55 protein-coding genes (1 of these 55 only partly in view) are annotated in these 56,769 nt (G+C 62.7%); 33 read left to right on the top strand and 22 right to left on the bottom strand.

Features of this window, described 5'->3' with window-relative positions:
• Positions 1-304: 304 nt before the first annotated feature.
• The 6 genes from DQG18_RS08365 (at position 305) to DQG18_RS08390 (ending at position 6,492) form a co-directional block, all read left to right on the top strand.
• Positions 305-1,408 carry a helix-turn-helix transcriptional regulator gene (locus DQG18_RS08365; RefSeq protein WP_157970065.1) on the top strand — a complete coding sequence of 368 codons (1,104 nt, stop codon included), beginning with the start codon at positions 305-307 and terminating at the stop codon, positions 1,406-1,408.
• A 197-nt stretch (positions 1,409-1,605) separates the two neighbouring features.
• Positions 1,606-2,550, top strand: coding sequence for a transferrin-binding protein-like solute binding protein (locus tag DQG18_RS08370; protein ID WP_157970066.1), 945 nt, complete (start codon positions 1,606-1,608; stop codon positions 2,548-2,550).
• Between the two features lie 11 nt (positions 2,551-2,561).
• Complete coding sequence (locus tag DQG18_RS08375) at positions 2,562-3,887, top strand: surface lipoprotein assembly modifier (protein WP_116653816.1); 1,326 nt, start codon at positions 2,562-2,564, stop codon at positions 3,885-3,887.
• 120 nt (positions 3,888-4,007) lie between these two features.
• Positions 4,008-5,162 carry a hypothetical protein gene (locus DQG18_RS08380; RefSeq protein WP_157970067.1) on the top strand — a complete coding sequence of 385 codons (1,155 nt, stop codon included), beginning with the start codon at positions 4,008-4,010 and terminating at the stop codon, positions 5,160-5,162.
• A gap of 32 nt (positions 5,163-5,194) precedes the next feature.
• Entirely contained in the window at positions 5,195-5,896 is a 702-nt protein-coding gene (locus tag DQG18_RS08385; protein ID WP_157970068.1) for a hypothetical protein, read from the top strand.
• Positions 5,893-6,492: a hypothetical protein gene (locus DQG18_RS08390; protein WP_116653819.1), complete on the top strand. Its 600-nt coding sequence runs from the start codon at positions 5,893-5,895 to the stop codon at positions 6,490-6,492. Before DQG18_RS08385 ends, DQG18_RS08390 begins: the two co-directional genes overlap by 4 nt.
• Positions 6,493-7,149: 657 nt before the next feature.
• On the opposite strand, the gene DQG18_RS08395 is transcribed toward DQG18_RS08390, so the two are convergent.
• Genes DQG18_RS08395 through DQG18_RS08405 form a run of 3 tightly spaced genes read right to left on the bottom strand, consistent with a single transcriptional unit; the run spans position 7,150 to position 8,696 of the window.
• Positions 7,150-7,428 (bottom strand): ASCH domain-containing protein, encoded by a 279-nt coding sequence (locus tag DQG18_RS08395; RefSeq protein WP_116653820.1) that lies wholly within the window; start codon positions 7,426-7,428, stop codon positions 7,150-7,152.
• Positions 7,429-7,431: 3 nt separating this feature from the next.
• Entirely contained in the window at positions 7,432-7,926 is a 495-nt protein-coding gene (gpt, locus tag DQG18_RS08400; protein WP_116653821.1) for a xanthine phosphoribosyltransferase, read from the bottom strand.
• A complete protein-coding gene (locus tag DQG18_RS08405) occupies positions 7,926-8,696 on the bottom strand; it encodes a competence/damage-inducible protein A (RefSeq protein ID WP_116653822.1) in 771 nt (256 codons plus the stop codon). The genes gpt and DQG18_RS08405 overlap by 1 nt, the downstream gene beginning before the upstream one ends.
• A 184-nt stretch (positions 8,697-8,880) precedes the next feature.
• Here DQG18_RS08405 and DQG18_RS08410 point away from each other — a divergent pair, with 184 nt between their 5' ends.
• From DQG18_RS08410 to radC, 4 genes are all read left to right on the top strand, one after another.
• On the top strand, positions 8,881-10,464 hold the full coding sequence (locus DQG18_RS08410; RefSeq protein ID WP_116653823.1) for an ABC-F family ATP-binding cassette domain-containing protein: 1,584 nt from the start codon (positions 8,881-8,883) through the stop codon (positions 10,462-10,464).
• Positions 10,465-10,729: 265 nt separating this feature from the next.
• The gene (sfsA, locus tag DQG18_RS08415) at positions 10,730-11,440 is read left to right on the top strand and encodes a DNA/RNA nuclease SfsA (protein WP_116653824.1); all 711 of its coding nucleotides are present in this window, start codon (positions 10,730-10,732) and stop codon (positions 11,438-11,440) included.
• Positions 11,441-11,467: 27 nt separating this feature from the next.
• Positions 11,468-12,301: a type I methionyl aminopeptidase gene (gene map, locus DQG18_RS08420; protein WP_116653825.1), complete on the top strand. Its 834-nt coding sequence runs from the start codon at positions 11,468-11,470 to the stop codon at positions 12,299-12,301.
• The gene (gene radC, locus DQG18_RS08425) at positions 12,298-13,011 is read left to right on the top strand and encodes a RadC family protein (RefSeq protein WP_116653826.1); all 714 of its coding nucleotides are present in this window, start codon (positions 12,298-12,300) and stop codon (positions 13,009-13,011) included. Before map ends, radC begins: the two co-directional genes overlap by 4 nt.
• 170 nt (positions 13,012-13,181) lie before the next feature.
• Here radC and DQG18_RS08430 read toward each other — a convergent pair whose 3' ends face one another.
• Both DQG18_RS08430 and DQG18_RS08435 read right to left on the bottom strand, forming a co-directional pair.
• On the bottom strand, positions 13,182-14,342 hold the full coding sequence (locus tag DQG18_RS08430; protein ID WP_157970069.1) for a GNAT family N-acetyltransferase: 1,161 nt from the start codon (positions 14,340-14,342) through the stop codon (positions 13,182-13,184).
• A gap of 107 nt (positions 14,343-14,449) precedes the next feature.
• The gene (locus DQG18_RS08435; protein WP_116653828.1) at positions 14,450-15,187 is read right to left on the bottom strand and encodes a cytochrome c biogenesis CcdA family protein; all 738 of its coding nucleotides are present in this window, start codon (positions 15,185-15,187) and stop codon (positions 14,450-14,452) included.
• Positions 15,188-15,441: 254 nt separating this feature from the next.
• On the opposite strand from DQG18_RS08435, the gene rpe reads away from it, so the two are divergent.
• From rpe to DQG18_RS08450, 3 genes are all read left to right on the top strand, one after another.
• The gene (gene rpe, locus DQG18_RS08440) at positions 15,442-16,113 is read left to right on the top strand and encodes a ribulose-phosphate 3-epimerase (protein ID WP_116653829.1); all 672 of its coding nucleotides are present in this window, start codon (positions 15,442-15,444) and stop codon (positions 16,111-16,113) included.
• Between the two features lie 170 nt (positions 16,114-16,283).
• Positions 16,284-17,588: an adenylosuccinate lyase gene (gene purB / locus DQG18_RS08445; RefSeq protein WP_116653830.1), complete on the top strand. Its 1,305-nt coding sequence runs from the start codon at positions 16,284-16,286 to the stop codon at positions 17,586-17,588.
• Between the two features lie 75 nt (positions 17,589-17,663).
• Positions 17,664-18,215, top strand: coding sequence for an RBBP9/YdeN family alpha/beta hydrolase (locus DQG18_RS08450; RefSeq protein ID WP_116653831.1), 552 nt, complete (start codon positions 17,664-17,666; stop codon positions 18,213-18,215).
• 205 nt (positions 18,216-18,420) lie between these two features.
• On the opposite strand, the gene DQG18_RS08455 is transcribed toward DQG18_RS08450, so the two are convergent.
• Positions 18,421-18,750, bottom strand: a complete 330-nt coding sequence (locus DQG18_RS08455; protein ID WP_116653832.1) for a DUF1476 domain-containing protein — start codon at positions 18,748-18,750, stop codon at positions 18,421-18,423.
• A gap of 215 nt (positions 18,751-18,965) precedes the next feature.
• Here DQG18_RS08455 and purC point away from each other — a divergent pair, with 215 nt between their 5' ends.
• The 10 genes from purC to DQG18_RS08505 all read left to right on the top strand — a co-directional run bounded on the left by purC (position 18,966) and on the right by DQG18_RS08505 (position 28,635).
• Positions 18,966-19,730 (top strand): phosphoribosylaminoimidazolesuccinocarboxamide synthase, encoded by a 765-nt coding sequence (purC, locus tag DQG18_RS08460; protein WP_116653833.1) that lies wholly within the window; start codon positions 18,966-18,968, stop codon positions 19,728-19,730.
• Between the two features lie 14 nt (positions 19,731-19,744).
• Positions 19,745-19,987 carry a phosphoribosylformylglycinamidine synthase subunit PurS gene (purS, locus tag DQG18_RS08465; protein WP_116654022.1) on the top strand — a complete coding sequence of 81 codons (243 nt, stop codon included), beginning with the start codon at positions 19,745-19,747 and terminating at the stop codon, positions 19,985-19,987.
• 453 nt (positions 19,988-20,440) lie between these two features.
• On the top strand, positions 20,441-21,526 hold the full coding sequence (locus DQG18_RS08470) for an acyltransferase family protein (RefSeq protein WP_116653834.1): 1,086 nt from the start codon (positions 20,441-20,443) through the stop codon (positions 21,524-21,526).
• 126 nt (positions 21,527-21,652) lie between these two features.
• Positions 21,653-22,312 (top strand): phosphoribosylformylglycinamidine synthase subunit PurQ, encoded by a 660-nt coding sequence (purQ, locus tag DQG18_RS08475; RefSeq protein WP_116653835.1) that lies wholly within the window; start codon positions 21,653-21,655, stop codon positions 22,310-22,312.
• Entirely contained in the window at positions 22,309-24,537 is a 2,229-nt protein-coding gene (purL, locus tag DQG18_RS08480) for a phosphoribosylformylglycinamidine synthase subunit PurL (RefSeq protein WP_116653836.1), read from the top strand. The genes purQ and purL overlap by 4 nt, the downstream gene beginning before the upstream one ends.
• Before the next feature lie 25 nt (positions 24,538-24,562).
• On the top strand, positions 24,563-24,796 hold the full coding sequence (locus tag DQG18_RS08485) for a BolA family protein (RefSeq protein WP_116654023.1): 234 nt from the start codon (positions 24,563-24,565) through the stop codon (positions 24,794-24,796).
• 197 nt (positions 24,797-24,993) lie between these two features.
• Positions 24,994-25,299, top strand: a complete 306-nt coding sequence (locus DQG18_RS08490; protein WP_116653837.1) for a DUF6665 family protein — start codon at positions 24,994-24,996, stop codon at positions 25,297-25,299.
• 110 nt (positions 25,300-25,409) lie between these two features.
• Positions 25,410-25,745: a Grx4 family monothiol glutaredoxin gene (gene grxD, locus DQG18_RS08495; RefSeq protein ID WP_116653838.1), complete on the top strand. Its 336-nt coding sequence runs from the start codon at positions 25,410-25,412 to the stop codon at positions 25,743-25,745.
• 332 nt (positions 25,746-26,077) lie between these two features.
• Positions 26,078-27,298 (top strand): MFS transporter, encoded by a 1,221-nt coding sequence (locus DQG18_RS08500; RefSeq protein ID WP_116653839.1) that lies wholly within the window; start codon positions 26,078-26,080, stop codon positions 27,296-27,298.
• Positions 27,299-27,387: 89 nt separating this feature from the next.
• Positions 27,388-28,635, top strand: a complete 1,248-nt coding sequence (locus DQG18_RS08505; RefSeq protein WP_116653840.1) for a multidrug effflux MFS transporter — start codon at positions 27,388-27,390, stop codon at positions 28,633-28,635.
• On the opposite strand, the gene DQG18_RS08510 is transcribed toward DQG18_RS08505, so the two are convergent.
• On the bottom strand, positions 28,632-29,444 hold the full coding sequence (locus DQG18_RS08510) for an inositol monophosphatase family protein (protein WP_116653841.1): 813 nt from the start codon (positions 29,442-29,444) through the stop codon (positions 28,632-28,634). The genes DQG18_RS08505 and DQG18_RS08510 overlap by 4 nt on opposite strands.
• Positions 29,441-30,301 carry a tRNA 2-thiocytidine(32) synthetase TtcA gene (gene ttcA / locus DQG18_RS08515; protein WP_116654024.1) on the bottom strand — a complete coding sequence of 287 codons (861 nt, stop codon included), beginning with the start codon at positions 30,299-30,301 and terminating at the stop codon, positions 29,441-29,443. The genes DQG18_RS08510 and ttcA overlap by 4 nt, the downstream gene beginning before the upstream one ends.
• A 607-nt stretch (positions 30,302-30,908) precedes the next feature.
• On the opposite strand from ttcA, the gene DQG18_RS08520 reads away from it, so the two are divergent.
• Positions 30,909-32,288, top strand: coding sequence for a peptide transporter (locus tag DQG18_RS08520; protein WP_116653842.1), 1,380 nt, complete (start codon positions 30,909-30,911; stop codon positions 32,286-32,288).
• 243 nt (positions 32,289-32,531) lie between these two features.
• On the opposite strand, the gene rpsD is transcribed toward DQG18_RS08520, so the two are convergent.
• Positions 32,532-33,149 carry a 30S ribosomal protein S4 gene (gene rpsD, locus DQG18_RS08525; protein WP_116653843.1) on the bottom strand — a complete coding sequence of 206 codons (618 nt, stop codon included), beginning with the start codon at positions 33,147-33,149 and terminating at the stop codon, positions 32,532-32,534.
• 225 nt (positions 33,150-33,374) lie between these two features.
• The gene (locus DQG18_RS08530) at positions 33,375-34,169 is read right to left on the bottom strand and encodes an RNA methyltransferase (RefSeq protein ID WP_116654025.1); all 795 of its coding nucleotides are present in this window, start codon (positions 34,167-34,169) and stop codon (positions 33,375-33,377) included.
• On the opposite strand from DQG18_RS08530, the gene DQG18_RS08535 reads away from it, so the two are divergent.
• The 4 genes from DQG18_RS08535 to DQG18_RS08550 all read left to right on the top strand — a co-directional run bounded on the left by DQG18_RS08535 (position 34,138) and on the right by DQG18_RS08550 (position 38,831).
• Positions 34,138-34,680, top strand: coding sequence for a GFA family protein (locus DQG18_RS08535; RefSeq protein ID WP_157970070.1), 543 nt, complete (start codon positions 34,138-34,140; stop codon positions 34,678-34,680). The genes DQG18_RS08530 and DQG18_RS08535 overlap by 32 nt on opposite strands.
• A gap of 124 nt (positions 34,681-34,804) precedes the next feature.
• Positions 34,805-35,923, top strand: a complete 1,119-nt coding sequence (locus DQG18_RS08540; RefSeq protein WP_116653844.1) for a baeRF11 domain-containing protein — start codon at positions 34,805-34,807, stop codon at positions 35,921-35,923.
• A gap of 336 nt (positions 35,924-36,259) precedes the next feature.
• Complete coding sequence (locus tag DQG18_RS08545) at positions 36,260-37,471, top strand: NADP-dependent isocitrate dehydrogenase (protein ID WP_116653845.1); 1,212 nt, start codon at positions 36,260-36,262, stop codon at positions 37,469-37,471.
• Positions 37,472-37,931: 460 nt separating this feature from the next.
• On the top strand, positions 37,932-38,831 hold the full coding sequence (locus DQG18_RS08550) for a DMT family transporter (RefSeq protein ID WP_116653846.1): 900 nt from the start codon (positions 37,932-37,934) through the stop codon (positions 38,829-38,831).
• A gap of 44 nt (positions 38,832-38,875) precedes the next feature.
• Here the strand turns inward: DQG18_RS08550 and alaS are convergent, their stop codons facing one another.
• Together alaS and recA are read right to left on the bottom strand one after the other, a co-directional pair.
• Positions 38,876-41,536: an alanine--tRNA ligase gene (gene alaS, locus DQG18_RS08555; protein ID WP_116653847.1), complete on the bottom strand. Its 2,661-nt coding sequence runs from the start codon at positions 41,534-41,536 to the stop codon at positions 38,876-38,878.
• A gap of 364 nt (positions 41,537-41,900) precedes the next feature.
• On the bottom strand, positions 41,901-42,965 hold the full coding sequence (gene recA / locus DQG18_RS08560; RefSeq protein WP_116653848.1) for a recombinase RecA: 1,065 nt from the start codon (positions 42,963-42,965) through the stop codon (positions 41,901-41,903).
• A gap of 195 nt (positions 42,966-43,160) precedes the next feature.
• Here recA and DQG18_RS16320 point away from each other — a divergent pair, with 195 nt between their 5' ends.
• Positions 43,161-43,325: a glycine zipper domain-containing protein gene (locus tag DQG18_RS16320; protein WP_198669715.1), complete on the top strand. Its 165-nt coding sequence runs from the start codon at positions 43,161-43,163 to the stop codon at positions 43,323-43,325.
• A gap of 3 nt (positions 43,326-43,328) precedes the next feature.
• On the opposite strand, the gene cckA is transcribed toward DQG18_RS16320, so the two are convergent.
• Positions 43,329-45,878, bottom strand: coding sequence for a cell cycle histidine kinase CckA (gene cckA / locus DQG18_RS08565; protein WP_116653849.1), 2,550 nt, complete (start codon positions 45,876-45,878; stop codon positions 43,329-43,331).
• A 201-nt stretch (positions 45,879-46,079) separates the two neighbouring features.
• Here cckA and DQG18_RS08570 point away from each other — a divergent pair, with 201 nt between their 5' ends.
• Together DQG18_RS08570 and DQG18_RS08575 are read left to right on the top strand one after the other, a co-directional pair.
• A complete protein-coding gene (locus DQG18_RS08570; protein WP_116653850.1) occupies positions 46,080-46,322 on the top strand; it encodes a type II toxin-antitoxin system VapB family antitoxin in 243 nt (80 codons plus the stop codon).
• 3 nt (positions 46,323-46,325) lie between these two features.
• Positions 46,326-46,748, top strand: a complete 423-nt coding sequence (locus DQG18_RS08575) for a type II toxin-antitoxin system VapC family toxin (protein WP_116653851.1) — start codon at positions 46,326-46,328, stop codon at positions 46,746-46,748.
• A 160-nt stretch (positions 46,749-46,908) separates the two neighbouring features.
• On the opposite strand, the gene flhB is transcribed toward DQG18_RS08575, so the two are convergent.
• The 6 genes from flhB to flgB all read right to left on the bottom strand — a co-directional run bounded on the left by flhB (position 46,909) and on the right by flgB (position 50,438).
• Positions 46,909-47,988: a flagellar biosynthesis protein FlhB gene (flhB, locus tag DQG18_RS08580; RefSeq protein WP_116653852.1), complete on the bottom strand. Its 1,080-nt coding sequence runs from the start codon at positions 47,986-47,988 to the stop codon at positions 46,909-46,911.
• Complete coding sequence (fliR, locus tag DQG18_RS08585) at positions 47,989-48,753, bottom strand: flagellar biosynthetic protein FliR (RefSeq protein ID WP_116653853.1); 765 nt, start codon at positions 48,751-48,753, stop codon at positions 47,989-47,991.
• A 6-nt stretch (positions 48,754-48,759) separates the two neighbouring features.
• The gene (gene fliQ, locus DQG18_RS08590; RefSeq protein ID WP_116653854.1) at positions 48,760-49,026 is read right to left on the bottom strand and encodes a flagellar biosynthesis protein FliQ; all 267 of its coding nucleotides are present in this window, start codon (positions 49,024-49,026) and stop codon (positions 48,760-48,762) included.
• A gap of 230 nt (positions 49,027-49,256) precedes the next feature.
• Positions 49,257-49,583, bottom strand: a complete 327-nt coding sequence (gene fliE, locus DQG18_RS08595; RefSeq protein ID WP_116653855.1) for a flagellar hook-basal body complex protein FliE — start codon at positions 49,581-49,583, stop codon at positions 49,257-49,259.
• 11 nt (positions 49,584-49,594) lie between these two features.
• A complete protein-coding gene (gene flgC, locus DQG18_RS08600) occupies positions 49,595-50,008 on the bottom strand; it encodes a flagellar basal body rod protein FlgC (protein WP_116653856.1) in 414 nt (137 codons plus the stop codon).
• Between the two features lie 25 nt (positions 50,009-50,033).
• Positions 50,034-50,438, bottom strand: coding sequence for a flagellar basal body rod protein FlgB (gene flgB, locus DQG18_RS08605; protein ID WP_116653857.1), 405 nt, complete (start codon positions 50,436-50,438; stop codon positions 50,034-50,036).
• Positions 50,439-50,660: 222 nt separating this feature from the next.
• Here flgB and DQG18_RS08610 point away from each other — a divergent pair, with 222 nt between their 5' ends.
• Complete coding sequence (locus DQG18_RS08610) at positions 50,661-51,239, top strand: flagellar biosynthetic protein FliO (protein WP_116653858.1); 579 nt, start codon at positions 50,661-50,663, stop codon at positions 51,237-51,239.
• Positions 51,240-51,270: 31 nt separating this feature from the next.
• A complete protein-coding gene (fliP, locus tag DQG18_RS08615; protein WP_116653859.1) occupies positions 51,271-52,002 on the top strand; it encodes a flagellar type III secretion system pore protein FliP in 732 nt (243 codons plus the stop codon).
• Positions 52,003-52,150: 148 nt separating this feature from the next.
• Here the strand turns inward: fliP and DQG18_RS08620 are convergent, their stop codons facing one another.
• From DQG18_RS08620 to DQG18_RS08630, 3 genes are all read right to left on the bottom strand, one after another.
• Positions 52,151-55,507 carry a tetratricopeptide repeat protein gene (locus DQG18_RS08620; protein ID WP_157970071.1) on the bottom strand — a complete coding sequence of 1,119 codons (3,357 nt, stop codon included), beginning with the start codon at positions 55,505-55,507 and terminating at the stop codon, positions 52,151-52,153.
• Between the two features lie 263 nt (positions 55,508-55,770).
• Complete coding sequence (locus DQG18_RS08625; RefSeq protein ID WP_116653861.1) at positions 55,771-56,508, bottom strand: MotE family protein; 738 nt, start codon at positions 56,506-56,508, stop codon at positions 55,771-55,773.
• A protein-coding gene (locus DQG18_RS08630) for a DUF6468 domain-containing protein (protein ID WP_116653862.1) crosses the window boundary here: on the bottom strand, positions 56,505-56,769 show its 3' portion. The gene runs 158 nt beyond the window's last position; the window shows 265 of its 423 coding nt (coding positions 159-423); its start codon lies beyond the right edge, outside the window; the stop codon is at positions 56,505-56,507. The genes DQG18_RS08625 and DQG18_RS08630 overlap by 4 nt, the downstream gene beginning before the upstream one ends.

The following is a 56,769-nucleotide window of genomic DNA, read 5'->3' on the forward strand; positions in this document are numbered from 1 at the left end:
CAATGGCCACCCAGGCTTCGTCACTCAACCAAAACAGTCTGCTCATCAATGCCTCCGGCTTATCCGAAGCCAGAGAATCTGATTTGCAGCTCCTATTCAACAACCTGATTGGGTTTGGACCCTAACCAGCGAAGGCGGCAATTATGTCGAGGGGTTGCGGATCGCCCACTTTCGTGTCGTGGCGCCATTTCGCCAAGTTCTGGATGCATGCAACACGGCTGGTTGTCGCGCCCAAACTTCTCTGCCAAATTTACTGAATAATGAAGGATGATTTCTAATAAAAGGTTTGGGGCGTATGCAGAGGATGAGCGAGGGCATACATGTCGCGATAAATAGACTATATGAATCTGGCTATGAGCGCGAGTTGTGGCTCGATAGTCTTGATCGGTTCTGCTTGGAGTTCAATATCCAGGGCGCCATAACCGTCCCGCGCATTGCCGCTGAAAACACGCTCAATCTGCCATTCTCACCCTCTTTGATGCACATGGCCAACCAGTTTGTATCCGACGGCTGGTACAAGAATGACATGCGTGCCGATCGTGGCTGGCCCATGGTCGATGCGGGCCATCCGGTGGTACTCGAACAGGACATCATCTCTCCTGAAGAGCAGATGCGCATGGGTATCTATAATGATCTCTACCGACCGCATGATCTGCTCTGGTGGGCGGGAGTAACATTCAAAACCAAAGAGCGCCAATACACGGTCTCGATGCTACGCCGCCCCGATCAGGGCGCGTTCTCCGAAGACGAGCGGCGCCTGTTCCTGCAGGTACGGCATTATCTCTCCAAGGCCATGTCGATCGCCGAAACCATGTCGACCAGCGCGGCGCGGGGCAGCGTCGATGTGCTGCACGCTTTGGGCCACGCCGCAATCCTCATCGACGGATGGGGCCGCGTGCGCGCCTGTACGCCACGCGCTGAAGCCTTGCTCGGACCAGAACTTTCGATCACCGGCAATCGGTTTATCGCAACGCATGGCGAGACCAACCGGCAGTTGCAGGCGATGATCCGCCGAACGGTTCTGGATACCCCCCTGCCGGATGCTCCTTTGCGCGTGCAGCGGTTTTATCGGCGTCCCGTGGTGATCGACGTCCTGCCCATCCCGGCCTCCAGCCGCATGGATTTTCTATTCTCCCATGCCCTCGTGCTGCTGGTCGATCTCGACGAACAACCCCTGTCCAATATCGCGCGGCTGCGCATCGTGTTCAGCCTCACGCCCAACGAGGCCCGCCTTGCCGGTCATCTGGTGACGGGGTACAGCCTTGCGGAAGCCGCCGACGCGATGGGTGTCGGCCATGAGACCGCCCGCAGCCATCTCAAGGGCCTTTTCGTCAAGACCGCAACACATCGTCAGGGCCAGTTGATCGCAGTACTGAGCCGCGTCAGTCAGATGGGTTCTATTCAATAGTTTCACCCCATTTGGCGATTTTTTCCTCAACGCACCGCGTGTCTTTGGCTTTTCTCCCCCGTTCGGGGGAAGCGCGGCACGATCTCCATTTTGTAGTCATGGGTCTGTAAACGGCCACGCAGCCACAAGCGGCTGAGCCTCACCAAACGTCCTGCGGTTGTCGAACACCCGCAGAGACAGACCTTTTTGGGGGACCCATGAGAAACTACGCGACACTTCTGGCAATGGCCGTATCCGGCACTGCGCTGACCGCTTGCACCACGGCGGGCACCGGCCCTGTTGTGCCTCCACCCCCACCACCGCCATCGCAGCAGGTCTATGCCGACGATGCCGGTCCGGCGAGCCAGGCCCTGGCCAACGGCACAACGCTTCTGGCCTATGACAGCGCTATGTCCACTTCACTGGTGCACAATTTCAACGCTGACCAGACAAGTGCCATCGCGCCCCAGCATTTCTCCATCGCAGCCAACGCGCTTGGTGGGGTCGACGTCACCGTTGGCGAGATAACGCATAGTTTCACCGCCGCTGAGATGGGCCAGTGGAGCTGGCAAAGCGCCGCGGGGCAGACGTTCTATGAAGTCAGCAGCCTGAGCGGAGAGACTGCAGATGTGATGGACTCCACAAATCCTGCCCACCATCAGATATGGGGCTATTGGTGGGATGAAGGCACAGGCGAGTCTTACGGCGGATTTGCCACCGTAGGCACCGAAGCGCGAGTCGAAGCACTGGTCGGCAAGGCCAATGCCACATATACAGGCCGCGCAGGCGCCGTGCTAGCCAATACCGACAGCTTTAACACCACCGAGGATATGTGGGGCGATCTGGAGATGGTCGCAGATTTCGGCGCAGGCAGCATTTCCGGTGACATCACCAACATGCAGAACAACGGAAACCCACTTCCGGGTACAGTCTCCCTGCAACTGGGAAATATCAACGGTACGGGCTTTTCTGGAAACGTCGCTGTTTCCAACGAGCTTCTGACCCTCTTCGACCTTGACATGCTAGACGGCACGTATTCCGGAAAGTTCTTCGGTCCCAACGCCGAGGAGATCGCTGGAGTCATGTCTCTCTCGGGCCAGATTTCTGCTGGCGCGGGCGGAGGAGATCTTGTCGGAGCGGGCTTCTTTTCGGGCGCGGAATAGCCGTTGCCGCCATGATCCCGTGTCGCTCGTTCTCGGCATTGCGGCGAAAGATCCTCGCAACGCTTTCAGCAATCCTGCTCATTAACACGGGGGCGCCGGCTCATGGCGCTCCCGTCGCATCTGCGTCGCCCACTCTCGAAGCCCTGGTCGCATCCGGGGCTTACGATGCGGCACGCCACGCCCTTGCGGAACAGATCGCGGATCCTACCCTCCACAGCCAGCATCGCACGCATCTCGAAGCCCTCATCGCCAGGTCCTCTGGCGACCATCGCCTCGCTACGGCGCTGTTCCGGGCTGCGTTGGCTATCGATCCGACTTTCCTCCCCTCGCGAATCCAGCTTGTCCAGACCCTGATCGCCGTTGGTGATATCGATGGCGCACGCCATCACCTCGCTATTCTTGCCCTGCATCCAACACCGCAGGTCCGGCAGCGGGCGCAAGCCACACTCGACCGTTTGGCCGCCCAACAGGGCTTTGGCGGTTCGATGTCGATTTCGCTGTCCCCTTCGAGCAATTTCAACAAGGGCAGTGCCCACGACACCTTTGTCGTCGGCAACATGGCCTTCGCCATCAATCCCGACTCCCGTCAGGCCAGCGGAACCGGCCTGACAATCGGTGGCGACATGCACTACACTTTCGCTCTGCCCGAGCATCAGCAGATTGTCGCCGCGCTGGGCGGCAGCGTCACCACCAGTCTCGACAACACCACCCGCAAACAGTTCGATCTCAACACGGGCCTCTACTGGCAAGGGCGGCTGGAGTCCGGTCGCGTCCGCATCGGCCCGACCGCGAGTCTTAGCTACGCCAATGATGCCGTCCATCTCCTGCGCTATGGCCTCACCGGGCAGGCCACACTTGAGGTTGCGCCACAGAATCTCATCAGCCTGAGCTTTGCCGCCCTTGGCCAGACCTATCCCGCAGAGAACTTCCGCGATGGCTACAAGCTCATCACTGGTGCAGGGTTGACCCACGCCTTCACCCCGGCGACGCGGTTGTCACTGCACCTCGGTGGCGAAATCGAGCGTACGCAGCGGCCCCACCTCGACCATGATGACATCAGCGCCGAAATCCGTCTCAATCACGACTGGAGCGGTGGCCTGATCACCTCGACCTTCGCCAAAGCCAGTCACCACCGCTATCGCGGCGACTTCCCCGGCCTCTCCGCGCCGCGCGAAGACACACACCTCGGGCTCGGCACTACGGTGTCACACTCGGGCATTGATCTCGGCGGCTTCACCCCTACACTCACCTACCAATACACTCGCCAGTTCTCCAACGTGACCTTCTTCGACTATGACAGTCATGACGTCAGCCTCGGACTGACCAGGGCGTTTTGACCGGTGGATACCCGCTTGGCCTGATCCCACTTCTGCGACGAATAACGCCCCCCTGAACAGGGGGGTGAGCGTCATTGCTCCCGCCGCTAGCTTCCGATGATCGGATCGGAGCAGGGAAGAATGGCCGTCATGAGGAATTTCACTGCCGGGCTTTCCGTCCTTGCGCTATGCGTTGCCGTTGTCGCCCCGGCCCTTGCCGGCACGGTAACGCTCCGGTCCACACAATTTTCTTCCGGAAAGCCCGTTCCCCATCTCCACTATGAGGGCGAGGTTGTCGTCGGCGATCTGGATCGGATCGCTGTTGCGGTCAGCCAGTATGTCGACTGCGACCCCAAGACGCTGCCCGACACGGGCGGCAATTGCGCCATCATCACCTTGAGCAGCGAAGGCGGCAATTATATCGAGGGACTGCGGATCGCCCACTTCCTGCGCGAACACGCCATCGCCTCCCGGCTCGAAACCGGTTCTTATTGCTATTCGGCCTGCGCCTTTGCCTTTCTCGGGGGGTCTGGCCAGTCCTTCGCGCAAACCATCGGCCCCTATATCGACCGCATCATCGAGCCGGGCGCAACACTCGGCTTCCACGCACCTTATGTCACGGCGGACTCGCTTGGCGAGCTGGTTGCTCAATATGGCGTCGAGGAGGTTCTGGGCGGCAATCGCGACAGCATTGCCCTCATGATCCAGGAACTTGTCGGCTGGAATGTCGATGACGGCGTTCTGGCCCGGATCACGAGCATGGGTGCGGACGAAGCCTATACGGCCTCCACCGCGCAGGACCTTTACCTCCTGCGCACGGCCCTGCCGGACGCGCCGCGCCTTCTGTGGGCGCCCGATCCCGCCGAGGCGCTGCGCAATGCCTGTATGCGGCTGCTCGCCCATCACCAGGATGTCTGGCCCTATGAGGTGCGCGACCGGCTGTCTGGGGAGATCGGCTACAATATCGGCACCGATGATCGCGGCTGGGCGCTGTCGGGCTATCGGCTCACCGACAATCCCGGCGGACTGACCGTCAGCTATTGCGCCACGCACACCAGCGACGCGCATCTGGGCGCCAATGCCGATATCGCGCTCTATTACGGCCCCGGCGTGGAAGGCCATATGCGTCCGGCACTCACCTTCTTCCACCGCCCCGAGGGCTGGTCCACCCTCGCCACCGGCGGGACGGCGGCGCAGCGCATCTTCCAGCGCGGCACCATCGGCCATTTCTTCCTGCCGCCCGAGGCCGAACTGGGCGGTGCGCTGGCGCTCACTTGGCGGATGGTCGGGGAGTGACGGCCATCCAATGGCTGCTGGAGACTGTGAGCATGAACGCAATCGACCCTCGAACGAAAAAAAAATCGCGCACACCGTCCGCCGCCATCCAAATAGCCGTGCTCGGCTCTGTTCTCCTGTGGGGAACACCCGCTCACGCCGAAACGCCCGATAGCGCGGCCTTCGTTGCCGCCTTCGGCGAGGTTTGCATCCCCGAGCGGCTGAGCTACAAGGGCACGCTTGCGCTGGCCGAAAAACTGGGCTGGAGTCCCGTCATCACCGGCGAAAATGCGGACTACGACCGCTTCATGGCCCATGCTGCCGATCTGCTGGCAAGGGAAATCGCGGAGGACCCGGACTTTATCGAGGGATCGGACATCGCATGGTTCACCCGCGAGATCGGCGGCTGGTCCCATCTTTTGACGATCAGCTATCTGCTGACGGAATATCTCGATACCGTGGGCTGCTATCTGTATCATTTCGCGGCCACCGAGCCGATTGACCCCAACGCGGTGACGCGGTTGCTGGAACAACCCATCGCCTACACGACCGATGGCGGCGATCCATTCTACGCTGTCGACCCCGCTGCGCTTGTCACCACCGTCTGGGGCCCCCCGCCCGCCCTGCCGCGCACCGGAGACACCTATCTGACCTTCATCCCCGAAGGCAGCGAAGTCGCCGCACAGACCGGTTTTTCCGGGCTTGTGATCAAATTCTCGACGTCGCTGCCGGACCGTGCGGAGTTCCGACAGTGAACAGAATTTCGGTTGTCGCCGCGCTCTGCCTCCTTCCCTTGCCTGCGCCGGCCCAGGCGCCGGTCGCCGGTCCAGCCAGTTGCGAGGTCGAGCGGGCTGTCTATGAAATGACCGCGCCCGACACAGATGAGATCTGGCGCATCGGCCTCGTCCCGGCTCGCCACGTGGCGAGTATCGCCTCCGACCTCTATCTGAAACTCACCACGCCGCAGCGCGACTACTGGTTCACCTTCTCGGTCTCGCAAGGCTATTCCGGCATCTCGGTCTTTCCAGTCTCCGACCCCTATGCCGAGGACGGTCCACACGACCTGCTCGGCCCGCCCTTCGGCGCCAACCCCAAAGGCATCACCGATCCCGATGTCCTGGGCGCCCTGCGCTTCCTCACGCTCGACACCGAATTCAATGTCGCGTTCGTGCCGCCCATGAGCGGCGAGGACGCACCGCCCTATATCATGCTGCCCGAGATCGGGCGCGCGCTCTGGTATGACGCCGCAGCCCTGACCGAAGACGAAACGGCCGATCGCGATCCCATGCCACGCGGCATCTTCAAGCGCACCCAGTGCCTAGCCGCCCCGCATCCTCAGGCCGGCCCATAAAATCGGCTCTCCTTGTCCTGCTTGCAGTGGGTTGATTGAAGCCCCGCCTGGAAAACAGAGGCCATCGAAATATGATGCGCCTCGGGGGTCGAAGGTCCGCATTGGCCCCGGCCATCCCGTGCGCAAACGTCAGGCTTGATCTGGAAGTGGTGCGGACGACGGGACTCGAACCCGTACTCTCATAGAGAAGCAGATTTTCGTACCACTTCGACTTTCGCCGCCGCCAATCGGCGTTCGTGGTCTGGACTGTCCCTTCGCCATGACCCAAAGGCTTTAGGCGCCGCCCGTCCAGTCTCTACACCTTCCCCGGAAGGGGCTTGGCTCGGGATTGGCTTAGGGCTTTGCCCTTTAGCGTTCCCCGACTTTGAGCGGTTCTACTCCGCGGATTTCCCCGCGGGCACTCCATTTCTAAAGTCTGCTGCGTCTACCGATTTCGCCACGTCCGCCTTTGTAGCCGATTCCAACCCTGGTCTTTGCACCTGCCGCCGGATCACCAATCTTCATTCTTGAAAGCCAGCGCCTTCTCCAAGGATTTGTATAGCCTATCTTTTCTTTGCCACGAACTTTTGTGTGGCGAGGGAAAAAAGGGCTTGAAGCAAGTGTGCACCATTCACTTGCCGCCCTGATTGACAGGGCCGGAGCCAAATAACAACCCGCTTATTCGCCCTTGTAGCTTAGCTCGATGCGATCCAGTTCTCCCGGTTTCATCGTATCGAGCCATGCAAGAAAGTCAGGCACATCGGCAAAGCCCGCCCGTCTTGCGTCCTCCTCGGTGACATCGCCGGCCTCGATCGGCGTGATCTGGCCGATCTGCAACACGCCCACCCTCGTCTTGAGCGTTCCCCCGGCCTTGACCGTGCGCCGCCGCCAGCGGCGGAATTGCAGGGTGATCTCGCCCGATTTTATCTTTTCGAGCACTTCAAGCTTGATGAGCATTTATCAGTCCGTGCCGCCGGTGATCGGGGGCGCGTAGGTGAAATCGAGGTCCCAGGGGAAATAAATCCACGTGTCCTGGCTGACTTCGGTGATGAAGCTATCGACCGTGTCGCGCCCCTGCGGCTTGGCGTAAACCGTGGCGAAATGGGCGTTGGGCAGCATATTGCGCACCGCGCGGGCCGTGGCGCCGGTATCGACGAGATCGTCGATGATCAAAAGCTTCCGTCCGGACGCATCGGCGGCGATGAGATCGGGGTTTATCGCCTTGAGCACCTGCACCTCGCCCTGGGTCTGGTGATCATAGGATTTGACCGACACGCTCTCGATCATGCGGATATTGAGTTCGCGCGCGATGATCGTGGCCGGAACCAGCCCGCCGCGCGCGATCGCGACGATGGCGTGGAACGGCCCCTCCCCGGTCAGCCGCCACGCAAGCGCGCGCGAATCGCGGTGGAACTGATCCCAGGACACCGGGAACGACTTGTTGGGCTGGTTCATCAATAAGGCTCCTTGGGAAGCGTGATGTTCTTTTTGGCGTGAAGGGCATCGACAAGCGCCTGCACCTCGGCGGTCGCTTCGTCCAGCCGCGCGATATCGGCACTGCGCAGGACGAGGTGGGTGAGGATATGGGTATGGCCCATCTGCGGATAGGACCCGATCTTGACGTCATCGTAACGCGACTGAATTTCGGCCAGCGGGTCGCCGAGCGCCCCCTCCCCGACCGCGGCGCTCACCGTCCGGCTGTCCACCTTCTGCCCGCCCTGAAGCGTCGGCGCGATGGCCTCGAGCATGGCCCGCATGATGACCGGCACCCCCGCCATCACATGCACATTGCCGATGCGGAACCCGGGCGCGGCGGAAACCGCATTGACGATAAGCTCCGCACCCTCGGGAATGCGCGCCATGCGCAGCCGGGCATTGGTGATCTCGGTGCCCGTCTCGTTCCACCGCGCCTCGAGTATGGCCCGCGCCTCGGCGTTGATCGGCAAATCGACCCCGAACGCCTTCGCAATCGCCTCGGCGGTGATATCGTCATGGGTAGGACCGATGCCGCCCGTGGTGAAGACATAGGTGTAACCGGTCCGCAGCACGTTGACCGCCGCAACGATCATGTCCTCCTCGTCGGGAACGACGCGCACCTCGCTGAGCGCGATGCCCAGATCGGTGCAGAACTCGGCGGTGGCCGCGATATTGACGTCCTTTGTCCGTCCCGAAAGGATTTCATCGCCGATAACGAGAAGACCGGCGGTGACGATGGGGGCACTCATGGTTCTGACCAACTGGAAACAAGGCAATCTGGATGCCCTTCCCCGGCCCAAAAATCAAGGAAGACCGTGCTTGAAGTGCGGTTTAATCACGCCTAAATTAGCGGCGTCCGCAACTTGACAGGCAGGTGCATGATGGATTTCGGCCCCGAAACGACGACGCTCATCGTTCTTTCAGGGGATTTCCATGCCTGCACCCTTATCGATTACCCTTTCCGGCATTTCATGGTCGACGCCTGACGGACATCCTGTCCTTGAGGGGATAGACCTCGCATTCGACGTCGAACGCACCGGGCTCATAGGCCGCAACGGTGTCGGCAAGACCACGCTTTTCAAGCTGATAACCGGCGAGATCATCCTGCAGGGCGGCGCGCTTGCGGTCCGCGGCACGCTCGGCGTTTTACGCCAGTCCGTGCAGGTAAGGAGCGATGAGACCATCGCCGACCTGTTCGGCGTTCGCGCGGCCCTCGACCTGCTCGACCGCGCCGAACGCGGCGAGGCGAGCGCGGACGAACTGGCCGAGGCCGATTGGACGCTCGAAGCCCGGCTTGAATCGATTCTCGAACGGACCGGGCTAAGCATCGGGCCGGACACGCCTTTAACGACGCTTTCAGGCGGCCAGCGCACCCGCGCGGCACTGGCCGCGCTCATCTTCGCCGAACCCGATTTCCTGTTGCTCGACGAGCCGACCAACAATCTCGACCGCGAGGGCCGGCGCGCCGTGGTCGAGCTTCTCGCCGCATGGCGGGCCGGCGCCATCGTTATCAGCCACGACCGCGAACTGCTCGACACAATGGACGCCATCGTCGAGCTGACCGCGCTCGGGGCAACACGCTATGGCGGCAACTGGAGCCATTATCGCGAGCGCAAGAGCGCCGAACTGGCGGCGGCGCAGCGCGGTTTAGCCGACGCCGAAAAACGGAACGAAGCCGTCGCCCGCAGCGCACAGCGGACCGCCGAACGCAAGGCGCGCCGCGACGGCGCGGGCCAGCGCAAGCGGGCGCGCGGCGACCTAGCCCCCATCTATCTCGACAAGCTCAAGGCCCAGTCCGAAGGCACGACCGGGGCCAATGCGCGACTGGCCGAGCGCCGTCATGCGGAAGCCGCCCAGGCGTTGGACGAGGCCAGAAAGCAGATCGAAGTGCTCACCCCGTTCTCGGTCTCGCTGGCCTCGACCAATTTGCCGGCAGGCAAAACGGTGCTGAGGCTCGACCGCGTCACTGCCGGCTACGATCCGGCCCGGCCCATCATCGACGATTTCAGCCTCGAGATCCGCGGGCCGGAGCGCGTTGCCATCACCGGCCCCAACGGCAGCGGCAAGACGACGCTGTTGCGGGGGATCGCGGGCCAATTGCCACCGCTCTCGGGCAGCGCCGAGGTTTCCGTGCCGTTCGCGATGCTCGACCAGCGGATATCGCTGCTCGACCCAAGGATTTCGATCCGCGACAACTACCGCCGGATCAATCCCGATGAAGACGAAAACGCCTGCCGCGCTGCCCTCGCCCGCTTCATGTTCCGCGCCGACGCGGCCATGCAGAGGGTCGAAAGCCTCAGCGGCGGCCAGTTGCTGCGCGCCGGGCTGGCCTGCGTGCTGGGCACGGGAAAACCACCGCAACTGCTGATCCTCGACGAACCGACCAACCATCTCGACATCGAGTCCATCGAAACGGTGGAAGCGGGCCTGCGCGCCTATGACGGCGCGCTGCTGGTGGTGAGCCATGACGAGGCGTTTCTGGAGGCTGTCGGGATTGAGCGGCGGGTGGAGTTATAGGCGAAATCAGCACCAAAGCTCTTGATTGGCATCGCTGGCCCCCTCCCCCCCAGCCCCTCTCCCACGAGGGGAGAGGGGGGGCTCGTGTGGCTGCTCCACGGTTTCCCTTCTCCCCTCGTGGGAGAAGGTGGCCGGAGCGAAGCGGAGGTCGGATGAGGGGGCCAGCGATGTCTCAGTCGGACTCTGCCCCCCGAGGGTGACATCGAGAGCGCAGCGCGGTACAGCCGCAAATACCTTTCCCGACACCAATCACACGTTCCGATAAATGCCTTTCCCAACTCCCCTCACACGCGGCACCCTCGTCAAGCGCTACAAGCGGTTCCTGGCCGATGTCATTCTTGAGGATGGCCCCGAAATCACCGCCCATTGCGCCAATCCCGGCGGGATGATCGGGCTCAACATGCCCGGTTTGCCGGTGTGGCTCTCGAAATCCGACAACCCCAAGCGCAAGCTGGCGTGGTCGCTCGAACTGGTGGAACTGCCCACGGGGCTGGTGGGCATCAACACCGCACACCCCAACCGGATCGTTGCCACGGCCCTCAAGGCCGGGCTGATCGGGGAACTGGCGGAATATACGACCGTTCGCCCCGAGGTGCGGTACGGGGAAAAGAGCCGCGTCGATTTCCTTTTGACCGGCGAAGGGCTTCCCGATTGCTATCTCGAGATCAAGAACGTGCATCTGGCGCGTGAAGCGGGGCTGGCCGAGTTTCCCGATGCGGTCACCGCGCGGGGCGCGCGGCATCTCAATGAACTGGCCGCGATGCGGGACAAGGGGTTCCGCGCCGTCATGCTCTATCTCGTCCAGCGCACCGACTGCACCGGCTTTGCCCTCGCCGCCGATATCGACCCCGTCTATGCCGCCGCTTTCGACGCGGCGACGGCGCGCGGTGTTGAAGCCTTGTGCTACGCCACCGATATATCCCTGGACGGCATAACGCTTGCCGCCCCCCTTCCCTTCACCACGGCGCGCCGTTAGGGTTGCCGCAGTCAGCCGGAGGCCACGATGACCACCTATGTCGACGCGACATCGAAGAAAAAGCGCATGCACGGGGTCATCCCGCTACACGGTGAGGAAGGCTTTGCCGGAATGCGCAAGGCCGGCGCACTGACCGCCGAAGTGCTCGACCTCGTCGCGCCCATGGTCGAACCGGGCACCCCGACCGAAAGGATCGACCGCTTCATCTACGAGTTTGCCCGCGACAACGGCGCGATGCCCGCAACGCTCAACTATCGCGGCTATCGTTATTCGTCCTGCACATCGATCAACCATGTGGTGTGCCACGGCATGCCCTCGGACAAGCCCCTGCGCGAAGGCGACATCGTCAATATCGACGTGACGCTGATCGTTGATGGCTGGCACGGCGATTCGAGCCGCATGTACACGGTCGGCGCGGTGTCGCGCAAAGCCGAGCGACTGATAGAAGTGACCTATGAATGTCTCCGGCTCGGCATCGAAGCGGCAAAACCGGGCAACACCACCGGCGATATCGGCGCCGCCATCCAGCGCTACGCTGAAGCCGAGCGCACCAGCGTGGTGCGCGATTTCGTAGGCCACGGCATCGGCAGGCTGTTCCACGACGAACCCAATATCCTCCATTTCGGCAATCCGGGCACGGGCGTGGAATTGAAGCCGGGGATGATCTTCACCATCGAACCCATGATCAATCTGGGCCGCCCGCAGGTGAAGATTCTCAACGATGGCTGGACCGCCGTAACCCGCGACCGCACACTCTCCGCCCAGTGCGAGCATTCCGTGGGCATCACCGAAACCGGGGTGGAAATCTTCACCCTCTCACCCCGCGACATCTTCAACCCCCTGATCGCCCGGACGGCATGACGATCAAGCACACCAGAGAGGGCGCGCTCGAGGAAGCCCGGCCCCACTATATCGGGCATCGCGAACGCCTGCGCGAGCGGTTCGTCACCGGCGGCGGCGCGGCGTTGCAGGACTATGAACTGCTCGAACTGCTGCTGTTCCGCATCCTGCCCCGCCGCGACACCAAGCCGGTTGCCAAGGCTATGCTGGAACGCTTCGGCAGCTTTTCCGAGGCGCTCGGCGCCCCGCCCCACCTGCTCGAGGAGATCGACGGGCTCGGCCCCAAGGCGATCGCGGATCTGAAGGTCATCCTCGCCGCCGCCCAGCGCATCGGGCGCGACGCGATCCTCAACAAGCCGATCCTTGGCTCGTGGGGGGAAGTGATCGACTATTGCAAGGCGCAGATGGCCTATGAAGCGACCGAGCAGTTCCGCATCCTGTTCCTTGACAAGAAGAACCGGCTTATCGCCGACGAGGTGCAGCAGACAGGCACCGTGGATCACACCCCGGTCTATCCCCGCGAGGTCATCAAGCGTTCGCTCGAACTTTCGGCCACCGCGCTGATCCTCGTCCACAACCACCCCTCGGGCGACCCCGCCCCCTCTTCGGCCGATATCCAGATGACGCGCCAGATCGCCGATGTTGCCAAGCCCCTTGGTATCGTGGTGCACGACCACATCATCATCGGCCGCTCGGGACACAGCTCACTCAGGGGATTGAAGCTGATCTAGGCCGGTTCAGGCTCTGGTGGAAACAGCCTCGCACTCTCCCCTCGCTTTTCCGGCGAAAGCCGGAATCCAGAACGAAGTCTCAGCTTGCGCGGATATCGAGGCATGGACTCCGGCTTTCGCCGGAGAAGCGAACGGGGAGTTCTGCCGATTCCATTAAAGCCAGAACGGTTCTAGCTTCTGCCCGCGACCGTCCTGCGCAGCCTTTTGGCCAGATCGAACCAGTTGCGGTTGCCCTTGATCCGGGTGCGCACGTGTTCGTTGAGCTGCTGGCCGGCCCGCGCGAGGTGGCCGAGCGGGGTCAGCGCGTGGCTGTAATGGGCGATCTCGATCGCTTCATTGCACCACTGACGTTTTTCGTCATTTTCCCCACGCCCCATGTCGATAAAGGCGTGCCCGTCCCCGAACGCGGTCTGCATGACGCGCAGGAGACCCTGCTTGCCGGGTGAGCCGGCCTGGGTTTGGGGGCACGTGGTCATCGAGGAAATGAGGCAGAACAGCCCGCCGCCCGCCGAAAGATTGTAACGCACCGCGATGATCCGGCCATCGAGCCGCAGGACCTGCAACACGCCCCCGGCGCGGCGGAACGCGTCCTTGTAGAACGCGCGTACGCGCGGGGCGGCGAAGGGATCGGCAATGCCCAACTCCCGGAATCGGGCGGCCTTCTGGGCGAACATGGTATCGATCACATCCGATACCGCATCGCCCGCGACGAGAACCTCGAAACCGATTTTCCCCAACGCCTCGAGTTTGGCGCTCTGCTGACGGTCGACCTTGCGGCGGCGCTTGTTGCGCCGGGCCGCATCGCACGCCTCCCAGCTTGGAAAGCGCGCGCGGAAAACCCTGTCAGCGGCCGGAACGGACGTGAAAAATTCCGCAAGCCCGGTCAACCGCGCGATATCGGTGGGAACGTTGGAAAGGTTCACCACGTCCGCATCGAGCGGAAGCTGGGTCAGCCGGTTCCAGAGCTGGTGCTTGTCGAAATCGGTCATCATGGCAAATGCCGGCTTGTCGATCAGCGGGGCGGACATGCCCAGATGATCCCCGGTCAGCCACGTTATGGCGCTGAACCCGACCGACCGGGTCCGTTGGAGGGGCAGCAGCATGACGGGGCGGTCGTCCCGCTGGGCGAGCAGGAACAGCCGGTCTTCCTCGCGCACCGCGAAGTGATCGAGCCATGCGCGGACGAACTCGATCCCCTGCCCCGGATTGTCGATGCCTTCCGCCTCGAGCACGCTCCATGCCGCCTCGACATCGGCAAGCCGTTCGGTCGCCGTCACCGAAATGCCCGGTACGACAAAGCTGGCCTCGTCCACAAAGGCTGGCGCGCCCATGGTATTTCCCCCATCTGTCGGGGCAACCATGGGGCAAATACGTAAACTCACGGTTTCCCGGAGCCGTCAAACTTGCACGCAAATGGCCGCAATAGGGCCGAGAGTCCTCAGCCGAACTGGTTAAGGAACGGAAGGTTTGCCTGGAACCAGAAGGCGAGCCGGGTGAAATTGCCCGTGATGAACAGGATGCCAACGATGACAAGCAGCGCGCCCATGATCTTTTCGATCGTGCCCAGATGCTTCTTGAACCCGTCGAAGAATGAAAGGAACGGCCCCAGCGCCAGCGCGGCCAGGATGAACGGCACGCCGAGCCCCGCCGAATAGACCGCCAGCAGCGCGGCGCCTTCCCAGGCGGTGTTCTGATTGGCCGACACCACGAGGATCGCCGCCAGCACCGGCCCGATGCACGGCGTCCACCCGATGGCGAACGCCAGCCCCAACAGGAACCCGCCCAGCGGTCCGCTGGCCAGCTTTGGCCCTTCCATGCGCATTTGCCTATAGAGCATGGAAATACGGAAGACGCCGAGGAAGTGCAGGCCCATGATGATGATCACGATGCCCGCCAGCGGCATCAGCACCGGCAGCGCGCGGCGCAGCGCCTGCCCGAAAAACGTTGCCGTGGCGCCAAAGGCGATGAAGACCAGCGAAAAGCCGAGGACGAACGCCAGCGCGGTGATCGCCGTGCGCCGGTAAAGCGCCCCGCCCGCAACGCCCTCTTCACGCAGGCGCTCAAACGTCGCCCCCGACATGTAGGTGAGATAGGCAGGCACCAGCGGCAGCACGCACGGGCTGAGAAAACTCAGCACCCCCGCTCCGAACACAACCGGCAATTCGAACCCGAACATCTTCCGCTCCGCAAACCTTTGCCGTCCCTTGTATAGCCCCGGCTCAGGGGCACAATGGCTCCAATTGTCTCATCGCGCCGTTTTGATGCGTGCGTTGCGGCGCGGGCTGAATGAACCGGGTAAAGGCGGAGAAAGAAAGAGGGATTCTGAAGCCTCCGAACACACCAACCAACGAAATAGAACCTTTGGGGACTAGGATTCCCCCGCGCGCCATACTAACAAGCCAGCAACCAGCGACCATTCCGGGACCCGCCATGAGCAGCCGGCCGATCAAGATTTCACCCTCCATCCTTTCCGCAGACTTTGCCCGGCTGGGCGATGAGGTGCGCGCCATCGAGGCCGGCGGGTGCGACTGGGTGCATGTGGACGTGATGGACGGCCATTTCGTGCCCAACATCTCCATCGGCCCGCTGATCGTCGAGGCGATCCGGCCCGTGACCGCCCTGCCCCTCGACGTTCACCTGATGATCGCCCCCGTCGATCCTTATCTCGAAGCCTTCGCCAGGGCGGGCGCCGACATCATCACCATCCACGCCGAAGCCGGCCCGCACCTCGACCGTTCGCTGCAGGCCATCAAGGCGCTGGGCAAGAAGGCCGGGGTGGCGCTCAACCCCGCAACCCCCGTCTCGGCCATCCAGCACGTCCTCGACCGGCTCGACCTCGTTCTGGTGATGAGCGTCAATCCCGGCTTCGGCGGGCAGGCCTTCATCCACGACGCCATCGAAAAGGTACGGCAGGTCAATGCACTCATTGACGAGCGCCCCATCGAAATCGAGGTGGATGGCGGGGTCGACCCCTCTAATGCCGGCAAGCTCGCCGCCGCAGGCGCCACCGCGCTGGTCGCCGGGTCGGCGATCTACAAGGGCAACGACCCCACGACCTACGGCCCGCGCATCGCGGCTATACGCGAGGCGGCGGACATATGAGTTCGATGCCGGCATCGCTCTGGACCCCGGCAATGAATACAGGGGTGACATTGGAGATGAGGACAATCTCGCCAAAAACACCATTGTCATTCCAGGATTTATTCCCGGAATCCAGCAGCGGCGTCTCAGCAGACACGTGAATCACTTCCTGAACAACGGATGCTAACCGAATGATCCCTCGCTATTCCCGTCCCGAGATGGTTTCCATCTGGTCTCCCGAAACCAAGTTCAGGATCTGGTTCGAGATCGAAGCGCACGCGACCACCGCGCAGGCACGGCTCGGCGTCGTCCCGCAGGCCTCCGCAGATGAAATCTGGGCCAAGGGCAAGGATGCGAAATTCGATGTTGCGCGGATCGATGAGATCGAGCGCGAGGTCAAGCACGACGTCATCGCCTTTCTCACTCATCTGGCCGAAATCGTCGGGCCCGAGGCAAGGTTCGTCCATCAGGGCATGACGTCATCGGACGTGCTCGACACCACGCTCTCGGTGCAGCTCGCCCGCGCTTCGGACCTGCTCTTGGCCGATATCGACGCCCTGCTCACAGCCCTCAGGAAGCGCGCCTATGAGCACAAGGACACCATCACCATCGGCCGCAGCCACGGCATCCATGCCGAACCGACCACATTCGGGATCAAGCTCGCGCAGGCCTATGCCGAATTTTCCCGCTGCCGCGAGCGGCTGGTCAACGCGCGCAGGGAAATCGCCACCTGCGCGATCTCGGGCGCGGTCGGCTCTTTCGCCAATATCGACCCTTCGGTCGAGGAATATGTGGCCGAGCAGATGGGGCTGGAGGTCGAGCCCGTCTCGACGCAGGTGATCCCGCGCGACAGGCACGCCATGTTCTTTGCAACGCTGGGCGTCATCGCTTCGTCCATCGAGCGGCTGGCCACCGAAATCCGCCATTTGCAGCGCACCGAAGTGCTGGAAGCGGAAGAATATTTCTCGCCCGGCCAGAAGGGCTCCTCGGCCATGCCGCACAAGCGCAACCCGGTGTTGACCGAAAACCTCACGGGGCTCGCCCGCCTCGTGCGCGGCATGGTGACCCCGGCGCTCGAAAACGTCGCGCTCTGGCACGAGCGCGATATCTCGCACTCGTCCGTCGAGCGCATGATCGGGCCTGATGCCACCGTGACGCTGGATTTCGCGCTGGCGCGGCTGACCAACGTCATCGAAAATCTCGTCGTCTACCCGCAAAACATGAAGGCCAATATGGACAAGCTCGGCGGCCTGCACAATTCGCAGCGCTTCCTGCTGGCGCTGACCCAGGCCGGGATGAGCCGCGAGGAAAGCTATTCGGCGGTACAGCGCAACGCCATGAAGGTCTGGCGCGGCGAAGGCGCGTTCCCCGATTTTCTAAAGGCGGACCCGGAAGTGTCCGCAAAGCTCTCCGATGCCGAGATCGACGCCAGCTTCGACGACGCCTATCACCTCAAGCACGTCGATACGATCTTCAGGCGGGTGTTCGGAAAATAGCCGCCCGGAAGTCCGCAGTTGAATTGCCCGCGCCGGGTGCCAACATAGCGGAAGAGTTCAAATCAGGGCATGAGTATGAAAACCGCCGACGCCGATATCCTTGTCGTTCCCGGCCTTGGCCATTCCGGTCCGGGCCACTGGCAGCACCGTTGGGTGGACAAGATCAGGACCGCACGATTCGTCGAACAGGACGAATGGGATGCACCCGTCTTCGAGGACTGGGTAACAACGCTCGAGCGTCAAATCTTCATGGCGACGCGCCCGGTGATCCTTGTCGGGCATTCGCTGGGCGTTTCCGCCATCGTCGCGGCCAACCGGAATCTGGCCGACACCAAGGTCAAGGCCGCATTCCTCGTCGCCCCGCCGGACGTGGACGAGCATCCTGACGTGCCCGCCGCCACCGCTCCCTTCAAGGGCCTGCCGCGCGACCCGCTCAAGTTCCCCTCGATGCTGGTGGCGTCCTCCAACGACCCCTATTGCACCGTCGAGCGCGCCGCCGACCTCGCCTCCGCCTGGGGCTCGGACTTCCACATCGCGGGCGACGCGGGCCATATCAACGCCGAATCGGGCCACGGACCGTGGCCGGAAGGGCTGCTGATGTTCACGCGGCTGATGGGGCGGATTTAGAGCCGTCAGGAACCCGTTCGCGTTTGCTTCCGTCGCTTCCCCGGCGAAAGCCGGAGTCCATGCCCCACCATCCGCAATGGCGAAAGCCGCGCTATGGATCCCGGCTTTCGCCGGGAGAGCGAAGGGAGAGCGGGGTGCGCCTCTCGCCCCTAAACAAAAAAGCCCGGCGCGATGGCCGGGCTTTTTTCCATTCCTGCAACCTCGCTCAGGAGGCTTCCGAGAGAATTTCTTCGCGCGCCTGCGCGTCGAACTCGGCGATCCTGGCTTCGATTGCCACCTCGTCGATAGCCACGCCCTTGGCGTCGAAATCGGCCTTTACCTTGTGCACCACGTCCGCGTGGCCGCTCTGCTTCATGTCGGCGGCGATGATCTCGGCGATATAGTTGGCGATGGCGTCGGCATCGGTCACACCCATTTCCGCACTGGCCCAACTGGCCAGATACCGGTTACGGCGGGCCTCGGCCTTGAAGCGCAGTTCGGCGTTGTGGGCAAACCGGGCTTCCTCGGCCCTCTTGCGGTCGTCGAATGAAGACATCCTCGTTGTCCCTCGGCGGTTTGTTTGTCGTTGGCATTGGGAGATAAGCTGTTCGGCGGCGCAAATCAACGGCCAGAATCGATGTATGAAGATCCCCGAGGCTGTTCAGGCAACGGAAAAGGGCTTGCATTGGGATCGCAAAAGGGCGCATGAGTGCCCGCAATCTTCAGGGGCCGCGATGGCCCGATCTTTCCGGACATCAACAGGCAGATGAAATGAACCGTCGCCGCAAGATTTACGAAGGTAAGGCCAAGGTGCTCTATGAAGGGCCCGAGCCCGGCACGCTGATCCAGCACTTCAAGGACGATGCCACCGCGGGCAACGGCGCCAAGCACGAAGTGATCGATGGCAAGGGCGTGCTGAACAACCGGATTTCCGAGTTCGTTTTCTCAAAGCTCAACCAGCTCGGCATCCCCACGCATTTCGTGCGCCGCATCAACATGCGCGAACAGCTCATCCGCGAGGTCGAGATCATCCCCATCGAGGTGGTGGTGCGCAACGTGGCCGCCGGGTCGCTGTGCAAGCGGCTGGGGTTGGAAGCGGGTACCCAGCTTCCGCGTTCGATCATCGAGTTCTACTACAAGGACGATGCCCTCAATGACCCCATGGTCTCCGAGGAGCACATCACGGCCTTCGGCTGGGCAACTCCGCAAGAGCTCGACGACATCATGGCGCTGGCCGTGCGGGTCAATGATTTTCTCACCGGGCTGTTCATGGGCGTCGGCATCCAGCTCGTCGATTTCAAGATCGAGTGCGGGCGGCTCTATGAGGGGGACCTGATGCGTATTGTCCTCGCCGACGAGATTTCTCCCGACAATTGCCGCCTTTGGGACGTCAAGACCCGCAACAAGCTTGACAAGGACCGCTTCCGCGAGGATTTGGGGGGCCTTGTCGACGCCTACCGCGAGGTTGCGCAACGTCTCGGCATTCTCGTTGAGGCCGACAACGCGCTGACCACCGGGCCGCGCCTCGTCCAGTAAACCTGGAAAGAATGATGAAAGCACGCATAATCGTCACTTTGAAGAACGGTGTCCTCGACCCCCAGGGGCAGGCCATCGAAGGTTCCCTCAAGAGCCTCGGCTTTGCCGGGGTGGACTCGGTGCGGCAGGGGAAAGTCTTCGACGTGGAACTGTCCGCCACCGACCCCGGTTCTGCAACGCAGGAACTGGAGAGCATGTGCGAGAAGCTTCTCGCCAACACCGTGATCGAAAACTACACCGTAGAGATCATCGGTTAACCTCTCAAATTTAAATTGAATGCCGCGCAAGCCCCCCCCCGCTTGCGGGCAGTATGGAGTTTTGCCCAATGCTCAAGACAGCCTCCCTGTCATTGATGTTCTTTGCCGCCCTCGGCCTGATGGTCGTTGCCTATGGCAGCGTCCCGGTCTGAGCGGCAGGAACAGTTTTCGGGGCATCCCGATACAAGCCGGATGGGCGACCATCCGGCTTTTTTGTTTTCATTTCAGCATTGTGTTGACCTTTTGCGGTTAGGGTGACGCCGAAAATTCAGCGCTTGCGGAAGCATCGCAGGCCCCCTCACCCCCAACCCCTCTCCCACGAGGGGAGAGGGGGGCGAAGGTGGCCACCCCACGGTTCCCCTTCTCCCCTCGTGGGAGAAGGTGGCCCGGCAAAGCCGGGTCGGATGAGGGGGCAGCGATGTTTGCGGCAATCGCCGGACCGGGGGACACGCCATGAGCACACAAACCGCCAAACGCCACGACTGGGTCGATATCGCCAAGGGAATATCCATCATTCTCGTGGTGATGATGCATGCAACCCTCGGGGTGGGTGAGGCGACCGAACAGGTCGGCTTCATGCACTACGTCCTTGCCTTTGCATCCCCCTTCCGCATGCCCGAATTCTTTCTCATATCGGGCTTGTTCCTGGGCCTCGTCATCGCCCGGCCATGGACGCGCTATGCCGACCGCCGCATCGTCCACTACCTTTATTTCTATGCGCTCTGGGCGGTCATCCTGATCCTGTTCAAGCATCTGGTCGTCGACCGCGACCCGGCGGGCACCGTATCGCTGCTCGCAAGCGCGGTTTACGAGCCCTATTCCATCCTGTGGTTCATCTACGCGCTGGCGGTATTCAGCCTCATCACCAAGCTGCTCTATCAGTTCCGGGTGCCCCATATCATTGCCTTTCTGGCCGCCGCAGCGCTGGCTATCGCTCCCGTCTCGACGCCCGTGTCGATCCTCAACTACACCGCCCACTATTTCGTCTATTTCTACGCAGGCTACGCCTTTGCGCCCCATATCTTCCGCTTTGCCGAGGGCGTCAAAACCCGCAAGGGTTTTGCAACCGCCGCGCTCCTCGCATGGGTGTTGGTCAATGCCGCCCTCGTCTTTCTTCCGGGTCATTCGGTGGGCTATGGCGCCATCGTCACCGGCGTCGCCCACATCCCCGGCGCGATGTTCGTCCTTGCGCTGGCCGGGGCCATGGCGGTGTGCGCCGCCGCCGTTCTCGTCGCCCAGCTGCGCGCCATGGGCTGGCTGCGCTGGATCGGCGCTCACTCCATCGTCATCTATCTGAGCTTCGTCATCCCCATGGGCATCTTCCGCACGCTGCTGCTCGCGGTGATGCCCGGTATCGATGCGGGGATCGCCAGCCTTGCAACGCTCGCCGTCGCCATTGTTGCGCCCATCATCGCCTACTGGATCATCGGCAGGATCGGCTTCGGCAAATTCCTTTTCGAGCGCCCCGCGTGGGCGCACCTGCCCGGAGCGCCGGGAAGTCGCTGGAACGCCGCGCCCCAGCCCGCGCCCGCCGAATAGGCAATCAACCCGGACCCTTTCGGGGATTCGGTCGTCCTTGACCGAATCCCCTTGCTTTTTGCGCCCAGAATTCCGAAAAGGCGCGCATCCGGCCCTTCCCTTTTCCAAAGTCAGAGACCCAGCGCGATGAAATCCGCCGTCGTCGTCTTTCCCGGCCTCAATCGTGACCGCGACATGATCGCCGCCATCGAGAAGATCGGCGGCACGCCCCCCGCAATCGTCTGGCACAAGGATGCCGAACTGCCCGATGTCGACCTGATCGTCATCCCTGGCGGCTTTTCCTATGGCGACGCCCTGCGCCCCGGCGCCATCGCCGCCCGCTCGCCCATAATGGACGTGATCCGCGAGCGCGCCGAACGGGGCGTCAAGGTGCTGGGCGTCTGCAACGGCTTCCAGATCCTCACCGAAGCGGGCATGCTGCCGGGCGTTTTGATGCGCAACGCCTCGCTCAGATTCGTCTGCCGCGAAATAAAGCTCAAGGTCGCCAACGCCAACACGGCCTTTTCCAATCGCTACGCCGACGGCCAGATCATCCGCTGCCCCATCGCGCACCATGACGGCAATTATTTCGCCGATGCCGAAACGCTCCAATCCATCGAGGACAACGGCCAGGTCGTCTTCCGCTACGCCGAGGGCACCAACCCCAACGGCTCGCTGAACGACATCGCCGGGATCACCAATGCCGCCGGCAACGTGCTGGGCCTGATGCCGCATCCCGAAAACCTCATCGAGCCCGAACATGGCGGCGAGGACGGACGCGGGATTTTTGCGGGACTTTTGACATGACCCTTCGCAACGACATCGAAATCACCCCCGAACTGGTCGCCGATCACGGGCTCAAGCCCGAGGAATACCAGAAGATTCTCGACCTGATCGGGCGCGAGCCGACCTTCACCGAACTGGGCATCTTCTCGGCCATGTGGAACGAGCACTGCTCGTACAAAAGCTCGAAAAAATGGCTGCGCACCCTTCCCACCAGCGGGCCCCGCGTCATTCAAGGCCCCGGCGAGAACGCGGGCGTCGTCGATATCGGGGACGGGCAGGCCATCGTCTTCAAGATGGAAAGTCACAATCACCCGAGTTTCATCGAGCCCTATCAGGGCGCGGCGACCGGGGTGGGCGGCATATTGCGCGACGTCTTCACCATGGGCGCGCGGCCCGTGGCAGCAATGAACGCCCTGCGCTTCGGCGAGCCGGACCACGAAAAGACCAGGCACCTCGTTTCCGGCGTCGTCGCCGGTGTCGGGGGTTATGGCAATTCCTTCGGCGTACCCACCGTGGGCGGCGAGGTGCAGTTCGACCGCCGCTATAACGGCAACATCCTCGTCAACGCCTTTGCCGCCGGCCTCGCCGATACGGACAAGATATTTTATTCCAAGGCCAAGGGCGTCGGCCTGCCGGTCGTTTATCTCGGGGCCAAGACCGGGCGCGACGGCGTGGGCGGGGCGACCATGGCCTCGGCCGAGTTCGGCGACGACATCGATGAAAAGCGCCCCACCGTCCAGGTCGGCGACCCCTTTACCGAAAAGCGCCTGCTCGAAGCGTGCCTCGAATTGATGGCCACCGGCGCGGTGATCGCCATTCAGGACATGGGCGCGGCGGGACTGACCTGTTCGGCGGTCGAGATGGGCGCCAAGGGGGATCTGGGCATCGAACTCGATCTCGACACGGTGCCGGTGCGCGAGGAGCGCATGACGGCCTACGAGATGATGCTCTCGGAAAGCCAGGAGCGCATGCTCATGGTACTGCATCCTGAAAAGGAAGCCGAGGCCCGCGCCATTTTCGAGAAGTGGGGACTCGATTTCGCAACCGTCGGCAAGACCACCGACGATCTGCGCTTCCGCGTGTTTTTCGAGGGCGAGGAAGTCGCCAACCTCCCCATCAAGGAACTGGGCGACGAAGCCCCCGAATATGACCGTCCATGGGTGGAACCGGCAAAACCCGCCCCCCTGGGCGAGCTGCCGCATATGGACGTGGCCGATGCCCTGCTCGGCCTTATCGGCTCGGCCAACCACGCCTCGCGCCGCTGGGTCTATGAGCAGTACGATACGCTCATCCAGGGCAATTCGCTACAGACGCCGGGCGGGGACGCGGGCGTCATCCGCGTCGAGGGGCACGCCCAAAAGGCGCTGGCCTTTTCCTCGGACGTTAACCCGCACTACTGCGAGGCCGACCCGTTCGAGGGCGGCAAGCAGGCGGTGACCGAATGCTGGCGCAACCTTGTTGCCACCGGCGCCGAACCGCTTGCGGCCACCGATAACCTCAATTTCGGCAACCCCGAGCGCCCCGAGATCATGGGCCAGATCGTCATGGCCATCAAAGGCATCGGGGAGGCCTGCCGCGCGCTCGATTTTCCCATCGTTTCGGGCAATGTCTCGCTCTATAACGAAACCAACGGCCAGGGCATCCTGCCCACCCCCACCATTGCCGGTGTCGGGCTGATCGAGGACCGCGCCAAATCCGCAAGGAACGCCTTTGCCGCCGAAGGCCAGCCCATCCTGCTGGTTGGCGCCCCCGCCATCTGGGGTAGCCATATGGGCCAGTCGGCCTATCTGCGTGACCTCTTCGGCCGCAACGAAGGCCCCCCGCCCGCCGTCAATCTCGATCACGAGAAAAAGGCGGGGCAGTTCGTTCTCGGCCTCATCCGCGAGGGCATCGCAACGGCGGTTCACGATCTCTCCGATGGTGGCCTTGCGCTCGGTCTCGCCGAAATGGCGATAAAGGGCGGGCTCGGCGCGACGGTCAACCAGCTCAACGACATCGACCCCGTCCCCACCTTCTTTGGCGAGGATCAGGGCCGCTATCTGGTGACGGTAAATCTCGACCCGCAGGGCGACGAAATGCGGGCACTCTGGAAACGCGCCGAGGCGGCCGGGCTGTTCGCCCCGTGGATCGGGGTGACGGGCGGCGATGCCTTGAAGCTGGGCGAAGCGCGCGCCATATCGGTGGAACAGTTGCAAGAGGCGTACGAGGGCTGGTTCCCCGGCTATATGGGCGCTACAGTCAACTGATCTCAAACCAGTTATGGAGCCTCACATGCCTATGGATGCAGCCGAAATCGAGAGCCTGATCAAAAAGGCCCTGCCCGATGCCGAGGTTGACATCCGCGATCTGGCCGGAGATGGCGACCACTACGCCGCCACGGTCATTTCCGAAGCCTTTCGCGGCAAATCCCGCGTGCAGCAGCACCAGATGGTCTATGAAGCCCTGAAAGGCAATATGGGCGGAGAACTCCACGCCCTGGCACTGACGACGAGCGTGCCGGAGTAAGGCGGATAGCTTTTGCATTTTTGGCAAGCACCGCAGCACCCCTCACCCCCAACCCCTCTCCCTCAAGGGGAGAGGGGGGCTCGTAAGCCGAGACATCCGCAGGGTTACCCTTCTCCCCTTGAGGGAGAAGGTGGCCCGGCGAAGCCGGGTCGGATGAGGGGTGCAGCGATGCCAACAATGACCACAAGGCCCCCGTCATGACCCTCCGCGACAGCCTCGATCTCATAAAGGCCGTCAACCCCGAAGGCGGGCAGGCGGTGCTTGAGCATGAGCTTCTGGCCGAACGCGCTTCCTCGCTCAACGCGGCGGAAAAAAGGGTTGCGAAAACCATGGATGCGCTCAAGGCGGAACGCACGCCCGAAACCCTCGCCGAGGCCCGCGAGGCGGTCTGGGCCTATTTCGTCCAGCACGAACTTGTCGGATTCAGGCGCCATCAGGATGTCATCGCCGCATTCGGCATCACGAAGGATGTGCTGAACGGGCTTGGCATGGTGCGGCGTTAGGGCGCCGGATTCTCGCCCCCCTGCCCCTCGACATCGCCGCATTCATCCCCTATCTATCGCGAAGCACCGATGGTTATGTCCCCCTTCCCGGACACGAAAGGTTTGACCCCATGAGCGACATCAACGCTTTCATCGATGAGCAGATCAAGTCCAACGACGTGATGCTGTTCATGAAGGGCACCCCGGATTTCCCCCAGTGCGGGTTCTCCGGTCAGGTCGTGCAGATCCTCAATTATCTGGGCATCGACTACGGCAGCGCCGACGTGCTCTCCAACCCCGAACTGCGCGACGGCATCAAGACCTATTCCAACTGGCCGACCATCCCCCAGCTCTACGTCAAGGGCGAATTCGTCGGCGGTTGCGATATCGTGCGCGAAATGTTCCAGGCGGGCGAACTCCAGAGCCACCTCGAAGGCGCGGGGATTGCGGTCAAGCAGACCGCTTGAGGCGCTGCCGCTACAGCTTTTCAGCCTCGCAATGAGCGCATCTCTTCCATCGCCTCCCTCCCCTTGAGGCAGGGCTACCGCATATGCTTCGGCTTACGCCGGATCCCCCCTCCCAACCTCCCCCACAAGGGGGGAGGTGCTGGCTTTGTGCGTAGGGAAGTGCCCAAGAAAAGGAAGCACCCTCCCCTTGGTGGGGAGGGTTATGGAGGGGTGAAGCCCTAAGCGCAGATCTGAGACGCATCACACGCACTGATACCCCCCATTCCACATTTTCGTTTTGCACCGGACCCCGCGGGCTATATCGTTCGATAACGATAAACGAGTGCTCCCGCATGCTTGCCCCCAACCGGTCCGCCGTCTCCATTCCCCTGCCGCTGATCATTATCGCGGGCTGTTTCATTGCCACGGTCACCTTCGGCACGCGCTCGACGGCCGGGCTGTTCATGTTGCCGATGACGGAAGAACTGGGCTGGACGCGCGAGAACTTCGCCATGGCGCTGGCCATACAGAATCTCGTCTGGGGCATCGCGCAGCCTTTCGCGGGCGGGTTCGCGGACAGGTTCGGCACGGGACGCACGCTGGCGCTCGGCGCGCTGATCTATGCGGCGGGGCTCGTCCTGTGGTCGGCCACATCGAGCGTCGAAATGTTCTATCTGACCGGCGGCGTGCTGATGGGCATCGGCATCGGCACCGCCTCGTTCGGCGTCGTGATGGCCGCCTTTGGCCGCGCCGTGCCGCAGGAAAAGCGCTCCTTTGTCTTCGGCATCGCCACCGCCGCGTCCTCGATGGGCCAGTTCGTCTTTGCCCCGCTGGGGCAGGCCTTCATCGCCAATTTCGGCTGGCAGATGGCGCTGGCGATCCTTGCGGGCATCATCATGCTGGTCGTACCCCTCTCGGCCATGCTGCGCGGACGCACGATGAGCGCGCCGGGAGAAGCGGACATGCCGTTCATGGAGGCGCTGGCAAAGGCGCTCGGCCATGGCTCATACCGCCTGCTGGTCATCGGCTTTTTCGTCTGCGGTTTCCATCTCGCCTTCATCACCGTCCATTTCCCCGCCTTCCTCATACAGTGCGGGCTGACGCCTGAAGCGGGCTCGTGGGCGCTGGGGCTGATCGGGCTGTTCAACGTCGCAGGCTCGCTCCTGGCCGGCTGGCTGGGCGACCGGCTGCCCAAGCAGATTCTGCTGGCCGGCATCTATTTCCTGCGCGCCATCGGCACCGCCGCCTTCCTGCTGTTTCCGATCACCGAAATTTCCGCCTATCTCTATGCGGCATCGCTGGGTCTTTTGTGGCTGGCCACCGTGCCGCTGACGGCGGGGCTGGTGAGCCTCTTTTTCGGGCCCCGCTACATGGGGATGCTCTATGGCGTTGCCTTCCTCTCGCACCAGATCGGCTCGTTCTTCGGCGTGTGGCTGGGCGGCCTTACCTTCGATCTCACGGGCTCTTACGATCTCGTCTGGTATCTGGGCATCCTGATTGGCCTTTTCTCTGCGGCCATCCACCTGCCGATCAAGGAAAAGCGCGTTCCCGCCTTCATGGCACCGGCGCAATAAATTGGTGGGTTGCCAAAGCTGTCCATAAGGGTCAAGTTCGGGGGGCGGGCGGCTTTGGGTCGCCCGCAGTCATTCCAGCGAGTTTTCCCATGACGACTGTCGCCACACCGGCGCGGGATATTTCCCGTCCTGAATTCATTGCCCTTGTGGCGGCCCTGATGTCCCTCAACGCGCTCGCGATCGACGTCATGCTGCCCGCCCTGCCCTATATGGGCGAGGCACTGGGCGTCAGTCACGAGAACGACCGGCAATACGTGCTCACCGCCTATATGCTCGGCTTCGGCTGCGCCCAGCTTGCGTTCGGGCCGCTCTCGGACCGGTTCGGCCGGCGCGCGCCGCTGCTCGTCGGGCTGGTGATCTACGTCATTGCGGCCTTCGCCGCTGCGTTTTCGCACAGCTTTGCATTGCTTTTGCTCATGCGCTTCATTCAGGGCATTGGCGCGGCGGGAACGCGCGTCATCGCCCAATCGATGGTGCGCGACAAGTTCGGCGGACGCGCCATGGCCGAGATCATGTCCATGGTGTTCATGGTCTTCATGGCCGTTCCCATTATCGCGCCCGGCATCGGACAGGTGATCCTTCTAACCGGTCCATGGGAATACATTTTCTATTTCATGGCCTTTCTGGCCCTGGTGGTCACGGCATGGTCGATGGCCCGGATGCCGGAAACGCTCAAACCCGAGAACCGGCGCGCACTGGCGCCCCGGGTGGTCATCGAAGGGTTCCGGCTGGTCTTTACCAACCGCATGGCGTTCAGCTACGGCCTTGCCGGGATGTTCGTTTTCGGCGCCCTGTTCGGCTTCATCAACACCGCCCAGCAGATCTATGTCGATATCTACGGGCTCGGCGCCCTGTTCCCGGTGGCCTTTGCCGCCATGGCCGGGCTCATGGCCGTCTCGTCCTATCTCAACGCCCGCATGGTGCGGCGCCTGGGCATGCGGCGGCTCAGCCACACGGCCCTTCTGGTGTTCTCCACGATCAGCGGAGGGTGGTTTCTCATCACCCTCGCCGGGCAGCCACCGCTGTGGCTGTTCTTTACCCTGCTTGCCGTCATCATGTTCATGTTCGGCTGGGCCGCATCGAACATGAACGCGCTTTCGATGGAGCCGCTCGGTGCCGTCGCGGGCACCGCCTCCTCGGTTTTCGGTTTCATCCAGACGGTGGGCGGGGCAATCCTCGGGACCGTTACCGGCCAGTTCTTCGATGGCACGCTGACCCCGGTGGCCGCGGGCTATTTCATCCTCGGGCTGGCGGCGATCCTGTGCGTGGTGGTCGCCGAAAGGGGAAAGCTGTTCGGGGTGGGCGAAGACTACGAGCCGGGTGGCGCGTTCGATTAATCCGTAAACACCTCGCGCCGGAGCGTTTCCCAGCTTTCGCGGTCCGGCGCGACCAGCAATCCGCCCTCGACATGCCGGGGCATATAGGCCGATCCATCCAGACGCGCGACATGGGCGCCCGCTTCCTGCATCATGAGCGTACCGGCCAGGTGATCCCACGGCATAAGCTTTTGGTACATGAGGAAATGCAGGTGCCCCGCCGCCGCCATCCGGTATTCATGGCCCGCGCAGCGATAGCTCGAATTCATGCGGACCTTTGACAGATTGGCCAGCACCTCGCGCCGTTTCTCCCGCGCAAGAAAAAACACCGACGATACGCCAACCATTTCATCGAGCGGCACCGGATCGGCAAACTGCATCCTGATCCGCCGCCCATCGGGAAAGACCTGCCAGGCGCCACATCCGCGCTCGGCCATCAGCCAGTCGTCACCCAGCGGATCATAGATGACGCCCGCCACCGTTTCGCCGCGCTGGACCACCGCGCCCATGACGGCAAAAAGCGGCAAGCCCGCCGCGAAATTGGCCGTTCCGTCGACCGGATCGATATAAAGGACCACCTCGTCATCGAATTGCCGCTCGAGCAGGCGCGGATTGGCCGCCACCGCCTCCTCGCCGATGACGACATGCTGGGGATGGGTCCGGGCGATCGCCTCGGTTATCGCGCGCTCGGCCGCCTCGTCGGCCTCCGTCACGAGATCGATGGCGCTGGTTTTGGTGCGCACCATGCCCTCGTCGAGCTTGCGAAACCGGGGGAGGATTTCCGCGTGCGCGGCATCGCGGAGGACGCCCGCCAAACGATCGATATTCATGATTCAGGGCCTTTCGCCATCAGCGCCGCAAAATCGAACAGCTTGTTGTCGAGCATGTGGCTGGGATTGATATTGCCCAGCGCGCGGATCATCACGTCCTTGCGCCCCGGCATCCGGCGCTCGAAATCATCGAGCATCGCCTTCATCGCGTTGCGCTGAAGCCCCTCCTGTGACCCGCACAGGTCGCACGGGATGATCGGAAAGGCCAGCGCTTCGGCAAGGCGCGCAAGGTCGGCTTCCGCGCACAGAGCCAGCGGGCGCAACACTTCCACATCGCCCTCGTCGTTGAGCAGTTTGGGCGGCATGGCGGCGAGCTTGCCACCATGGAAAAGGTTCATGAAGAAGGTTTCGAGAATGTCCTCGCGATGATGGCCCAGCACCAGCGCCGTGCACCCTTCCTCGCGCGCGATGCGATAAAGATGCCCGCGCCGCAAGCGCGAACATAGCGAGCAATAGGTACTCCCCTCGGCCAGTTTGCCGGTGACGATCGAATAGGTGTCGCGGTATTCGATCCGGTGCGCGATCCCGTGCCGGTCGAGAAAGTCCGGCAGGATATGCCTGGGAAAGCCCGGCTGCCCCTGATCGAGATTGCAGGCCAGAAGATCGACCGGCAGAAGCCCGCGCCATTTGAGATCGAGCAATACGGCCAGAAGACCGTATGAATCCTTGCCGCCCGAAAGCGCCACGAGCCACCGCGCGCCCGACCGCACCATGGAATAGGCATCGAGCGTCTCGCGCACCTGCCGCACGAGCCGCTTGCGCAGCTTGTTGAACTCCACGCCCGACGGCGCATCGCGGAACATCGGATGGCAGCTATCGCTTTCATCGCCGGAAACGGCAGGCGCGGCGAGGGTCATGACGGCAAATATCTCCAGCGCGTTCTGAATGCCTGGCTTGATACAGCCAATAAGGAATGAAGAAAAGCGCACGCCTCGGATATAGCGATCATCGCTTCCCTCCCCCTTGAGGGCAGGACTATCGCATATGGATTTGCGCTTGTGGCTTCACCCCTCCCCAACCCTCTCCATCAAGGGGAGGGTGCTTCCTTTTCCTTGTTGTCTCTCTACGCACAAGGTCAGCACCTCTCCCCTGTGGGGGAGGTTGGGAGGGGGGAGTCGGCGTAAGCCGAAGCATATGCGACAGCCCCCGGCCTCAAGCCGAAATCCGTGCCCCCTCTGGATGGAGCAGCCTGCCCTCGCCGGGCACTCCATCCATCGGGTGACGCAGAACAAGGCCCGCAGAGCGCGGGACAGAACCGGAACCGCATCGCTGCGCTTCCGGGACATGAAGCACCCTATCGCCCAACCCTTGTCCGCGGTTTAGGGAACGCGGTCCAATTTACCTAAAATGTCAGTTGGGCATGGGAGAACCGCGCCGTGGTGCTTGCCTAAAATCGCCCCAGAAAATTAGATACTCGCGCAGCGGCGCCGGCAACCGGGCGAGTCGCAATCATGGTGGTGCACGATGTTCCGATCCTTCTTCCCCGAGCCCAGACTGTTTTTCACCTCCGCTTTGCTGTGGCTGCTGCTGGCGACCCTCGCCTGGACGGCATTCAGCGCGCCGATGCAGGCCGCCCTCAGCATCGACCGGTTCCTCGTGGCCCCGCTCTGCGCACCGCTCGCCGAACCGGCGCCCGATGCCGCAACCAATGGCGATGTGTCCGAGGCCGTGCCCTCAACCCCGGTTAGCGATCTTGCGGCCCCCGCGCCGGACGGCACGGTGGCGGATGCGGCAACCCCGGCGGCTCCCTGCACGCCCGAAGGCACCTTCCTCGATGGCGACCGGATATGGCTTTATCAATACGTGCTGATGGTCGCGCTGGTCTTTTGCCTGTTCTGGTATTTTTTCAGGCGCAACCAGTGGTACTGGTGGTCGGTCGTCGGATCGACGGTCATCCTGCTGGTCATCTACTTCAACGTTCAGGTCGACGCCTTCGTCAATAGCTGGAACGGCGTCTTTTTCAACACCGTCCAGCAGGCCCTGACCGAGCCCGGTTCAGTATCGGCGGAAAAGCTCTATGGGGAAATGACGATGCTGTTCATCGTGCTGCTTCCGCGCATCCTCGTGCTGGTCGCCCTGGCGTTTTTCACCGCCCACTACGTGTTCCGCTGGCGCAAGGCGATGAACGCCTATTACATGGGCTATTGGCCGGTGATCCGCACGACGGAAGGCGCCGCCCAGCGCGTACAGGAAGATACCATGCGCTTTGCCCAGATCATGGAGGATCTGGGAACCGCGTTCTTTGACTCCCTGATCACGCTGGCGGTCTTCCTGCCCCTGCTCTGGGGGTTCTCCCAGCAGATTTCCGGCGTGCCCGTCATCGGCGACGTGCCCGGATCGCTCGTCTGGGTCGCGCTGATCTCGGCGGCCTTCGGCACGGTGCTGCTCTGGGGCGTCGGCATCAAGCTGCCCGGATTGCAGTTCGAGAACCAGAGGGTGGAGGCGGCCTACCGCAAAGAACTGGTCTACGGCGAGGATCACGCCGACCGCGCCGCGCCGCCCACGGTCCGCGAGCTGTTCTCCAACGTCCAGCGCAACTATTTCCGAATCTACTGGCACTACACCTATTTCAACTTCGCCAGATACGGCTATCTGCAGGTGGCGGGGTATATCCCCCTCCTCACCCTCGCCCCGGCCATTCTTGCGGGCGCGCTGACGCTGGGCCTTTACCAGCAGGTGGCGCTGGCATTCGGACGGGTCGCCGAATCCTTCCAGTTCCTCGCCCGCGCCTGGACGACGGTCATCGAACTGCTGTCCGTCCACCGCCGCCTCAAGAAATTCGAGAGCTACATCCCGCAGGATCAGGAGCCCGACGAGGATTTGATCGGGGCGTATCTGCATTAGGCACAGTTTGCCGTTGGCACCGCTGGCCCCCTCACCCCCAGCCCCTCTCCCACAAGGGGAGAGGGGGGCTCGTGTGGCAACCCCACGGCTCCCCCTTCTCCCCTTGTGGGAGAAGGTGCCCCGAAGGGGCGGATGAGGGAGCCAGCGGTGCCTCCTCAAACACCGAAGCACCCCAGCTCCCACCCAAAAACAAAAAGGCCGCCCCGAAAGGCGACCTTTTCCAGAATTCTCTTTTTGAACCGATCAGCGCGAATAGAATTCGACGACGAGGTTCGGCTCCATCTGCACCGGATAGGGCACGTCCGAAAGCGCCGGGATGCGGACGTAGGTTGCGGTCATCTTGGAATGGTCCACATCGAGGTAGTCCGGCACGTCGCGCTCGGCGAGCTGCACGGCTTCGAGCACGATGGTGAGCTGCTTGGAGCGCTCCCGGATCGAGATCACGTCGCCCGGCTTCACGTTGTAAGACGGGATGTTGACGCGCTGGCCATTGACCTGCACGTGGCCGTGGTTGACGAACTGGCGGGCGGCGAACACGGTCGGCACGAACTTGGCGCGATAAACGATCGCATCGAGACGGCTTTCCAGAATACCGATGAGGTTCTCACCGGTGTCGCCACGGCGGCGGGCCGCTTCGGCGTAAACGCGGCGGAAGGCCTTCTCGGTGATCGAACCGTAATAACCCTTGAGCTTCTGCTTGGCGCGGAGCTGGGTGCCATAGTCCGAAAGCTTGCCCTTGCGGCGCTGGCCGTGCTGGCCGGGGCCATAGGCGCGGGCGTTGAGCGGGGACTTCGGGCGGCCCCAGATATTTTCGCCGAGACGGCGGTCGATCTTGTGCTTTTGCGAATGACGCTTTGACATCGCTTGTCCTTTTCAAAACCAAAGATAAAGACAGCGCCCTCCTCTGCATTTCCCGTGGGGGAATGCCGACAGACCGTGCGAAAAAACGTCAACGGGTTCAACCATTTGGCCGAACCGATAACGGCAAACCGACGGTCTCGGGTGCTTGTCCCGCGCGAGAAACCCGCTGCGGGAATGCGCGGGTTTTATGGGGCAACCCCCGGAAAGTCAAGCCTTTGAACCGCGTTAGTCCTTTTTCTGCGTCCGCGCAGGATTGGCCCGCTCATGGCGCCGGTCCAGTGCTGCCACCACGCCCCGAAGCGTACGCACCTCCTGGGCGTTGAAACCGGCCTTGGCAAACATTGCGTGCATGTTGTCCATCATGCCGGGGCGCTTGTCGGGGGTTTTGAAGAATCCGGCGCGGTCCAGCGCCTCGCCCAACTGCTCGACCAGCCCGATCAACTGGTCGCGCGGTGCGGGTTCGCCCAGGTCTTCCGCTATCGGCAGCGGCATGCCGGCAAGCGCCACCCGCCGCCATTCATAAGCCAGGACCAGCACCGCCTGCGCGATATTGAGCGAGGCGAAGGCCGGCTCGACAGGGAGCGTGACGATGGCGTCGGATATGGCGACCTCTTCATTGGTCAGCCCCCACCGCTCCCGGCCAAAAAGAATACCTGCCTTTTCCCCCGCGCCGATATGGGCGCTGAGCCTTTCCGCCGCCACATCGGGTCCGATGACGGGTTTGTACATCTCGCGATTGCGTGCCGTGGTCGCCAGAACCAGCGTAAGGTCGGTCACCGCCTCGGCCAGCGTATCGAACACCTGGACCCGCTCGATCACATGGGTGGCCTTGGCGGCAGCGGCCAATGCCCTTTCGTTAGGCCAGCCATCGCGCGGGTTGACCAGCCGCAAGTCCCACAGCCCGAAATTGGCCATCGCGCGCGCCGCCGCGCCGATATTTTCGCCAAGCTGCGGCTCGACAAGGATGATCGCGGGCGTGGGGCGGAAGATGAATTCTTTTGAGGTGTCGGTTCCGGCCATCGGGATTCCCTTCGTTGCGCGCGGCTTACGCGCCCTTATCGCCGGAATCAAGATTGCCGCTGCGCGCGCACCATGCCAGCATGCACCCATGGGCAAACCCGAACTCGATACCATGGAACACTGCGCCTGTTCGAGCGTGTCGGTCACGGCACGGGGCCGCGTGCTCTCCATGCTCGTCTGCTCCTGCCTCGACTGCCGCAAGGCCACCGGCACGGGCCATTCAGGCATCGCGATCATGCGCAGGGAGGACGTAAAGATTTCGGGCAAGACCCGGCATTTCGACCGGCTCGCCGATTCAGGCGCATGGATTTGCCGCCATTTCTGTCCCGTTTGCGGAACACCTGTCTTTGCAACGACCACGCGGTCCCCTACCCTTGTCCTCCTGCCGGTCGGCCTGTTCGACAATCCGAACTGGTTCGCCCCGACCCAGGCCATCTTCTCACGCACCCATCTCCATTGGGACACCCTGCCTGAAGGGATCCCGCAATATCAAAACTATCGCCCGCAATAGGCCGGAGATGATCTGGATCAATGCGAGCCCGTCTCCTCAGGGCAACAAAGAAACCAATGGCGGGTTGCAACCGGCATATCCGGGCCTACCTCATCCTTGATCACTCAAAAATGAAGGAATTTCCATGCTTTACGTTGACACGCCCACCTTGAAGGATTTCACCGCCCTCAATGCTGTGCGCGCCGATGCCTGCGTTTCGATCTATCTGCCCACCACCCCCGTCACCCAGGACATGGACGCCGCGATCATCGAGTTGGGCAACCAGATCAAGGCAGCGCTGAATCAGCTCGAAGCCTCGGGTTTCGACAAGCGGCGCCTCGCGGCCTTGTCCGAACAACTCGACGATCTTCTGGACGACGATGAATTCTGGCGCTTCCAGGCCCACTCCCTCGCCATTCTGGCCACCCCCGACACCATCCGCACCTTCCGGCTCGCCAATCGGCTCCAACTCGCAATCGAGGTCGCAGACCGCTTCTTTCTAAAGCCCCTGCTGCGCGCCATTACGTTTCCGCACGATGCGTTCGTACTCGCCATCTCCGAAAATGACGTGCGGCTGATCGAGATGTTCCCCGACCTTCCGCCGCAGCACATCAATGTTCCCGATCTCCCCAAGGACGCCGCAAGCGCTGTAAAAGTCTCCTCGCTCAACAACCGCACCTCGATGCGCCGTGTCATGGGGTCCGAAGGCCAGAAGGTCCGCCTGGCCCAATACGCCCGGCAGGTCGACGCCGCCTTGCGCCCGGTTCTGGCGGGACGGGACGTTCCGTTGATCCTGGCGGCCAATGAGCCGGTCGCCGCCATCTTCCGTTCGGTCTGCAGCTACCCCAACCTGTTGCCCGAGACCGTCGCGGCAACCAATGACCGTTCGAGTGAGGCCGAAATCGCGGCAGCCGCGCGCCCCGTCCTCGATGCCGCCTACACGCGCCAGATCGAGGAGATCAAGGCTCTGTTCGCCAGGCGCGAAAGCGACCGTCGCACCACCACCGATATTTCGGATGCGGCCCGGCTGGCGACATTCGGTGGCATCGAAACCCTGCTCGTGGATATGGACGACGTGGTGCACGGCACCATCGACGATGAGACGGGAGCGGTGACCTTCGGAGAAGAGGGGCCGGAAACCTACGGTATCGTCGACGAGATCATAGGCCGGGCGCTGGCCAGCGGCGCACGGGTACTCGCCGTACGGCGCGGCGAGGTTCCCGGCGGCCAGGCCCTCGCGGCAACGCTTCGGTATCCGCTTTAAGGCCAATCGGGGCGGCAGTGTGTGCCAGCAGGCACCGCAGTACCCCTCATCCGACCTTTCGCTAACGCGAAAGCCCACCTTCTCCCTCAAGGGGAGAAGGGAAAACCCGGCGGATGTTGCAGCTTTTGAGCCCCCCTCTCCCCTTGCGGGAGAGGGGTTGGGGGTGAGGGGTGCAGCGATGCTGCTACCAAACAAAGGCCCCGCCCTTCGCCACCGGGCAATGCCCCGTTCTCGGTCGGCGCTTTGCGCTTTGGCCAGTCAATGGTATAGGGGCGCGGATTTCAAAGCCCGGAGTCCGGGCTGTTCCCCATGAGAAAAAACAGCGCGGAGTTATTAATGAGCAAGATCAAAGTCGCAAACCCGCTTGTCGACATCGACGGCGACGAGATGACCCGCATCATCTGGCAGGCCATCAAGGACAAGCTGATCCATCCCTATCTCGACATCGATCTTGAATATTACGACCTTTCGGTCGAGCACCGCGACGCCACCGACGACCAGGTGACCGTCGACGCCGCCCACGCGATCAAGAAGCACGGCGCGGGCGTCAAATGTGCCACCATCACCCCCGACGAGGCGCGCGTCGAGGAATTCGGGCTCAAGAAGATGTGGAAGTCGCCCAACGGCACCATCCGCAACATTCTGGGCGGCGTCATCTTTCGCGAACCGATCATCTGCCGCAACGTGCCGCGCCTCGTGCCGGGCTGGACCCAGCCCATAGTCGTCGGACGCCATGCTTTCGGCGACCAGTACCGCGCCACCGACTTCAAGTTCCCCGGCAAGGGCAAGTTGACCATCAAGTTCGTGGGCGAGGACGGCGAAGTGATCGAGCACGAAGTGTTCGACGCGCCCGGCTCAGGCATCGCCATGGCGATGTACAACCTCGACGATTCCATTCGTGACTTTGCCCGCGCCTCGCTCAACTACGGGCTGATGCGCAACTACCCGGTCTACCTTTCGACCAAGAACACCATCCTCAAGGCCTATGACGGGCGCTTCAAGGACATCTTCCAGGAAATCTACGAGGCCGAGTTCGAGGAAAAGTTCAAGGAAAACAAAATCTGGTACGAGCATCGCCTGATCGACGACATGGTGGCCGCGAGCCTCAAATGGTCGGGCGGCTATGTCTGGGCCTGCAAGAACTATGACGGCGACGTGCAGTCCGACACGGTCGCGCAGGGCTACGGCTCGCTGGGCCTGATGACCTCGGTGCTGATGACTCCCGATGGAAAGACCGTCGAGGCCGAGGCCGCCCACGGCACGGTGACCCGCCACTACCGCCAGCACCAGCAGGGCAAGGAAACCTCGACCAATTCGACCGCCTCGATCTTTGCCTGGACCCGTGGCCTCGCCCACCGCGCCAAGCTCGACGACAACGCCGAACTGGCGCGGTTCGCCGCGACGCTCGAAAAAGTCGTGGTCGACACCATCGAGGGCGGCCAGATGACCAAGGACCTCGCGCTGCTCGTGGGCCCCGATCAGCCCTGGCTGTCCACCATCGGCTTCCTCGATGCCATCGACGCCAATCTCCAGAAGGCGATGAGCTGACACATTCCCCTTCGGTCATTGCCCAACACACCGGGCAATGACCGGATCCATATGAAAATCCTCAAGCGGGGTGTATCGCCCCGCTTTTGTTTCCGCGCGGCAATCTGAATGACGCCCCCGGGCACGGGGGACCGAGCAACTCGGGCCTGCCGTCAAGACGCCGCAGAACCGGTTTTGATGGAAACAGCCTGCCAGGACATTTGGGGTTGGATCAGGCTGGATTTCGGAAACGAGACCCGGCATGACATTGGCCGCTTTGGCCGATACCCGTCTCATTCCTGCTTGTCACCCCGCGATTCCTGCCCGGGCGCAGACCGACCCCGCTCCAATAGCAAGAGCCTCGACGATCCCGTCAGGGTCTGACCTGCTTTATGGGGGGCTCGACGCCCGAACCGATCCAGCCTATAGGGATTCAGGTCGCATTCGCGCCGGCGGTCGTCCTCCAACCCGGTAACTCCCCGTGCCCATTGGCGTTCTTCTCGGCTTTGTTTCTTATGGCAGCTTTGCCTTTGGCGATGCTCTCATCAAGAGTTTCGGCGACTCCCTGTCGGTTTTCGAGATCGCGTTTTTCGTTACGCTGTTTTCATTCGTGCCCGCACTGGTGGTGAAGCCGCGTGGAGAGCGCTGGCGGGAGGCATGGCGGCTGCGCCATCCGGTGCTCACACAGATCAGGGGCCTGCTCGGCATCTGCTCGATGGTCCTGGTCACCATCGCCTTCACCACCATTCCGCTGGCCGAAACCTACGCGCTGATCTTTCTCACGCCTATTCTCGTCACCATCCTGTCGGTCGCGGTGCTGCGCGAAACCATGACACCGCTGCGCTGGGTGGTTCTGGCCATCGGGTTTGCCGGGGTGATGCTGGTCGTTCGGCCCGGATTCCGCGCGCTCGAAGCCGGCCATTTCGCTGCCATGGGCGCGGCGATCGCCGCCTCGTTCAGCGCGATCATCCTCAAAAAGATTTCCACCAATGAGCGCCGCGTTTCCCTGCTCGGCGTACTGCTGCTCTATGCGATGATCTTTAACGGCATCGCCATGATCCCCACCTTCCAGATGCCCACGCTCCATCAGTTCGGCGTTTTCCTGCTGATCGGGATTTTCGGCGGCACCGGCCAACTCGTGATGATCGCCGCGACCCGCCGCGCCGCTGCCAACCAGATCGCGCCCACCCAGTACAGCCAGATTTTCTGGGCCATCCTGCTCGGCGGCCTTTTTTACAACGAGTATCCAGACACCGTTGCCGTCATCGGCCTGATCATCGTCGTCCTTGCCGGAATCGGCACGCCGGGCGTCGAAGCCGCCCGCACCATCCTGGGCGCCCGCCTCGCCCGCTTCGGGCGGCAAAGGCCGCCGGTGGAGTAGCGGGTCGAGGCATCCCCAGTCCCGGCGATGGCCACCGGCGCGAACTATCCGGCCAGCGCCGCCTTGATCGCGGAAATCGCTTCGGCGGCTTTCGAGCCGTCCGGCCCGCCCGCCTGCGCCATGTCGGGACGCCCGCCCCCGCCCTGCCCGCCAAGCGCGGACGAGCCGACGCGGACCAGATCGACCGCGCTCAGTTTCCCGGTAAGGTCGTCGCTGACCCCCACGGAGATGCCCGCCTTTCCATCCTCGGTGGTGCCGATGATGACGACGACGCCCGAGCCGATCTGCTTTTTGCCCTGATCGACCAGCCCGCGCAGATCCTTGGGCTGCAGGCCTTCCACAACGCGCCCCATAAAGGCAACACCGTTGACCGTTTCGGATTCGGCGCCCTCGCCGCCCGAGCCGCCTCCCATGGCCAGTTTCTGGCGCGCATCGGCGAGCTGCTTTTCGAGCTGGCGCCGTTCCTCGACCAGCGCCTCCACGCGGGAAACCGCGTCGCGCGGGGTAACCTTGAGCGCGGCAGCAACCGCGCGGAGCTGTTCGCCCTGCTCGTTGAGCCAGGCCCGCGCCCCGTCCGCCGTCAGCGCCTCGACGCGCCGCACGCCGGAAGCGACCGAGCTTTCCTGCACCACGGTCACCAGCCCGATCTCGCCCGTGCGGCGCACATGCGTGCCCCCGCACAGCTCCATCGAATAGACATTGCCCGTCTTTTCGCCTTCGATGGCGGTGCCCATGGAAACCACGCGCACCTCATCACCATATTTCTCGCCGAACAGTGCCATGGCCCCCGCCGCCCGCGCGTCGTCGACCGCCATCAGGCGCGTTTCAACCGGCGCGTTCTGGAGCACGATGGCGTTGGCCAGCCGCTCGATCTCGGCCAGCTCACTCGCCGAGATTGGCTTGGTGTGCGAAAAGTCGAAGCGCAGCCGGTCAGGAGAAACCAGCGATCCCTTCTGTGCGACATGAGTGCCCAGCACTTCGCGCAACGCCTCGTGCAACAGGTGCGTGGCTGAGTGATTGGCGCGGATGGCCGTGCGGCGCGCGTGATCGACCTTGAGCGTCAGCGCCGCGCCCTGCGCAACGGTTCCCGAGACGACCCGCACGCGATGGGCAAAAACGCCGCCGGCTTGTTTGGTGGTGTCGAGCACTTCAAGCTCGGCACCTTCCCCGGTCATCGCGCCCGTATCGCCCACCTGCCCGCCGCTTTCGGCGTAAAACGGCGTCTGGTTGAGTACGACGAAGCCTTCATCGCCGGCATCGAGCGCTTCGACTTCCGCGCCATCCCTGATCAGAGCCACGACAGCGCCATCGCTTTCCTCGGTCTCATAACCCAGGAACTCGGTCGGCCCGGCGCGCTCGGCGACCGAAAACCATACCGCACCCGTTGCCGCATCGCCCGAGCCCGACCAGCTCTTGCGGGCCTCGGCCTTCTGCCTTGCCATGGCGGCATCGAACCCGGCCTGATCGACCCCGATTCCGCGCGCCCGCAACGCATCCTGCGTCAGATCGAGCGGGAAACCATAGGTGTCGTAAAGCCGGAACGCGGTATCCCCGGCCAGCGTATCGCCAGTAGACAGTCCCACGCTTTCCTCATCGAGAATCTGAAGCCCCCGGCTGAGGGTCTTGAGGAAGCGTTCTTCCTCGAGCTTGACGGTCTCGGCGATCATCGCCTCGCCGCGCGGCAGTTCGGGATAGGCCTGCCCCATCTCGCGCACCAGCGCCGGGACCAGCTTGAAGATGGCCGGCTGGGTGGTGCCGAGCAGGGTTGCGTGGCGCATGGCGCGCCGCATGATGCGGCGCAGCACATAGCCACGCCCCTCATTGGAGGGCAGGACGCCCTCGGCGATCAGAAACACCATCGAGCGCAGGTGATCGGCGATAACGCGATAGGAGGCGACGGTTTCGGGCGTCGGACTTTTGCCCACCGCCGATGCCGCCGCATCGATCAGGTGCCGGAACAGATCGGTCTCGAAAACGCTGTCGACCCCTTGCAGGATCGACGCCATGCGTTCGAGCCCCATGCCGGTATCGATCGATGGACGCGGCAGGTCGGTGCGCGATCCGTCCGCCTGCTGCTCGTACTGCATGAAAACGAGGTTCCAGAATTCGAGAAACCGGTCGCCGTCCTCTTCCGGCGTGCCCGGAGGGCCGCCCCAGATATGCTCGCCCCGGTCGATGAAGATTTCCGAGCACGGACCGCACGGACCGGTATCGCCCATCGACCAGAAATTGTCCGCGGTCGCGATGCGGATGATCCGGTCATCGGAAAGCCCGGCGATCTTTTTCCAGTGCTCGGCCGCCTCGTCATCGGTGTGATAGACCGTCACCAGCAGCTTTTCCGAGCCAAGCCCGAACTCCTTCGTCACGAGGTTCCAGGCCAGTTCGATCGCCTGTTCCTTGAAGTAGTCGCCGAACGAGAAATTGCCCAGCATCTCGAAGAAGGTAAGGTGCCGCGCCGTATAGCCGACATTATCGAGATCGTTGTGCTTGCCCCCGGCACGCACGCACTTTTGCGAAGTCGTGGCGCGCACATAAGGGCGCTTTTCGAGCCCGGTAAAGACGTTCTTGAACTGTACCATACCCGCGTTAGTGAACATCAGGGTGGGGTCATTCCGGGGCACCAGCGGGCTCGATGCCACCGCCTCGTGGCCGTTGCGGGCGAAGTAATCGAGGAAGGTGGATCGAATGTCGTTTACGCTGCTCATATCTCGCCCGGAAAGCCCTGTCCGCGACCCGTTTTCGCGCCGCTTGAATTTTGTCGTTCTCAGGGTCGCAATACCCTGATTTTTCTCGCCAAGCCTTCTATCGCGGCGAACCGGCCAGCGCAATGCCGGCTTTCCCCACCTTTCGCTTCTCCGGCGAAAGCCGGAGTCCATGTCTCCACCAACTGAAATACCGACGATTGCCGCAATGGATCCCGGCTGGAGTTTATCCTTGCGAAAGCGAGGACCGGGATAGCGAAGGAAGCGGGATGGCGAAAGTGGAGAAGAATTCGCCTTCGCCATAAACAAGAAAGGCGCCGGTTGCCCGGCGCCAGGAGGTCATTGGATCAAATCGGTTTAGGGACGATCAATCGTCCTCGCCGGCTTCGCCCGCCGTGATGAGTTCTGCAGCCAGTAGCCCCGCGCTTTCGCGGATGCCGGTTTCGATCTGCAGGGCAATCTCGGGATTGTCCTTGAGGAACTGGCGTGAATTCTCGCGCCCCTGCCCCAGCCGCTGGCTATCATAGGAGAACCATGCGCCGGACTTGTCCACAATCCCCGACTTGACGCCCAGATCGAGCAATTCACCGGTCTTGGAAATGCCCTCGCCATACATGATGTCGAATTCGACCTGACGGAACGGGGGGGCAAGCTTGTTCTTGACCACCTTGACGCGGGTCTGGTTGCCGATGGCCTCGTCGCGTTCCTTGATCGTGCCGATGCGGCGGATGTCGAGGCGGACCGAGGAGTAGAACTTGAGCGCATTGCCCCCGGTCGTCGTTTCGGGCGAGCCGAACATCACCCCGATCTTCATGCGGATCTGGTTGATGAAGATGACCATGGCCTTGGATTTGGAGATCGAGGCGGTGAGCTTGCGCATGGCCTGGCTCATCAGCCGCGCCTGCAGGCCGGGCAGGGAATCGCCCATCTCGCCCTCGAGTTCGGCGCGCGGGGTAAGCGCGGCCACCGAGTCCACCACCAGCACGTCGATGGCGCCCGAACGCACCAGCGTATCGGCGATTTCCAGCGCCTGCTCGCCCGCATCGGGCTGGGAGATCAGGAGATCATCGACATTGACGCCGAGCTTGCGGGCGTAGATGGGATCGAGCGCGTGTTCGGCGTCGACGAACGCGCAGATGCCGCCGGCCTTCTGCGCCTCGGCTACTACATGGAGCGCCAGCGTGGTCTTGCCCGAGCTTTCCGGTCCGAAGACCTCAACGATACGACCGCGCGGCAACCCGCCAATCCCCAGGGCGATATCGAGCCCGAGCGATCCGGTGGAAATGGATTCGACATTGACCGAGGCGTTCTCGCCCAGCCGCATGATCGAGCCCTTGCCGAAGCTGCGCTCGATCTGGCCGAGGGCCGCCTCCAGCGCCTTGTTCTTGTCCATTGCACCACCATCCACTACGCGAAGCTGTGAAACCGCCATCTCTCTCTCCTTATTTCACCCTGCCCCGCATACTGCGCCGGCGCTTGCCCGAAAACATCAGGTTTCATTTTTGTTCTCATTTTATTCCCCTTATGTCAAGGGACAAAATGAGAACGCGGGTGAAACGGAGCGAATGACGATCCGAAATGTTATGTTTAAAGGGATTCGGCTCGCCTCGAAAGGAGCGACACCGCCATGAACACGTCCAAACTCAGTATGGGCATAGCGATCGGTGTGGCCATCGGGGCGGCTATCGGCGCTTCAATGGACAATCTCGCCGTGGGCATGGGGATGGGGATCGCCATAGGCGTCGCGATCGGCATCGCCATGTCCTCGGGCGAGCCGCCGGCGAAAAAATAGCGCCTATTCGGCCTGCCCGCCCGTCCGGCCCGAAAGCACGTCCTTGACCTTGGAGTTGATCTGGTCGAGCGAATAGGGCTTGGGCAGGAATTCGACGCTCCTGTCGTCGGCCAGCCCCTGGCGCACGCTTTCCTCAGCGTAGCCGGAAACGAAGATCACCTTGAGGTCGGGATATTTCTTGCGCACCTCGACGAGAAGCGAAGGCCCATCCATCTCCGGCATCACGACGTCCGAAATCATGAGGTCCAGTTCCCCGTCGATCTCCTCGAGCACTTCGAGCGCTTCTTCGCCCGAGCCTGCCTCGAACACTTCGTAGCCCGTCACCGCCAGCGCCCGCGCCGAAAAGGCCCGCACGCTTTCCTCGTCCTCGACGATCAGTATGCGCTCGTTGCCGGTCAGATCCTTGACCGCCGCCGCCACCTGCTTGACCCGAACCTCCCCTTCGGCCGGAATGTGGCGCGGCAGGAAGATGCGGAAACTCGTGCCCCGGCCCATCTCCGATTCAGGGTAGATGAAGCCCCCGGTTTGCTTGATGATGCCATAGACCATCGAGAGCCCGAGCCCGGTCCCCTTGCCCATCTCCTTAGTGGAAAAGAACGGCTCGAAGATCTTTTCCATGACTTCCTGGGACATCCCCGTGCCCGCATCCTCGACTTCGACCAGCACATAGTCCGCCGCCGGCATGCCGCGATAATTGAGGGTTTCCGCCTCCGCCGCCTCCACGTTGCGGGTGCGCAGCGTCACCGCCCCGCCATTGGGCATGGCGTCGCGCGCGTTGACGACGAGGTTGATGATCACCTGTTCGAGTTGCACGAGATCGGCCCGTACCGGCCAGATATCGTGCCCGTGCTCGACCCCCAGCGTCACCCGCTCCCCGATCAGCCCCTTGAGCAGCACGGTGAGGTCATCGACATGCTGGGGAATATCGAGAATCTGCGGGCGCAGGGTCTGCCGGCGCGAAAAGGCCAGCAACTGCTTGACCAGCCCCGCCGCCCGGTTCGCGCTCTGCTTGATTGACATGATGTCGGAGAACGAGGGGTCGGACGGCTTGTGCTTGAGCAGCAACAGGTCGGAAAAGCCGATGATGCCGGTCAGGACGTTGTTGAAATCATGGGCGATCCCGCCCGCGAGCTGGCCCACGGCCTGCATCTTCATGCCCTGCGCGAACTGCTTTTCCAGCAGGCGCTGCTCGGTGGTATCGAGCGCATAAAGGATGGCCGCTTCCTCGCTGTCCCCGCCCTGCTCGACGCCGGAGATGAACATGCGGACGCTCCGCCCTTCCCCCTCGCCCGGCACGGTGGCATCGACATGGTCGATCTCGGATTTGTGCGCCTTGGCGGCGGCCAGCGCGGCCTGGAATTTTTCCGCATCGTCCTCTTCAACGAGCGAAGCGATATCGAGCCCCTCGATGCTCCTCTCGCCCGATGCCAGCCCGAAGATCCGCGTGAAGGGGGCGTTGGTGCGCAGGATGCGCCCGCCCGCATCGAGCGCGGCGATGGCGATGGGGGTATTGTTGAAGAACCGCGAGAACTGCACCTGGGCGGCACGCAGCGCCTCCTCCCCGTCCAGCGCCCGCGAGCGGTCGAGCACCACGGTGCGGGTTTCGCCCAATTCGCCCTCGGCCAGCCGGGCCGCGCGGTGCAACAGCCGCACCGGCAGGCTCGTGCCGTCCCGGCGCACCAGATCGATATCGATCGTCTCGGTGCGCACCGTGCCATCCTGCCCGCCCCCCATCAGGAGCCCCGCTCCGTCATTGGGAACGATCTCGCTCAAATCGAGATCGCCCGCCTCGAAGGCCGCAAGATCATAGCCGAGCCAGTCGGCAAGCGTTGAGTTGATATACTGGATGCGCCCGCCCGCATTGGCCGAAAAGAACCCCGCGGGGGCATGGTCGAGATAGTCGATGACCTTTTGCAGGTCGACGTAGAAATTTTCCTGCGCCTCGCGGTCGCGGGTGATGTCCTCTACCGTCCAGATGACCTTGCGCCCAGAGTCGCCCTCGAACTGCGGCAGGGCCCGCACGCCGACGCGGAGCCATTGCGCCCCGCCCCCGCCGCGCGAAAGCCTTATGTCCTCGATGATGGTCCGCCCGTCGCGCGCCGCGCGGCTGAGCCGGTAAATGGCCTCACTGGCCTCGGGGTGTCCGGCCAGAAGGCGCGGCACGCCCACCGGCACATCCCGCGACACCGCCTTTGAAAGCTCGGCATAGCGGGCATTGGCATAGGCGATCTTGCCGTCCCGGTCGGTGACCAGCGCGCCATAGGGCAGACTATCGACCACGGCGCGCGACAGCGTGCGCTTCTCCTCGCCCCCAACGAACCGGAACAGCCCCGCCGCCAGCGCAAACAGCGAAAACACCCCGATGACCGCAAGGAGCCCCAAAAACAGCAGCACCATGTCGGAAGACGCTGTTTCGCCCATAAGCGCAAAGATCACCGCGATCCCCACGAACAGGACCGACAGCCCCACGACCCGCCACAGCGCGCCGCTGGACGCGGTGCGCGAAACGACGGGTTCGGGATAGTTGTCCTCTCCGGCAGGGGCCACCGCCATGTCGATTATCCTCGCTGCGCCGCGCCGGGCGGCAAATACCGAATCAGCAAGCTCTATTGGTAGCAAACCCGGCTTTGGCTTGGGTAGTGCGGATGGCGCTTGCGGGTGCGTTTAGGCACGGTTTTCTTGGGGGGTCAGCTTGTGAATGCAGCCAAGACAATCTACATTAGGCGGCACCTGAAATCTACATACGGCGAAGCCATGGCCATCAACGTCAACAACGAGGAAGCGGACAAGCTGACGCGCAAATTCGCCAGCCTCGCGGGCGTGTCTCTCACCGATGCCATCGTCATTGCGATGAAAGAGGCGATCGAGCGCCGGCGCGGCACGGAAACACCGTTGCAAACCGCCAGGAGAATCCGCCGCAAGCACAACGTCGTCCTCAACGAGCAGGCCCGAGCAACTCTCCCCAGAGAAACGCTCGACGACATGTGGGACGATTAACCCATGTTCGTCGATGCCTGCGCGATCATCGCCATTCTCTCAGACGAAGTGGAAGCTGAACGCGTTTCGGCTGCGCTGGCCACCGCAACGAAACGACTGACCTCGCCTGTCGCCGTTCTGGAAACGGTGATTGCGCTGGCCCGGCCCGACAAGTTCAATCTGCCGGTCAATGCGGTCGAACCGATCGTGCTCGAATTCCTTGACGAGCGGGGCATCGACATTATCGACCTGCCTCCAGCCAGGGAAGCAACGCGGCTCGTTTTGTCGGCAGCGCACCGCTACAGGTCTGGGAAAAACAGGCTCAATCTCGGGGATTGCCTGCATTACGCCTGCGCCAAATATTATGGCCTACCGATCCTTGCCACCAGCGACGAATTCGGCAGCACCGATCTGGAAACGGTGCCGCGCGAGCCTTGGATCGTTTGAGGTTCTGACGGAAGCAGCTTCACACTCTCCCCTCGCTTTTCCGGCGAAAGCCGGCAATCCAGCGCGAAACCTCAACTTCCGCAAATGTCGAGATATGGACTCCGGCTTTCGCCGGAGAAGCGAGAGAGTGGTTGCTGTTTCCATCAAAGCCGGAACGGCTCTATGATGGTCTCCATCCCGCCCGCTGCTTGAGCCGCATGACGTAGCCGATGACCTGCGCCACCGCCTTGAACTGGTCTTCGGGAATGCGCTCGCCCACTTCGGCGCCTGCATGGAGCGCACGGGCGAGGGGCGGGTTTTCGACCACCGGCACGTCATTGTCCCGCGCCAGCGCGCGGATGCGGAGGGCGAGGGCATCGACGCCCTTGGCGACGACTTCGGGCGCGACCATTTCGCGGTCATATTTCAGCGCGACGGCGTAGTGGGTCGGGTTGGTGATGACCACGGTGGCGTCCGGCACGGCGGCCATCATGCGCTTGCGGCTACGTTCCTGCCGGATCTGGCGGATGCGGCCCTTGACGTGTGGATCGCCCTCCATCTGCTTGTATTCGTCCTTCACCTCCTTGACCGTCATCATCTGGCGCTTCCACCATTTGTGGCGGACATAGAGATAGTCGAGCAGCGCGATGATCGTGATGGTGATGATCGTGACGATGAAGATCTTGATCCCGATCTCCCGGAACACCGCGAGCACCAGAAAGGGATCGGTGGAAATCAGCGTATCGAGCCGGTCGCGCTCGGGCCAGATGGCCACGAACATCACCACCGAAAAGACCACCAGTTTGAACAGCCCTTTGGCGAAATTGACCAGCGCCTCGGTGGAAAACAGCCGCTTGAACCCGGAAACGGGCGAAACCTTCGAGAGCTTGGGCTTGATCGGATCGACGGAGAAAACGAGCTGGTGCTGCACCATGTTGCCCGCAATCCCGAACAGCGCCAGGAACGCCATGGGGACCAGCACCACCCCCAGAACGCTCGTCGCGACCGTATAGAAGAACTGCCCGAATGCCGGCCCGCCGACCTCGAGACGATGGGAGTGCTCCATTATCCCCTTGAGGCTGTCCATCACCGAGCCGCTGGCCCACGGCGCCAGAAACGCGAACACCAGCGCCGACCCGGTAATCATGAACCAGGTCGTCACCTCCTGACTCTTTGCCACATCGCCCTTCTTGTGGGCATCCATCAGCCGTTTATGGGAAGGGTCTTCTGTCTTTTCGCTCTGATCGGGCTGGTCTGACATTCAGAGCCCCCCGATCAAGGAGAAATGGTGCTCGATATGGGACATGTACCAAGTCATCATCAGCACCAGCAGCAGCGCGAACAGGATCAGCCCGACGATGATGTTGGCCGGCATCATCATGAAGAACACCTGGATCTGCGGCATCAGGCGGCCCAGAATGCCAAGACCGAGATAAAAGATCAGCCCGAATATGAGCAGCGGCGCGGCCATCTGCACGCCGGTGACGAACCCGCCCGCAACGATCCGCGTCGCCATGTCGGCCACGTCCTCAAACATCAGCGGCGCATCGACGGGGAAGTAGAAATAGCTCTGATAGATCCCCGCCAGCAGCATGTGGTGCATGTCGGTGGTAAAGATCAGGACGACACCGGTGAAAGCGAGGAAATTGCCCACGATCGCCCCCTGCACCCCGCCTTGAGTCGGGTCGGCGGTCTGGGCCATGGAAAGCCCCATCTGGTAGGCGATGACCGCGCCCGCCACCTGCGCGGCGAGCAGCACCAGCCGCGTCAGCCCCCCGATGATGAACCCCACCGCCAGTTCATGGGCCAGCGCCCCGGCCAGCCCGGCGAGCGTTTCGGGGATCGCTCCCAGCTCAGGGGCGATAAGCGGATAGAGAACGAAGGAAAACGCCAGCGCCGCAGTCAGCCGCAGCCGGGCGGGGATGGTGCGCTCCCCGATGGCGGGAAACAGCATGAACATGGTGCCGACCCGCGCAAACAGCAGGAAGAAATACCACGCGACATCCGGTCCCCATGTAATGCTCACGGCCCGCTATCCGCCCGTGATGATCAGGTCGACCACCCGGTTCATGTACCCCGACATCGTGGCGCCCATGAACGGAAGCGCGATGAGCATGGTAACGAAGATCGCAATGATCTTGGGCACGAAGACCAGCGTCATTTCCTGGATCTGCGTCAGCGCCTGAAACAGCGCGATCACGACGCCCACCGCCAGCCCCACGATCATCATCGGCGCCGAAATCAGGATCAGCACCCAAATGCCCTCGCGGGCAATGTCGAGTGTAATGGCGCCACTCATGGATAAGGCTCCTGCCGAATCGATGGTCCGAGTCTATATGCGGCAAACTGCCTGTGTTAGCCCCCGCGCCTGCCCAATCCACCATTGTCACCCCGGGATTTATTCCCGGGGTCCAGTTCCGGTCTTTCAGCGGGTACGGGGTTCCGGGCTTGCTCTGCTCTGGATCCCGGCAATAAATGCCGGGATGACATATGAGTGAGTTGCAAGGCCGGTGTTAAGCGGTAGACCAATCAGATCGGCATCCGCATGATTTCCTCATAGGCCGAGATCACCCGGTCGCGAACCGTGACCATGGTTTCCATGGCCATTTCCGTTTCGGCCAGCGCCGTCACCACGTCGATCACATTGGCCTTGCCGTTGACCATGTCCATGCTCACCTGATCGGTGTGTTTCCCGGCCTGGGCGACATTGTCGATCTGCTCGGCCAGCAGCGTTCCGAAATCGACGCCGCCCTGCGCGGGCGATTGCAGCGACTGGGCTTTGCCAGCCGCCTGATCGGAAATGAGGCGCGAAACGTTTCCGTATGCCGCCGTTGCGGCGTTGAATGGCGTGGACATCCGTTATTTTCCTAACCGCGCAGAATATCGAGCGTGCGGCCCAGCATCTGGCGCGACACGGTGACGACGTTAAGATTGGCCTCATAGGTACGCTGGGCCTCGCGCATGTCCATCGTCTCGACGAGCGTATCGACGTTGGGATATTTGACATAACCGGCCTCGTCCGCCGCCGGATGGCCCGGTTCATACCGCGAGCTGAAATCGCTCATGTCGTAAGAGAGACGCCCGACCCGCGTTTCATAGGCATTGAGTTCGTTGTTCAAAATCGCATGGAAGGTTGGGATCTTGCGCCGGTAGGGGTCGTCCCCCGGCGCATTGCCCGCCGAATCGGCGTTCGCCATGTTCTCGGCGATCACGCGCATCCGGGCCGACTGGGCATTGAGCCCGCTGCCCGCAATCTTGATCGAGGTCATGAAGTCGTTCATCGCGCCGCCCCTGTCCTTTTCAAATTTAGGCCTGCTTGCCCAACGCGATGCGCATCAGGCGCATGGAGCGGGTATAGAGCGTGGTGGCCGCCTGATAATCCATCTGGTTGGTGGTGACCTTCATCATCTCTTCTTCAAGCGTCACGCCATTGCCCTCGGGCATGATCTCGAAATTGTTCATGCGCATGGCCCCGAATGCCTTGGCATTCGAGCCGCCGACCGAGAAATGCCGCGCATCGGTCGCCCGCGTCGCCACCGAAAGGCCGGGCCGCTCGACGTGGTCCCGATAGTTAAAATGGGCCAGATCGCGGCCCTTGTATCCGGGCGTCTCGGCATTGGCCACGTTCTCGGCCAGAAGCGTCTGCCGCGTCTGATGCCATTGCATCTTGTTGCGCAGCGCCGCAAAGATCGGCATGTCTCCGATGGCCATTGCTTTAAAGACTCTTTCAAATCCGTCCCCGACTGGGCAAATCTTGCCTGCTCCATGGTTAACGAGCCGTTAACGCCGATTTGCCGTGGAGCCGGAAAACTTCATGTTTTGGCCTTTTCTCTCACTATGCTAGGCAAGTCTTGCCCGGCGATTCACCGCTCGAGATGAAAGCGGCGCGATCGGGGCGACTATCAACTTGGGCAATTTCCGGGAGACACGGCGGTGGGATTTCTGACCAGCCTGTTCGGTGGCGAAACCAATTACCTGACCATGATCATCGCGCTTGCCATCGTGCTGGCCCTGATCGTTCTTGCGGTCTGGCTGATCAAGGTCGTGGGGCAGGCGACGCAAAATGTGGGCCGTGGCCGTTACAAGCGGCTGTCCATCGTCGATTCCATCCCCATCGACCAGAAGCGGCAGGCGGTGATCGTGCGCCGCGACGGCGTCGAGCACCTGATCGTCATCGGCGGCGCGAACGATCTGGTTGTGGAAACCGGGTTCGAGGCCCCACCCCCACCAGCCGCCCCCGCACGGTGGACGGCCCGCCCCGGCAAGCCGGACACGGAAACGCCCCCCGCCGCCACGGCAGGAAAATCGAGATCGTTGCGCCATACCGGCCTTTTGCGGACCGTTCCGGGCGAAAACAGCGAACTTCCCGGTGGAAAGCCCGACCGGGCGCCCGCCGTCTTCCCCGACTCAGATACAAGCGGGTTGACCGGACGCGGCGAACCCGCGCTGGAAGTCGTCTCTGAGGCAGGGGAAAGCGATAACGCCGGAACGAGCAAAGGCAAACGGACCTAGCCTTCCGGGCGGCGCCATTCCGCACGGCGCGATGCTGCGTGCCCTGGGCATTGTCATGGCCCTTGCCATGGTTCTGGTGCCTGCCGCCGGTTTTGCCCAGGACATCTCCATCGATTTCGGCGACGACACGACGCTGACCGAGCGCGCCATCCAGCTCATCGCGCTCATCACCGTCCTCGCGCTCGCGCCCTCCATTCTCGTCATGGTGACGAGCTTCACGCGCATCGTGGTCGTGCTCTCGCTGCTGCGCACCGCAATCGGCCTGCAAACCGCGCCGCCCAACTCGGTGATGATCTCGCTGGCGCTGTTCCTCACCGCCTTCATCATGGCCCCTACCCTACAATCGAGCTACGATCAGGGCATCGCGCCGCTGATGGCCGGCGACATCGAATTGACCGAGGCGCTGGAATTGTCCTCGGGTCCGATCCACGAATTCATGCGAACCCACGTCCGCGACCGCGACGTGATGCTGTTCCTCGACCTCACCGAAACCCCGCCGCCCGAAACCCCCGAAGAGCTCGAACTGCGCATCCTCATCCCGGCCTTCATGATTTCGGAACTGCGCCGCGCCTTCGAGATCGGGTTCCTGCTGTTCCTGCCGTTCGTCATCATCGACATGGTGGTGGCGTCGGTGCTGATGAGCATGGGCATGATGATGCTCCCGCCCATCATCATCTCACTGCCCTTCAAGCTGATCTTTTTCGTTCTGGTCGACGGCTGGTATCTCGTCGCGGGCTCGCTGATCCGAAGTTTTGTGGGGTAGAACGGTTGCGGAAATCAGAACTCAGCGCTCGTGGCAGTGTCCGCACTGGTTCCCGGCAATAAATACCGGGATGACATCGAGGAAAACGCAAGGCCATCCGAAAACACCAATGTCATTCCGGTATTTATTACCGGAATCCAGCGCCATCTCAGCTCATCCCTTCGCCCTGCGTCGCGCGGAACGGGGTGACCGCGCCTTCGGCGGTGTAGATTTCCCGGTAGGCGTTGAGGAAGGCGTTGAGGGAATCGGTGGCCGCGATCTGGCGCGTGAGGTCGCGGAATTCGGTTGCCGTGGTGTCCACCGTTTCGGTGACGAAGGCGAACATCGGCCATTCGGGCGCGCGGGACATCGTATCCGCGTACCGGTTGCGCAACCGCGCCAGCCCGAGCTGGTCGTTGGCCAGCACATATCCAACCGCCGCCTTGATCACGTTCATGCGCGCCACCGGACTCAGCGAACCCCGGCCAAGGTCTGCCGCATAAAGCGTTTCGATGGTCTCGGCAGCCTCACGATGCCGCCGCGCCTTCCAATAGGCATCCACCCGCAACAGCTCGGTATCGCGCCCGCTCATGCCGGCCAGCATGTCGAGCGCCAGATCGTAACGCCCCGCATCGATCAGCGCCCGCGCTTCCAGCACCCGACGCTGACGTTCGAGCGCGGGCGGGATGCCTGTGAGCCGCGTGTCGTAAAGCACCTTGAGGGCACGCGCCGGCTCGCGATTGGCGATGTGGACGACTGCAAGGTCCGCCGCCACCTGCGCACGCGCCGCGCCCTGAAGGCGATTCGCAACCTGATATTCGAGCAGTTCGGCGGCCTGATCGAGCAGGTCGACCCGGATAAGCCGCTGCGCCAGATTGCGGATCATCTGGTCCCCTTCGGCGCCCGCCGGGGTCAGTTGCCGGAAGTCATAATAGATGCTCAACGCCTCGATGGCATCGAGCGCGTTGGCCTGCCCGTCGATATAAAGCCCCGCGAACTCGGTCTGCGCCCGCTCCATCAGCCGCGTCAGCACCGTTGAATTACCATAGGCCTCGGCAACCTGCCGCGTGAGCGAGAAAGCATCGCGGAAATCGCCGTTCCGGTATTGCAGGTCGGTGAGTTTTTCGGTGATCGCCAGTTCCACGAAATCGCCGCGCCAGATGGCCGCCTGCGCGGAAAGCGTATCGATCGCCTTATCGACTTCGAGCCGCCCCAATTCATCGAGCAGCAGGATCGTGCGCAGCACGGCCTCGGAGGTAACCGGCCTGCGGTCGGCGGCGATCACCCGGCCATAGCTTTCGAGCGCTTCAGGTGTCCGGCCATTCAACTCGTCGAGCATACCGCTCAGCATCTCGAATTCGGAAATCTGGTCGCGGCTCATGGCCGCAAGATCGATCTGGCGCAACAGGCGGGTCGCGAGCGTCACGTCTTGCTCGCCCACCGCCGCGCGAATCCCGGCGAGCAGATAGCGGGTCTTGATCCAGCCCGGGTAATTCGCGGCGAGAAGTTCGGAACCAAGTGCCTCCTGCCTTGCGCCATCGAGATCGCCAAGCTGCACGCGCGCCATGGTGCGCCACAGGCGCGCATCCGCGCTGCTGGCGAGCACACTGTCGCCCAGCTGCGCCAACGCATCGGCGGGCCGTCCCGCAATCACATTGGCCGCCCCTTCGATCAGTCGGCTCGGCGCCTCCAGATCGGGGTGACCCGTCGCATCGTGCAGGACCGAAAGCACACCCAGCGCCTCGTGGGCCAGATTATTGGCAAGGTAGAACTCGGCGAGATCCAGGCGGGCAATATCGAGATCGCGCCCCTCGGCGGAAAGCGTGCGCCCCACGAGTTCAAGGCGACGGGCCGCAAGATCGCCCGGATTGGCAGCGACGTGCGGACCGAGCTCCATTAGACTGACCTGCGGTTCGGCGGTTGCGGTGAAACGCAGCGGTTGCTCGGTCGAAAGCGTCAGCCCCGCCTCCGCCCCCACCACGACCTGGGTGCCTTCGAGCCAGACCGAAACGCCCTCATGGTTGGGCTTGAATACAAGCCCATGCACCGTACGCGGCGCGAAGAAATCGACATAGTGCAGGTCCCGCACCATCCCGCGCGCAGGCGGGTAGGCCGTTACGACCGCAAGCGTGTCACCAACACCGGGATCGCGAAGCTGGTGCACGCGACCGGGCCGCACCATGTCGACGGTGATCTGGAAAAAGCCGCCCGCCGCCTGCTTGCGCTCGAACACGACCGGATCGGTGGCGCTGATCAGCACATCGCCCAGCGAGAGCACCCACGCCTTGCCTTCCGAACCGATGGTCGCCAGCCGATCCTCGTTCATCTGCATCCGCACCACGCGGGACCCCGTCGCACCCTCGACGGCAAAGCCGGAAACCAGCGCATCGAGCGGGCCGCTCGCAAGATCATCGCTCGGCACAGCAATCCGCGCCTGTGTGTCGAACACGAGCCACAACGTCTCTCCGCGCCGAAACACAGCGGCGGGCGTCTCGCTGGTGAAGGGAAAGACCACCCGAACGGTCGGGCCCACGGTCGTGACGAACGGCTCGATGATCGTGTCTTCCGTCACCGGAACATCGGCAACGTCCTCTACGGCATCCTCGGCCGCCCCCTGCCCGGTTTCCACGTCCACCGAAGCGATGTCCTCGGCCGCACGCGCCAGCGTCAGCGGATCGATGGCCTCGACGAACACCCCTTCGAGATCAACATCGAGAACGAACCGCGTGGCGCTTTCCTCGTAAAACCGCATCCGCGTGTTGCCGGCCACATCGAACGTCACGACGCTATCGCCGGCATTGACCGTATTGGCGACCGCCTCGAACCTGGCGGGCATGTCCGAGATGATCTCGTAAAGATCGATCGGCACCGGCCAGTCGAACGCGATGCTGGCATGGTCGTCCTCGCGGCTGAACTCCGCCCGCGTCCCCACGTTCCAGTCAAACACGATGCGCCAGAAGGTCGGGTGGCGTCCCACGCGGATGGTGGCCTGCGGATTATACTCGGCGGCCAGTTCCGCGCGCCGCCGCTCCTCGGCCAGCCGGGCCGCCTCCTCGGCGCGCTGGGCCAGCCTGGCGACCGTTTCGGGCGGCAGGCCGGGCGGCAACCCAACCCAGTCATTGGGCAAAAAATCGATGAAAAGCTGCTCGCCCGCATCGATGGTATTGATCTGCATGGGACCACGCAGGCCCATGCGGATGCCGGTCATGTCCGGGTCGAACCGGGCCACCGATACGATATCGCCCAGCGCCGCCGCAATCTCGGGCAGCGCCCCTTCCAACGGGGTCGCGAACAGGATCGCCAACACGCCGTTTTCATTTATGATTTCATATTCGGGCAACCGCATGCGGTCCGGGAAGGTGATGATGATCCGCCCGAAATTCTCGTGCCGCTGCGCCTCGACGGAAACGCTCTCCTGCGCCCGCGCGGACGCGGTCCCGACCAGTGGCAGGGCGAGCAGAACCAGCACCAGCGCAATGGCTCGCGCGGCGTCTATGAGCCGATCCCCTGGTCGCCTGGTGGTCAAAAGCCTTCTGCCCCGCCGCCGTTCAATGGCGGCAACCCTAGCGCCGAGCACTTAAAATGCCCTTACCGCGTGCGATGGGATTTGACTGGAGCACAGAGCTCTCACCCCTCCCCAGCCCTCCCCATCAAGGGGAGGGTGCATTCTTTTCTTGGGCACCTCCCTACGCACAAGGCCAGCACCTCCCCCTTGTGGGGGAGGTTGGGAAGGGGGATTCGGCGTAAGCCGAAATATGCCGTCGGATTAAATCCGGACCTAGCCTTGGCCTATTGCCCCACGATCTGCGGCAGGCTGGCAAAGCCGTCGGTCGCCGGCACCATATGATCCGCGCCATCTGCCGCCGCCATGCGCACCGTCAGGTCCTGCGCCTTGGCCGGGAGCATCTTGGCCATGATGGGGCCGAGCTTGCGCGGGTTCATCATTTTTCCGACCCGCAACAGCACCGCCATGTCGAGATCGTTGAAGATCGTCGCCGCATCTGCGGGGCGCATGTTCTCGTACATGGTGATGAGTCCGGCAAACTGTTCCGCCTCGCGCGCTTCCTGCGCGTCCATGGTGGCGTTGATACGTGCCTCGATATCGGCCAACTCGCTCAGCCGTTCCTCGATGCGGGTTTCGGCGGCTTCGACCACCGCAAGGCGCAGATCGAGTTCGCGCGCAAGATCGTCAAGCGCCGCGCGCCGCGCCGCCAGCCGCTCAAGAATGACCTGCTCCGTATCGTCCTGCTCGAAACCGGCGATCTCGCCCGACCTCCCGGTGGCGAGATCCCGCGTGGGAATCGTGCCGCCATCCTCGACGGACGGAACGCTCTCGAACAGCGCCCGCGCCGCAAGATCGGCCGCCGCAAGGTCCGCATCGCTCGTGCCCTCACCGCCTTCCTGCGCCATCAGTTGCGTCGTGCCGCTCAGCACATAGCCGCCACCCGAGACCAGCCCTGCCACCTTGAGGACAAGGAGCGCTGAGGCGGCCAGGATGACGATGGGCAGCAACCGGATGGTTTTCACGCCGCGCTGCTCCTGCGCCGCTGGTGATCGTTGAGCGTGCGAAGGGCCGCCGAAGCGCGCTGACCTTCAAGCTCGGCGCCCTTGGAACTGCGTGCAGCCTCCGTGATCCTGGCGATCCGGTCCATCACGGCCTGCCCGGAGTTGACGTGATTGGCAAGCTCGATCGCGAAGCGCTCGGCCTCGTTGAGCCGCTGGTTGAGCGTCTCGTCGGCCTCCACTGCCGTTTCGCGCAACCCCTTGATGGCGGTGTTGGCCATGGTG

It is taken from the genome of Pelagibacterium sediminicola, assembly GCF_003390885.1.
Classification (GTDB): Bacteria; Pseudomonadota; Alphaproteobacteria; order Rhizobiales; family Devosiaceae; genus Pelagibacterium; species Pelagibacterium sediminicola.

Coding starts and splice junctions, on each gene's coding strand:
- DQG18_RS08365 (WP_157970065.1), top strand. CDS start 305: ATGAGCGAGGGCATACATGTCGCGATAAATAGACTATATGAATCTGGC.
- DQG18_RS08370 (WP_157970066.1), top strand. CDS start 1,606: ATGAGAAACTACGCGACACTTCTGGCAATGGCCGTATCCGGCACTGCG.
- DQG18_RS08375 (WP_116653816.1), top strand. CDS start 2,562: ATGATCCCGTGTCGCTCGTTCTCGGCATTGCGGCGAAAGATCCTCGCA.
- DQG18_RS08380 (WP_157970067.1), top strand. CDS start 4,008: ATGGCCGTCATGAGGAATTTCACTGCCGGGCTTTCCGTCCTTGCGCTA.
- DQG18_RS08385 (WP_157970068.1), top strand. CDS start 5,195: ATGAACGCAATCGACCCTCGAACGAAAAAAAAATCGCGCACACCGTCC.
- DQG18_RS08395 (WP_116653820.1), bottom strand. CDS start 7,428: ATGCTCATCAAGCTTGAAGTGCTCGAAAAGATAAAATCGGGCGAGATC.
- gpt (WP_116653821.1), bottom strand. CDS start 7,926: ATGAACCAGCCCAACAAGTCGTTCCCGGTGTCCTGGGATCAGTTCCAC.
- DQG18_RS08405 (WP_116653822.1), bottom strand. CDS start 8,696: ATGAGTGCCCCCATCGTCACCGCCGGTCTTCTCGTTATCGGCGATGAA.
- DQG18_RS08410 (WP_116653823.1), top strand. CDS start 8,881: ATGCCTGCACCCTTATCGATTACCCTTTCCGGCATTTCATGGTCGACG.
- sfsA (WP_116653824.1), top strand. CDS start 10,730: ATGCCTTTCCCAACTCCCCTCACACGCGGCACCCTCGTCAAGCGCTAC.
- map (WP_116653825.1), top strand. CDS start 11,468: ATGACCACCTATGTCGACGCGACATCGAAGAAAAAGCGCATGCACGGG.
- radC (WP_116653826.1), top strand. CDS start 12,298: ATGACGATCAAGCACACCAGAGAGGGCGCGCTCGAGGAAGCCCGGCCC.
- DQG18_RS08430 (WP_157970069.1), bottom strand. CDS start 14,342: ATGGGCGCGCCAGCCTTTGTGGACGAGGCCAGCTTTGTCGTACCGGGC.
- DQG18_RS08435 (WP_116653828.1), bottom strand. CDS start 15,187: ATGTTCGGGTTCGAATTGCCGGTTGTGTTCGGAGCGGGGGTGCTGAGT.
- rpe (WP_116653829.1), top strand. CDS start 15,442: ATGAGCAGCCGGCCGATCAAGATTTCACCCTCCATCCTTTCCGCAGAC.
- purB (WP_116653830.1), top strand. CDS start 16,284: ATGATCCCTCGCTATTCCCGTCCCGAGATGGTTTCCATCTGGTCTCCC.
- DQG18_RS08450 (WP_116653831.1), top strand. CDS start 17,664: ATGAAAACCGCCGACGCCGATATCCTTGTCGTTCCCGGCCTTGGCCAT.
- DQG18_RS08455 (WP_116653832.1), bottom strand. CDS start 18,750: ATGTCTTCATTCGACGACCGCAAGAGGGCCGAGGAAGCCCGGTTTGCC.
- purC (WP_116653833.1), top strand. CDS start 18,966: ATGAACCGTCGCCGCAAGATTTACGAAGGTAAGGCCAAGGTGCTCTAT.
- purS (WP_116654022.1), top strand. CDS start 19,745: ATGAAAGCACGCATAATCGTCACTTTGAAGAACGGTGTCCTCGACCCC.
- DQG18_RS08470 (WP_116653834.1), top strand. CDS start 20,441: ATGAGCACACAAACCGCCAAACGCCACGACTGGGTCGATATCGCCAAG.
- purQ (WP_116653835.1), top strand. CDS start 21,653: ATGAAATCCGCCGTCGTCGTCTTTCCCGGCCTCAATCGTGACCGCGAC.
- purL (WP_116653836.1), top strand. CDS start 22,309: ATGACCCTTCGCAACGACATCGAAATCACCCCCGAACTGGTCGCCGAT.
- DQG18_RS08485 (WP_116654023.1), top strand. CDS start 24,563: ATGCCTATGGATGCAGCCGAAATCGAGAGCCTGATCAAAAAGGCCCTG.
- DQG18_RS08490 (WP_116653837.1), top strand. CDS start 24,994: ATGACCCTCCGCGACAGCCTCGATCTCATAAAGGCCGTCAACCCCGAA.
- grxD (WP_116653838.1), top strand. CDS start 25,410: ATGAGCGACATCAACGCTTTCATCGATGAGCAGATCAAGTCCAACGAC.
- DQG18_RS08500 (WP_116653839.1), top strand. CDS start 26,078: ATGCTTGCCCCCAACCGGTCCGCCGTCTCCATTCCCCTGCCGCTGATC.
- DQG18_RS08505 (WP_116653840.1), top strand. CDS start 27,388: ATGACGACTGTCGCCACACCGGCGCGGGATATTTCCCGTCCTGAATTC.
- DQG18_RS08510 (WP_116653841.1), bottom strand. CDS start 29,444: ATGAATATCGATCGTTTGGCGGGCGTCCTCCGCGATGCCGCGCACGCG.
- ttcA (WP_116654024.1), bottom strand. CDS start 30,301: ATGACCCTCGCCGCGCCTGCCGTTTCCGGCGATGAAAGCGATAGCTGC.
- DQG18_RS08520 (WP_116653842.1), top strand. CDS start 30,909: ATGTTCCGATCCTTCTTCCCCGAGCCCAGACTGTTTTTCACCTCCGCT.
- rpsD (WP_116653843.1), bottom strand. CDS start 33,149: ATGTCAAAGCGTCATTCGCAAAAGCACAAGATCGACCGCCGTCTCGGC.
- DQG18_RS08535 (WP_157970070.1), top strand. CDS start 34,138: ATGAATTCTTTTGAGGTGTCGGTTCCGGCCATCGGGATTCCCTTCGTT.
- DQG18_RS08530 (WP_116654025.1), bottom strand. CDS start 34,169: ATGGCCGGAACCGACACCTCAAAAGAATTCATCTTCCGCCCCACGCCC.
- DQG18_RS08540 (WP_116653844.1), top strand. CDS start 34,805: ATGCTTTACGTTGACACGCCCACCTTGAAGGATTTCACCGCCCTCAAT.
- DQG18_RS08545 (WP_116653845.1), top strand. CDS start 36,260: ATGAGCAAGATCAAAGTCGCAAACCCGCTTGTCGACATCGACGGCGAC.
- alaS (WP_116653847.1), bottom strand. CDS start 41,536: ATGAGCAGCGTAAACGACATTCGATCCACCTTCCTCGATTACTTCGCC.
- recA (WP_116653848.1), bottom strand. CDS start 42,965: ATGGCGGTTTCACAGCTTCGCGTAGTGGATGGTGGTGCAATGGACAAG.
- DQG18_RS16320 (WP_198669715.1), top strand. CDS start 43,161: ATGAACACGTCCAAACTCAGTATGGGCATAGCGATCGGTGTGGCCATC.
- cckA (WP_116653849.1), bottom strand. CDS start 45,878: ATGGCGGTGGCCCCTGCCGGAGAGGACAACTATCCCGAACCCGTCGTT.
- DQG18_RS08570 (WP_116653850.1), top strand. CDS start 46,080: ATGGCCATCAACGTCAACAACGAGGAAGCGGACAAGCTGACGCGCAAA.
- DQG18_RS08575 (WP_116653851.1), top strand. CDS start 46,326: ATGTTCGTCGATGCCTGCGCGATCATCGCCATTCTCTCAGACGAAGTG.
- flhB (WP_116653852.1), bottom strand. CDS start 47,988: ATGTCAGACCAGCCCGATCAGAGCGAAAAGACAGAAGACCCTTCCCAT.
- fliQ (WP_116653854.1), bottom strand. CDS start 49,026: ATGAGTGGCGCCATTACACTCGACATTGCCCGCGAGGGCATTTGGGTG.
- fliE (WP_116653855.1), bottom strand. CDS start 49,583: ATGTCCACGCCATTCAACGCCGCAACGGCGGCATACGGAAACGTTTCG.
- flgC (WP_116653856.1), bottom strand. CDS start 50,008: ATGAACGACTTCATGACCTCGATCAAGATTGCGGGCAGCGGGCTCAAT.
- flgB (WP_116653857.1), bottom strand. CDS start 50,438: ATGGCCATCGGAGACATGCCGATCTTTGCGGCGCTGCGCAACAAGATG.
- fliP (WP_116653859.1), top strand. CDS start 51,271: ATGCTGCGTGCCCTGGGCATTGTCATGGCCCTTGCCATGGTTCTGGTG.